Annotated in this window: 51 protein-coding genes and 1 pseudogene (1 of these 52 only partly in view); 15 read left to right on the forward strand and 37 right to left on the reverse strand. The window is 72.5% G+C overall.

The genetic code is table 11. The features are described from left to right. The coding region (locus ACZ64A_RS15820) for an acyl-CoA carboxylase biotin carboxyl carrier protein subunit (RefSeq protein ID WP_469810846.1) at positions 1-299 on the forward strand (299 nt) is incomplete at its 5' end. A 72-nt stretch (positions 300-371) separates the two neighbouring features. Here ACZ64A_RS15820 and ACZ64A_RS15825 read toward each other — a convergent pair. The 13 genes from ACZ64A_RS15825 to ACZ64A_RS15885 form a co-directional block, all read right to left on the reverse strand. Beyond that, positions 372-1,598, reverse strand: a complete 1,227-nt coding sequence (locus tag ACZ64A_RS15825) for a cytochrome P450 family protein (RefSeq protein ID WP_469810847.1) — start codon at positions 1,596-1,598, stop codon at positions 372-374. Between the two features lie 26 nt (positions 1,599-1,624). Further along, the gene (locus tag ACZ64A_RS15830; protein ID WP_469810848.1) at positions 1,625-2,842 is read right to left on the reverse strand and encodes a cytochrome P450; all 1,218 of its coding nucleotides are present in this window, start codon (positions 2,840-2,842) and stop codon (positions 1,625-1,627) included. Further along, complete coding sequence (locus ACZ64A_RS15835; protein WP_469810849.1) at positions 2,839-3,465, reverse strand: GTP-binding protein; 627 nt, start codon at positions 3,463-3,465, stop codon at positions 2,839-2,841. The genes ACZ64A_RS15830 and ACZ64A_RS15835 overlap by 4 nt, the downstream gene beginning before the upstream one ends. Further along, positions 3,443-3,769, reverse strand: coding sequence for a DUF742 domain-containing protein (locus ACZ64A_RS15840; protein ID WP_469811368.1), 327 nt, complete (start codon positions 3,767-3,769; stop codon positions 3,443-3,445). The genes ACZ64A_RS15835 and ACZ64A_RS15840 overlap by 23 nt, the downstream gene beginning before the upstream one ends. 23 nt (positions 3,770-3,792) lie before the next feature. After that, positions 3,793-4,215 carry a roadblock/LC7 domain-containing protein gene (locus tag ACZ64A_RS15845; protein WP_469810851.1) on the reverse strand — a complete coding sequence of 141 codons (423 nt, stop codon included), beginning with the start codon at positions 4,213-4,215 and terminating at the stop codon, positions 3,793-3,795. Between the two features lie 2 nt (positions 4,216-4,217). Next, entirely contained in the window at positions 4,218-5,642 is a 1,425-nt protein-coding gene (locus ACZ64A_RS15850; protein ID WP_469810852.1) for an ATP-binding protein, read from the reverse strand. 1,040 nt (positions 5,643-6,682) lie between these two features. Then, positions 6,683-7,894, reverse strand: coding sequence for a sensor histidine kinase (locus ACZ64A_RS15855; protein ID WP_469810853.1), 1,212 nt, complete (start codon positions 7,892-7,894; stop codon positions 6,683-6,685). After that, a complete protein-coding gene (locus ACZ64A_RS15860) occupies positions 7,891-9,609 on the reverse strand; it encodes a sodium/solute symporter (protein ID WP_469810855.1) in 1,719 nt (572 codons plus the stop codon). The genes ACZ64A_RS15855 and ACZ64A_RS15860 overlap by 4 nt, the downstream gene beginning before the upstream one ends. A 204-nt stretch (positions 9,610-9,813) precedes the next feature. Then, the gene (locus tag ACZ64A_RS15865) at positions 9,814-10,713 is read right to left on the reverse strand and encodes a LytR/AlgR family response regulator transcription factor (RefSeq protein WP_469810856.1); all 900 of its coding nucleotides are present in this window, start codon (positions 10,711-10,713) and stop codon (positions 9,814-9,816) included. Positions 10,714-10,857: 144 nt separating this feature from the next. Beyond that, positions 10,858-11,247, reverse strand: a complete 390-nt coding sequence (locus ACZ64A_RS15870) for a hypothetical protein (protein WP_469810858.1) — start codon at positions 11,245-11,247, stop codon at positions 10,858-10,860. A 104-nt stretch (positions 11,248-11,351) separates the two neighbouring features. Beyond that, entirely contained in the window at positions 11,352-11,624 is a 273-nt protein-coding gene (locus ACZ64A_RS15875) for a hypothetical protein (protein WP_469810859.1), read from the reverse strand. Between the two features lie 188 nt (positions 11,625-11,812). Further along, positions 11,813-13,270, reverse strand: coding sequence for a Re/Si-specific NAD(P)(+) transhydrogenase subunit beta (gene pntB, locus ACZ64A_RS15880; RefSeq protein WP_469810860.1), 1,458 nt, complete (start codon positions 13,268-13,270; stop codon positions 11,813-11,815). Positions 13,271-13,276: 6 nt separating this feature from the next. Beyond that, positions 13,277-14,839 carry a Re/Si-specific NAD(P)(+) transhydrogenase subunit alpha gene (locus ACZ64A_RS15885; protein ID WP_469810861.1) on the reverse strand — a complete coding sequence of 521 codons (1,563 nt, stop codon included), beginning with the start codon at positions 14,837-14,839 and terminating at the stop codon, positions 13,277-13,279. A 560-nt stretch (positions 14,840-15,399) separates the two neighbouring features. On the opposite strand from ACZ64A_RS15885, the gene ACZ64A_RS15890 reads away from it, so the two are divergent. Continuing rightward, the gene (locus ACZ64A_RS15890; RefSeq protein WP_469810862.1) at positions 15,400-16,353 is read left to right on the forward strand and encodes an immunity 49 family protein; all 954 of its coding nucleotides are present in this window, start codon (positions 15,400-15,402) and stop codon (positions 16,351-16,353) included. Between the two features lie 394 nt (positions 16,354-16,747). On the opposite strand, the gene ACZ64A_RS15895 is transcribed toward ACZ64A_RS15890, so the two are convergent. The 8 genes and pseudogenes from ACZ64A_RS15895 to ACZ64A_RS15930 all read right to left on the reverse strand — a co-directional run bounded on the left by ACZ64A_RS15895 (position 16,748) and on the right by ACZ64A_RS15930 (position 28,967). Next, on the reverse strand, positions 16,748-18,355 hold the full coding sequence (locus tag ACZ64A_RS15895; protein WP_469810863.1) for a glycoside hydrolase family 13 protein: 1,608 nt from the start codon (positions 18,353-18,355) through the stop codon (positions 16,748-16,750). A 142-nt stretch (positions 18,356-18,497) separates the two neighbouring features. Beyond that, positions 18,498-19,373: a carbohydrate ABC transporter permease gene (locus ACZ64A_RS15900; RefSeq protein WP_469810864.1), complete on the reverse strand. Its 876-nt coding sequence runs from the start codon at positions 19,371-19,373 to the stop codon at positions 18,498-18,500. Positions 19,374-19,389: 16 nt separating this feature from the next. After that, the gene (locus ACZ64A_RS15905) at positions 19,390-20,352 is read right to left on the reverse strand and encodes a carbohydrate ABC transporter permease (RefSeq protein WP_469810865.1); all 963 of its coding nucleotides are present in this window, start codon (positions 20,350-20,352) and stop codon (positions 19,390-19,392) included. 131 nt (positions 20,353-20,483) lie between these two features. Next, positions 20,484-21,896 (reverse strand): extracellular solute-binding protein, encoded by a 1,413-nt coding sequence (locus tag ACZ64A_RS15910; protein ID WP_469810866.1) that lies wholly within the window; start codon positions 21,894-21,896, stop codon positions 20,484-20,486. Between the two features lie 271 nt (positions 21,897-22,167). Beyond that, the gene (locus ACZ64A_RS15915; protein ID WP_469810867.1) at positions 22,168-26,454 is read right to left on the reverse strand and encodes a discoidin domain-containing protein; all 4,287 of its coding nucleotides are present in this window, start codon (positions 26,452-26,454) and stop codon (positions 22,168-22,170) included. Positions 26,455-26,724: 270 nt separating this feature from the next. Then, on the reverse strand, positions 26,725-27,735 hold the full coding sequence (locus tag ACZ64A_RS15920; RefSeq protein WP_469810868.1) for a LacI family DNA-binding transcriptional regulator: 1,011 nt from the start codon (positions 27,733-27,735) through the stop codon (positions 26,725-26,727). 127 nt (positions 27,736-27,862) lie between these two features. Continuing rightward, a pseudogene (locus ACZ64A_RS15925) lies at positions 27,863-28,189 on the reverse strand (HD domain-containing protein); the annotation flags it as partial. A 157-nt stretch (positions 28,190-28,346) separates the two neighbouring features. Next, positions 28,347-28,967, reverse strand: coding sequence for a DedA family protein (locus ACZ64A_RS15930; RefSeq protein WP_469810869.1), 621 nt, complete (start codon positions 28,965-28,967; stop codon positions 28,347-28,349). A 223-nt stretch (positions 28,968-29,190) separates the two neighbouring features. Between ACZ64A_RS15930 and ACZ64A_RS15935 the strand changes: the two genes are divergently transcribed. After that, entirely contained in the window at positions 29,191-29,499 is a 309-nt protein-coding gene (locus ACZ64A_RS15935) for a hypothetical protein (RefSeq protein WP_469810871.1), read from the forward strand. Between the two features lie 557 nt (positions 29,500-30,056). On the opposite strand, the gene ACZ64A_RS15940 is transcribed toward ACZ64A_RS15935, so the two are convergent. Further along, positions 30,057-32,180, reverse strand: coding sequence for a SpoIIE family protein phosphatase (locus ACZ64A_RS15940; protein ID WP_469810872.1), 2,124 nt, complete (start codon positions 32,178-32,180; stop codon positions 30,057-30,059). A 744-nt stretch (positions 32,181-32,924) separates the two neighbouring features. On the opposite strand from ACZ64A_RS15940, the gene ACZ64A_RS15945 reads away from it, so the two are divergent. After that, positions 32,925-33,275: a hypothetical protein gene (locus ACZ64A_RS15945; RefSeq protein ID WP_469810873.1), complete on the forward strand. Its 351-nt coding sequence runs from the start codon at positions 32,925-32,927 to the stop codon at positions 33,273-33,275. Between the two features lie 91 nt (positions 33,276-33,366). Here the strand turns inward: ACZ64A_RS15945 and ACZ64A_RS15950 are convergent, their stop codons facing one another. From ACZ64A_RS15950 to ACZ64A_RS15960, 3 genes are all read right to left on the reverse strand, one after another. Then, positions 33,367-33,747: an STAS domain-containing protein gene (locus ACZ64A_RS15950; protein WP_469810874.1), complete on the reverse strand. Its 381-nt coding sequence runs from the start codon at positions 33,745-33,747 to the stop codon at positions 33,367-33,369. Positions 33,748-33,811: 64 nt separating this feature from the next. Then, entirely contained in the window at positions 33,812-34,996 is a 1,185-nt protein-coding gene (locus ACZ64A_RS15955; RefSeq protein WP_469810876.1) for a PP2C family protein-serine/threonine phosphatase, read from the reverse strand. Positions 34,997-35,333: 337 nt separating this feature from the next. After that, positions 35,334-37,307, reverse strand: a complete 1,974-nt coding sequence (locus tag ACZ64A_RS15960; RefSeq protein WP_469810877.1) for a heavy metal translocating P-type ATPase — start codon at positions 37,305-37,307, stop codon at positions 35,334-35,336. A gap of 133 nt (positions 37,308-37,440) precedes the next feature. Here ACZ64A_RS15960 and ACZ64A_RS15965 point away from each other — a divergent pair, with 133 nt between their 5' ends. Then, the gene (locus ACZ64A_RS15965) at positions 37,441-37,830 is read left to right on the forward strand and encodes an ArsR/SmtB family transcription factor (RefSeq protein ID WP_469810878.1); all 390 of its coding nucleotides are present in this window, start codon (positions 37,441-37,443) and stop codon (positions 37,828-37,830) included. 32 nt (positions 37,831-37,862) lie between these two features. Here ACZ64A_RS15965 and ACZ64A_RS15970 read toward each other — a convergent pair whose 3' ends face one another. After that, positions 37,863-38,291, reverse strand: coding sequence for a VOC family protein (locus tag ACZ64A_RS15970; RefSeq protein WP_469810880.1), 429 nt, complete (start codon positions 38,289-38,291; stop codon positions 37,863-37,865). A gap of 145 nt (positions 38,292-38,436) precedes the next feature. On the opposite strand from ACZ64A_RS15970, the gene ACZ64A_RS15975 reads away from it, so the two are divergent. Then, on the forward strand, positions 38,437-39,945 hold the full coding sequence (locus tag ACZ64A_RS15975; protein ID WP_469810881.1) for a DUF4246 domain-containing protein: 1,509 nt from the start codon (positions 38,437-38,439) through the stop codon (positions 39,943-39,945). Between the two features lie 51 nt (positions 39,946-39,996). Here ACZ64A_RS15975 and ACZ64A_RS15980 read toward each other — a convergent pair whose 3' ends face one another. Then, entirely contained in the window at positions 39,997-40,785 is a 789-nt protein-coding gene (locus tag ACZ64A_RS15980) for a maleylpyruvate isomerase family mycothiol-dependent enzyme (protein WP_469810882.1), read from the reverse strand. 105 nt (positions 40,786-40,890) lie between these two features. On the opposite strand from ACZ64A_RS15980, the gene ACZ64A_RS15985 reads away from it, so the two are divergent. Next, positions 40,891-41,334, forward strand: coding sequence for a MarR family winged helix-turn-helix transcriptional regulator (locus ACZ64A_RS15985; RefSeq protein WP_469810883.1), 444 nt, complete (start codon positions 40,891-40,893; stop codon positions 41,332-41,334). 151 nt (positions 41,335-41,485) lie between these two features. Here the strand turns inward: ACZ64A_RS15985 and ACZ64A_RS15990 are convergent, their stop codons facing one another. The 3 genes from ACZ64A_RS15990 to ACZ64A_RS16000 all read right to left on the reverse strand — a co-directional run bounded on the left by ACZ64A_RS15990 (position 41,486) and on the right by ACZ64A_RS16000 (position 44,460). Continuing rightward, a complete protein-coding gene (locus ACZ64A_RS15990) occupies positions 41,486-42,259 on the reverse strand; it encodes an SDR family oxidoreductase (RefSeq protein WP_469810884.1) in 774 nt (257 codons plus the stop codon). Continuing rightward, a complete protein-coding gene (locus ACZ64A_RS15995) occupies positions 42,256-43,263 on the reverse strand; it encodes an NADP-dependent oxidoreductase (protein WP_469810885.1) in 1,008 nt (335 codons plus the stop codon). The genes ACZ64A_RS15990 and ACZ64A_RS15995 overlap by 4 nt, the downstream gene beginning before the upstream one ends. Positions 43,264-43,494: 231 nt before the next feature. Continuing rightward, entirely contained in the window at positions 43,495-44,460 is a 966-nt protein-coding gene (locus ACZ64A_RS16000) for a pirin family protein (RefSeq protein ID WP_469810887.1), read from the reverse strand. Between the two features lie 122 nt (positions 44,461-44,582). Here ACZ64A_RS16000 and ACZ64A_RS16005 point away from each other — a divergent pair, with 122 nt between their 5' ends. The 4 genes from ACZ64A_RS16005 to ACZ64A_RS16020 all read left to right on the forward strand — a co-directional run bounded on the left by ACZ64A_RS16005 (position 44,583) and on the right by ACZ64A_RS16020 (position 46,707). After that, positions 44,583-45,077, forward strand: a complete 495-nt coding sequence (locus ACZ64A_RS16005; RefSeq protein WP_469810888.1) for a MarR family winged helix-turn-helix transcriptional regulator — start codon at positions 44,583-44,585, stop codon at positions 45,075-45,077. Next, entirely contained in the window at positions 45,074-45,523 is a 450-nt protein-coding gene (locus tag ACZ64A_RS16010; protein WP_469810889.1) for a MarR family transcriptional regulator, read from the forward strand. The genes ACZ64A_RS16005 and ACZ64A_RS16010 overlap by 4 nt, the downstream gene beginning before the upstream one ends. Before the next feature lie 95 nt (positions 45,524-45,618). Beyond that, positions 45,619-45,999: a tetratricopeptide repeat protein gene (locus ACZ64A_RS16015; protein WP_469811369.1), complete on the forward strand. Its 381-nt coding sequence runs from the start codon at positions 45,619-45,621 to the stop codon at positions 45,997-45,999. Between the two features lie 60 nt (positions 46,000-46,059). Beyond that, entirely contained in the window at positions 46,060-46,707 is a 648-nt protein-coding gene (locus ACZ64A_RS16020) for a peptide deformylase (RefSeq protein WP_469810890.1), read from the forward strand. Between the two features lie 55 nt (positions 46,708-46,762). Here ACZ64A_RS16020 and ACZ64A_RS16025 read toward each other — a convergent pair whose 3' ends face one another. Beyond that, on the reverse strand, positions 46,763-48,193 hold the full coding sequence (locus ACZ64A_RS16025) for a dihydrolipoyl dehydrogenase family protein (protein ID WP_469810891.1): 1,431 nt from the start codon (positions 48,191-48,193) through the stop codon (positions 46,763-46,765). Positions 48,194-48,376: 183 nt separating this feature from the next. Here ACZ64A_RS16025 and trxA point away from each other — a divergent pair, with 183 nt between their 5' ends. Further along, positions 48,377-48,760, forward strand: coding sequence for a thioredoxin (gene trxA / locus ACZ64A_RS16030; RefSeq protein ID WP_361636592.1), 384 nt, complete (start codon positions 48,377-48,379; stop codon positions 48,758-48,760). 91 nt (positions 48,761-48,851) lie between these two features. Here the strand turns inward: trxA and ACZ64A_RS16035 are convergent, their stop codons facing one another. Together ACZ64A_RS16035 and ACZ64A_RS16040 are read right to left on the reverse strand one after the other, a co-directional pair. Next, positions 48,852-49,886: a LacI family DNA-binding transcriptional regulator gene (locus ACZ64A_RS16035; protein WP_469810892.1), complete on the reverse strand. Its 1,035-nt coding sequence runs from the start codon at positions 49,884-49,886 to the stop codon at positions 48,852-48,854. A gap of 185 nt (positions 49,887-50,071) precedes the next feature. Continuing rightward, the gene (locus ACZ64A_RS16040) at positions 50,072-50,734 is read right to left on the reverse strand and encodes a TetR/AcrR family transcriptional regulator (RefSeq protein WP_469810893.1); all 663 of its coding nucleotides are present in this window, start codon (positions 50,732-50,734) and stop codon (positions 50,072-50,074) included. Positions 50,735-50,853: 119 nt separating this feature from the next. Here ACZ64A_RS16040 and ACZ64A_RS16045 point away from each other — a divergent pair, with 119 nt between their 5' ends. Next, positions 50,854-51,417: an NAD(P)H-dependent oxidoreductase gene (locus tag ACZ64A_RS16045; protein ID WP_469810894.1), complete on the forward strand. Its 564-nt coding sequence runs from the start codon at positions 50,854-50,856 to the stop codon at positions 51,415-51,417. 58 nt (positions 51,418-51,475) lie between these two features. Here the strand turns inward: ACZ64A_RS16045 and ACZ64A_RS16050 are convergent, their stop codons facing one another. Together ACZ64A_RS16050 and ACZ64A_RS16055 are read right to left on the reverse strand one after the other, a co-directional pair. Beyond that, complete coding sequence (locus tag ACZ64A_RS16050; RefSeq protein ID WP_469810895.1) at positions 51,476-51,742, reverse strand: hypothetical protein; 267 nt, start codon at positions 51,740-51,742, stop codon at positions 51,476-51,478. Between the two features lie 218 nt (positions 51,743-51,960). Then, on the reverse strand, positions 51,961-52,329 hold the full coding sequence (locus tag ACZ64A_RS16055) for a hypothetical protein (RefSeq protein WP_469810896.1): 369 nt from the start codon (positions 52,327-52,329) through the stop codon (positions 51,961-51,963). Positions 52,330-52,433: 104 nt separating this feature from the next. On the opposite strand from ACZ64A_RS16055, the gene sigJ reads away from it, so the two are divergent. Next, positions 52,434-53,357 carry an RNA polymerase sigma factor SigJ gene (gene sigJ, locus ACZ64A_RS16060; protein ID WP_469810898.1) on the forward strand — a complete coding sequence of 308 codons (924 nt, stop codon included), beginning with the start codon at positions 52,434-52,436 and terminating at the stop codon, positions 53,355-53,357. Between the two features lie 159 nt (positions 53,358-53,516). Next, positions 53,517-54,416 (forward strand): SCO2400 family protein, encoded by a 900-nt coding sequence (locus ACZ64A_RS16065; protein ID WP_469810899.1) that lies wholly within the window; start codon positions 53,517-53,519, stop codon positions 54,414-54,416. A gap of 70 nt (positions 54,417-54,486) precedes the next feature. On the opposite strand, the gene ACZ64A_RS16070 is transcribed toward ACZ64A_RS16065, so the two are convergent. Then, the gene (locus ACZ64A_RS16070; protein WP_469810900.1) at positions 54,487-55,176 is read right to left on the reverse strand and encodes a restriction endonuclease; all 690 of its coding nucleotides are present in this window, start codon (positions 55,174-55,176) and stop codon (positions 54,487-54,489) included. Between the two features lie 82 nt (positions 55,177-55,258). Further along, on the reverse strand, positions 55,259-56,541 hold the 3' portion of the coding sequence (locus tag ACZ64A_RS16075; RefSeq protein WP_469810902.1) for an amidohydrolase. 292 nt of this gene lie beyond the right edge of the window; only the last 1,283 of its 1,575 coding nucleotides appear in the window; its start codon lies beyond the right edge, outside the window; its stop codon occupies positions 55,259-55,261.

Below are 56,541 nucleotides of genomic sequence, written 5' to 3' on the forward strand. Positions count from 1 at the left end.
GCATGAGCCTGGCCCGCACCGGCCTCGCCGCCGGCGCCAAGCCCAAACGCCGCGCCGCCAAGAAGTCCGGCCCCGTCGCCTCCGGCGACACCCTCGCCTCCCCCATGCAGGGCACCATCGTCAAGATCGCCGTCGAGGAAGGCCAGGAAGTCAAGGAAGGCGACCTCGTCGTCGTCCTCGAGGCCATGAAGATGGAACAGCCCCTCAACGCCCACAAATCCGGCACCATCAAGGGCCTCACCGCCGAAGTCGGCGCCTCCCTCACCAGCGGCGCCGCCATCTGCGACATCACCGACTGATACGACGGGTAGAGACCGGGAAACGCAAGCGCCCGGCGGACCGCGCCACCGCGGCCGCCGGGCGCTCGTGGGTCAGGCCGGCGTCAGGCGGACCGGCACCGCCTGGTGGCCGTTGCTGATCAGGGACGGCACCGGGGGCAGTTCACCGGCCGGCACCGCGAGCGCCATGTCCGGGAAGCGGGCGAAGAGCTGGCGCAGCACCTCCACGACCTCCAGGCGGGCCAGCGGGGCGCCGAGGCAGAAGTGCACCCCGTGGCCGAAGGCGAGATGCTCCTTGAGGGTGCGGGTGACGTCGAAGGCGTCGGCGTCGTCGCCGTGCCAGTCGGGGTGGCGGTTGGCGGCGCCGTAGGAGGCGACGATGGCCTCGCCGCGCGCGATGGTGACGCCGCCGGGCAGTTCGATGTCGGTGACGGCGTAGCGCAGCGGCAGGTGCTTGACGGCGGGTGAGTGCCGCAGCGTCTCCTCGACGACGTCGTCCCAGCCCACCTTGCCGCTGCGGACCAGGTCGAGCTGGCCGGGGTGGGTCAGCAGGGCCACGACGGCCTGGTCGATGACGTTGACGGTGGTCTCGTACCCGGCGCTGATCATCAGCAGGAGCGTGTCGCGCAGTTCCTCGGCGGTCAGGCCGCTGCCGTCGGTCTCCTCGTCGCGGGCCGCGATGAGCAGGGACGTCATGTCGTCGCCGGGGGTGGCGGTCTTGGTGGCGATCAGCTCGTCGAGGACGCCGTACAGGGTGACGGTGTTGGCGTAGGACTCCTCCTGGCTGAGGGTGGTGTCGAAGACGCCGTCCACCAGCTGCCGGAAGCCGGCCCGCTGGTCCTCGGGTACGCCCATCAGGTGGCCGATCACGGAGATGGGCAGCGGGTAGGCCAGCTGTTCGCGCAGGTCCACGACCTGCCCGGCGGGCCGGGCGGCGAGCGCGTCGATCAGCTCGGTGACCAGGGCCTCGACGGCCGGGCGCATCTCCGCGATGCGCCGGGCACTGAAGGCCGGGGCCACCATGCGCCGCAGCCTGCGGTGGTCGGCGCCGTAGGCGGTGAACATGTTCTGGACCGCGACCCACAGGGCGAGCGGCCAGGTGGCGACCCGCTGTTCGAACTCGGGCCAGTGCGCGCGGGCGTCCTTGGACACCGCCGGGCTGGTCAGCAGCTGCTTGAGGAGCGCGGGGTCGGTGACCGACCAGGCCTGGACGCCGAGGATGTCCACGCGCGCGGCCGGGCCCCGCTCACGCAGGGTCCGGTGCTCCTCGTGGGCGGTGGCGCCGGTCGGGTCGAGGACGAGCGGAGGGTGCTGGGACATGCTGGTCTCCTGGGAAGAGGGCTGGCTCAGACGACGGCGGGGAACCGGACGGGCAGGGCTTCCAGGGCGCGGTGGAAGGGGCCGGGGCGCCAGGCGAGTTCGGACCGGGGGCAGGCGAGATCCAGCTCCGGCAGCGCGTCCAGCAGGCAGCTGATGGCCGTCTCGGCGATGAGGTAGGCGTGGGTCCTGGCCGGGCAGGTGTGCGGGCCGATGCTCCACGACAGGTGGGCGCGGTTGCCCGCGAGCTGCACCGCGGTGAGGCCGGCGGTGACGGCCGGGTCGTTGTTGCAGGCGGCCATGGAGATGACGACGGGCTGGTGTGCGGGGAGCAGCACGCCCTCGACGTCGATCGGGTACGGCGGGTAGCTGATGCAGTAGTTGGCCATCGGCGGGTCGGTGTACAGGACGGTGTCGAGGGCGTCGCGGACGGGCTGGCCGGCGTGCAGGCCCGCGGAGAACTGCTCGTCGGTGAGGATTCTGAGCACGGTGTTGCTGATCAGGTTGGTCAGCGGTTCGATGCCCGCGCCGTACAGGGTCACGAGCTGATGGGCCATCTCGACGTCGTCCAGGCCGGCGGAGTGCGCGATGAGCCGGGAGGTGATGTCGTCGCCGGGCTGCCGGCGCCGCAGGGCGACGAGGTCACCCACGGCCCGGCCGAGGATCTCGTTGCCCCGGGCCGCCGTCTCGGCCTCCGCCTCGAAGATCTTGGCCATGCCGTCGGCGATGCGCCGGCCGATCTCGTCGGGGCAGCCGAGCAGCGCGCTGAGCACGCGGAAGGCGATGGGCCAGGAGTACTGGGTGAGCAGATCGGCATGGCCGAGGGCGCGGAACTCGCCGATGGCCGCGGCGGCGACCTGCTCCACCAGGGCGCGCAGGGTGTGCTGGTCGACGGCCTGGATGCTCGCGGTGTTGGCGGCGCGGTAGCGGGTGTGCTCGGCGCCGGACGAGCGCAGCGCGTTGGGGCGCCACTCCATCATCGGTTTCACCGGGCAGGTCTCGGGGACCGACTGCTGCCAGATCCGCGGGTCGGCGGGAAAGTGCAGTGGGTCGTTGAGGATGCGCCGGGCCTGGTGGAAGCCGATGACCAGGGTCGCGGGGACGCCGGGGGCGAGGTCGACGGGGACCAGCGGCCCGATGTCGCGGCGCATGCGCTCGTAGACCGCGTGCGGGTCGTCGGCGAACTCGGCGTCGTAGAGCGCGATCCGCGTCGCGGGGCTCGCGCTGCCGGGGGCGTGGGTCGTCATGAACGGGGCTCCACCAGGGGGGCTAAGGCCTGACGGCTGGTCAGGTACTCGAGGAGGGTGATGAGCGCGTACACGCAGGAGCGGCGGTCACGCGCGTCGCACTCGGTGAGCGGGGTGTCGTCGTCCAGGGCGAGCGCCTGCCGGATCTCGTGCAGGGGGTAGCGGGGCGCGTCGGGGAAGACGTTGATGACGACGGCGTACGGCGTGTTCTGGTCCTCCAGCAGGCTCAGCACCTCGTGACAGCCGTCGAGGTCACGCGTGTCGGCGAGGACCACCGCGCCCAGCGCGCCCTCGGTCAGCCCTTGCCACAGGGGGCGGAAGCGGGTCTGGCCGGGGGTGCCGAAGAGGTAGAGCACCAGGCGGTCGCCGAGCAGATGGATGCGGCCGAAGTCCATGGCGACCGTGGTGGCCGTCTTGTGCGGCTTGCCGCGCAGATCGTCCACGCCGACGCTCGCCTCGGTGATCGGCTCCTCCATGCGCAGCGGGGTCACCTCGGAGACGCTGCCGACGAAGGTGGTCTTGCCGACGCCGAACGCGCCGGCGACGACGATCTTCGCCGACCGGGTGACGCCGGGGGCGAGGTAGGAGAGGGCGGGCCGGTCAGACGAGTTCGCGGAGTCCACGCAGCACCTCCTGTAGCAGGTCGGATCCGGGCCGGTCCTCCTCGGCGGGGGCCGGCGCGGTGAGATGGCCGCTGTCCATGAGCGCGGAGACGATGATCCGGACCGTGGACGGCGGCAGTTCCAGCGCGGCGGCGACGTCCGCGACGGCCAGTCCGCCGCGTCCGCCGGCGAACAGGCGCATCACGCGGCGGGCGTCCGGCCCCAGCCTGTCGGTGGGGCCGGACGCGGCGACGAGCACCGTCTCCAGGCGGACATCCCGGCTGGGGCGGTCGCGTCCGCCGGTGCGGACGTAGGGCCTGATCATGTCCGGGTCGTGCCGCGGACCGCTCACGTCGTGGTGCCGCCTTCCGCGGCCGGGCGGCGGCCGGCCACGTCCATCTCGTGGCCGAGCCGGGTCGCGAGGCGCACCATGTGGTGGGTGATCAGGCCGACGTCCGCCTCGGGGCCGGTGGTGACGACGGAGAGCATGGTGTTCCTCGCGGCCGCGGTCGTCAGCCCGATGCGGCCCTGCGACTCGATCAGCAGCTGGCACATGCCCTTGCCGCCGACGTGCTCGTCCCATGCCTTGCCGGCGGCCCGCAGCGACGCGGTCACGGCGGCGAGCTTCTCCGCGTCCTCCTGGCCGATGGTCTGCGTCCGGGCCTGCAGGAGTCCGTCGCCGCTCATCAGCACGGCGTACTCGACGCCCTCGACGGTGCCGAGTTCCTGGTCGAGCAGCCATCCCAGGCTGTTGCTGTGCGTGTCGCGCATGGTCAGTGTCCTTCGGTGGGTCCGTTGTCTTCCGGCAGCCGGCGGCCGCGGCGGCTGCCGGCCGCCCAGGCGGCCGCGACGCCGGGCCGGCCCGGTACGACGGTGTCCTCGGCCGGTGGCGGGGGTGTACTGCGCGGCCGGGCCGGGCGCCGGCGGACGGTGAGGCCGCTGGCGGTGGTCCGGGCGGGCTCCGGGTCGGCGCCTTCCGCTGGGGCCGGTTGGGTGGCGGCCTGCCAGTCGGGTGCGGCGGCCGGTTCTGGTACGGCGGGTTGCGCCGCGGCGGCGAGGGGAGCGGGGGCCTGTGCGGCGGGCCGGGAGGTGGCGGGCTCTGCGGCGGGCCGCGGGGCGGGGGCCGGCGTGGACAGGAGGCTCTTCGGCAGTACGAGGACGGCCCGGGTGCCCTGGTAGATGTTCGGCGCGGTGAGCTCGACGCGGAAGCCGTAGTTCTCGGCGAGCAGCGAGGCGACCCGCAGGCCGGTCTGCGGGTGGGCACCGAGCCGTGTGATGTCGTCGCGGTGCTTGCCGGACATGATGTCGCTGGCCCACAGCAGGCGTTCGTCGTCCATGCGCAGCCCGGCGTCGTCCACGATCAGGAAACAGGCGTGGTGGCCCTCCTCGACGGAGACGTGCACGCGGGCGGTCGGCGGGGAGTACCGCAGGGCGTTGTCCAGCAGCAGCGCCAGGGTGTGCACGACGGCCTCGACGGCCCGGCTCTCCACCGCGACGGTGTCCAGCTCGTGGTGTTCGATGCGCTGGTAGCCCTCGATGCGGCCCATCGCGGCGCGGATCACATCGGTCAGGGTGGTGCGGGGCCAGCGCCGGGAGAGCTTGTCGCCGGCGAGGACGGCGTAGCCCTGGGCGGTGAGCAGCATCTGCTGTGCGATGTGGTCGATGTGCACGAGGGTCGCGTACGCCTCGTCGTCCTGGTGGGAGCGCACGCCCTGGCTGATCTCCCGGCTCAGCCGGGACGCCTTGGCGACGACGTCGGACGCGAAGCTGCGCACGGCGGCGCGGGTGGCCTCGCGGGCGTCGCGCTGCGCCTTCTCGACCTCCCGGTCGGCCGCGGCGCGGATCTGCGCGGTGTGCTCGTCGGCCGTGGCGTGCGCCGTCTCGCGCACCTGGGTCACGGTGGCGGTCAGCCGGCCGGCGAGCTCGCCCAGCCGGCCGGCGAGCGGTGTGCGTGCCAGCGAGGGGGGCGGGGCGAGGTCGGCGGCGGATGCCTCGCCCGCGGCCAACGCCGGTATCGCCGCGCCGAGTCGGCCGAGTGCGTACTCCGCGGCCTGCAACTGCTCGGTGAGGTGCTGCGCGTGGCCGCGCAGTTGCTCGGCTCTGCCGCGCTCCCGCCGGTACACGCGGTGGAAGTGCCAGGTGGTCCCGGTGGCGGCCAGGGCGACCGCGGTGCCGGCGGCCAGTAACAGGTCGGTCATCGAGTCCTCTCCAAGGGGTCCGGCGCGTGGACCGGCCGGCCCGGGGCATGGCGGACGGGCGGGGTGGTCCCACCGGCTGGATGCGGGCATGACAGCCCAGACACCGGGAGCCTCGTGAGCCCGCGCGCCCGCGGGCGGTCCTGCGCCGGTGAGGACGCGGCGCGGATCCTGCCGGTGTCGAGTGTGGCGCGGCCGAGGTGAACGGGCCTGCCGACAGGGCCTGTCCGGCGGATCATGTCGGCGTCGCGGGGTCTGGTACGCCCATGTGCGGCGTTGTCGTCACTCGCCGACTCCCCCAAGCTCTGCGAGCAGGGGGGACCCCCGCCGCGTCGACTCCCTGCTCCGCCTTGCAGCTGGACGCACCGGACCCCGCTCACCTGCACTGCGCAAGTGCAGCCGTTGCGTGCGGCCGACCTGATCCGCCGGACAGGCCCTACGTCGGGGAAGGCGGCGGGCACAGTGTCCTTTCGGGTCCGCGGTCTCGTCGTCCTGCGTCGCATCGGCGACGCCCGGTGGCCGTTGCCGGTCCGCCCGGAGTTTATCGGCAAACCCGCAGTGTGTTCGACGCTTCGGCCCGGAACCTGTGAAAGATCCATGACGACCCGGCAGCGGCCCTGACCTGCGGGTCCGTTCCTTCGCCTATGTCCCGAACGACCCTGGTACGCAGGGAGGTCGACCCGTTTGCGTGCCCCGCCCGGCGCTACCGCCCTGCGGTGCGGGCCGGTCGGTACCGCAGCCCGGCGCCGGCCCGGTCTCGTGTAATCGTCGCCGGAAGATCCCCCGGGGGTGGGGGCGTCACTGGGGGGCGGCTTTGGAAGAGTTGGCGGCGGCCGACCCACGGCAGGCGGGGCGCTACCGGATCCTCGCACGGCTGGGGGCGGGCGGGATGGGCCGCGTGTTCCTGGGGCTGTCGGCGACGATCGGCAGGTAGTACGCGCCGTCCCTGAACCACCGCGGCCCGCGGCTGACCGACGTCTACGCCAACGACGCCTACGGCATGGTCGACTTCCAGGCGCTCGGCACCGCGGCCGGCAGATGGGTCAGCGGCGCCCCGGCGGCGCGGAGCGGACGCCGGCGCGGAACTTCGGGATGCGCACGGTGACCTTCATCCCCGCGCCCACGGCGGTCTCGATGACCAGCCCGTAGGCGTCGCCGTACACCTGGCGCAGCCGCAGGTCCACGTTGCCCAGCCCGATGCCGGTGGACGGCCCGCCGGTTCCCTTCAGGATCCGGCGCAGCCGCTCCGGGTCCATGCCGACCCCGTTGTCCTCGATGATCACCCGGGCCTCGGGACCGTCGTCCTCCGCGAGGATGGTGACACAGCTGCGCTCCACGCTGTCCTCCAGACCGTGCTTGAGGGCGTTCTCCACCAGCGGCTGCAGACACAGGAACGGCAGCGTCACCGACAGCACCTCCGGTGCGATCCGCAGGTTCACCTCCAGCCGGTCGCCGAAGCGGGCCCGGGCCAGCTCCAGGTACTGCTCGATGGAGCGCAGTTCGTCCGCGAGCGTGGTGAAGTCACCGTGCTTGCGGAAGCTGTAGCGGGTGAAGTCGGCGAACTCCAGGAGCAGTTCGCGGGCCCGGTCGGGGTCGGTGCGGACGAAGGAGGCGATGGAGGCGAGGGAGTTGTAGATGAAGTGGGGGGATATCTGTGCCCGCAGCGCCCGGATCTCCGCCTCGATGACGTCGGAGCGGCTGCGCTCCAGGTCGACCAGTTCGAGTTGCACGGAGACCCAGCGGGCCACCTCGTCGGCGGCCCGGGCCAGGACCGCGGACTCCTCGGCCCCGAAGGCCCCGAGCGCCCCGGTCCGGCGGCCGTCGACGGCCAGCGGGGTGACGACGCCCCAGCGCACCGGACAGCCCGGCTGCCGGCAGACGACCCGGACGGCCTGGGTCGCGCCCTTGCCCACCACCTCGGGCATCAGCCGCTCCACCAGATCGCGGTGGTGGGCGCCGGGCCCCTCCCAGACGAGCACCGTCTCCTCGTCCGTGAGCGTCATGGACGCCTCGCCCAGCAGGGGCCGCAGCCGCCGGGCCGCTTTGCGCGCGGTGTCGGGGGTGAGCCCGGCACGCAGCGGACGCGCGGCGAGGGAGGCGGTGTGCAGCGTGTGGAAGGTGGCGCGCTCCACGTCGGTGCCGAACCCGGGCGGCTCCCGGCGGCCCGCTCGTGCGGTCAGGTGTCCGGCGGCGGCGCCGAGCGCGAACAGCGCGGTGCCGCCGGCGGTGAGGAGGGTGACGACCGCGTTGCTCATGAGCGGACTCCCGTCTCGGGCAGGTGCAGCCGGGCCATGATCGCGGTGGTGCCGCGCGGGACGCGGTGCCGGGTGGCGAGGGACACCACGATCATGGTCGCGAAGCCCAGCGGCACCGACCACACCGCCGGCCAGGCGCACAGCACGTGCAGCCACCCGGAGCCGGGTGTGCCGCCCATCGCCGCGGCGACCGCGAGCAGCGCGCAGCCCCCGCCCACCACCAGGCCGGCCGCTGCGCCGGGCGGGGTGAGGCCCCGCCACCAGATTCCCAGGACCAGCAGCGGGCAGAACGACGAGGCGGAGACGGCGAAGGCCAGTCCGACGGCGCCGGCGGCGGGCAGGTCCGGCAGGGCGAGGGAGGCGGCGACCGGTACCGCGATGCCGAGCAGCGTGGCGAGCCGGAAGTGCCGTACGCCGAGGGTGGGCAGGACGTCCTGGGCGAGCACTCCGGCGACCGACAGGGTGAGCCCGGAGGTGGTGGACAGGAACGCCGCGAACGCTCCGCCGGCGACCAGCGCCCCGGCCAGGTCACCGGCCATGCCGCCGATGAGCCGCTGGGGCAGGACGAGCACCGCCGCGTCCGCGTCGCCGGACAGCGTCAGATCGGGGGCGTACAGACGGGCGAGCGCGCCGTAGACGGGCATGAGGAGGTAGAAGACGCCGAGCAGTGCGAGGACGATGACGGTGGTGCGGCGGGCGGCGCGTCCGTCCGGGTTGGTGTAGAAGCGCACCACGACGTGCGGCAGCCCCATGGTGCCGAGGAACGTGGCCAGGATCAGGCCGTACGTGGCGTACAGGCCGTGCTCCTCGCGGCCCTGCGACACCGGCCGCGCCCAGCCGGCGAGCAGCGCGCGGGCCCGCTCGGGGACCGCCGGCCGGGGCACGCGCGCCCCGGCGGGGAAGCGCAGCGCGCTGCCGGCCGCGACGCGGTGCGTGCCCTCGGCGAGCAGGATCTCCTCGCGGTCGTGGTACGTGCCGTCGACCGTGCCCCGCGCGGTGACGCGGACGGGGCGGTCGATCGCGAGGTCCTGCGGGGTGTCCAGGCTGACGAGCGTGGGCCGGTGGAAGGTGGCCGGGCGGTCCCAGGACGGCTGCGGGGCGTGGTCGGCGCGCCAGGCGGCGAGCAGGAAGAGCACGGGGAGGAGCAGCGCGGTCAGTTTCACCCAGTACTGGAAGGCCTGGACGAAGGTGATGCTGCGCATGCCGCCGGCCGCCACCGCTGTCGTCACCACCGCGGCGACCAGCAGACCGCCGAACCACTGGGGGGCGCCGGTGAGCAGGCGCAGGGTGAGTCCGGCGCCGCGCAGCTGTGGCACCAGGTAGAGCCAGCCGATGCCGACGACGAACACGGAGGCGATGCGCCGTACCGCCTGGGATTCCGTCCGCGCCTCGGCGAAGTCGGGCAGCGTGTAGGCGCCGGAGCGGCGCAGGGGGGCCGCGACGAAGATCAGCAGGACGAGGAACCCGGCCGTGTAGCCGATCGGGTACCACAGCATGTCGACGCCCTGGGCGAGCACAAGCCCGGCGACACCCAGGAACGACGCGGCCGACAGGTACTCGCCGCTGATGGCGTAGGCGTTCAGCCGTGGCGGGACGCTGCGGGAGGCGACGTAGAAGTCGGACGTGGTGCGGGAGATGCGCAGGCCGAGCGCGCCGACGAGCAGGGTGAGCGTCACGACCGCGCAGACCGCGGCTATCGCGTAGGTCTGGTTCAACCCGTCGCCCCCTGCGCGTCGTGCGGGCCGGCCCGCGCCGTCTCACGAGGGGTCCGGCACCGGGGCTCGCCTGGTCGTGGCCGCCGCCTCGGCGGTGATCACGTGTGGCGGTGAGTGTACGCAGCGGTGTCGCGGCGGAACAGGTGCCGTACGCGCTTCCGGACCCTGATGCCGGGGGCCGGGGCCGGGCGGTGCCCGGCCGGGTCAACGGCCGTGCGGCGGGCCCCCGTTCGCTCGCTGCACGAGGAGATCGCGCAGTTCGCGGGCGTTGCGCCGGCTCACGGCGAGGATCCGGTCGCCGATGCGCACGCTCAGGCTGCCGCCGTCGAGACGGAGTTCCTCGATGCTCGCCAGACGGACCAGATACCGCCGGTGGATGCGGACGAAGCCGCGGGGCCGCCAGCTCTCCTCCAGGGCGGCGAGGGAATGGCGGATCAGGTGGCCGGCGCCCTGGCGGGTGTGCACGCGGGCGTAGTCGCCCTGTGCCTCGACGTGGGTGATGTCGTCGATGTCGACGAACCGCGTCACTCCGCCGAGTTCCACCGGCAGACGGGAAGCCCCCACGGCGGAGGAGCGGGCCGGGTGGACGCCGCCCGGCCCGGGGGCGCGGGCCGCGGCACCAGGGCGGGCCTGGGCGGCAGAGGCGCCGGGAGCGACGCCGAGGATCTCGGTCACCCGTCGCACCGCCTCCGCGAACCGCTCCCTGCGCAGGGGTTTGAGCAGGTAGTCGACGGCCTTGAGGTCGAAGGCCCGCACCGCGTGGTCCTCGTGGGCGGTGACGAACACGATCAGCGGCGGTGTCGCGAACCCGGCCAGCAGGTGCGCCATGTCGAGACCGCTGAGGCCGGGCATGTTGATGTCCAGGAAGACGACGTCGATGCCGTCGTCCGCGTCCGCTCCCGCGCCGACGGCCCGGCCGAGCCGGCGCAGTGCCTCGGTGGCCCCCTGGGCTCCTTCGGCGTGGCCGACGCGGGCGTCGTCGCGCAACAGGTACAGCAGTTCCTCCAGGGCGGGTGCCTCGTCGTCGACCGCGAGCGCCCGCAGGCCCGCTCGCCGCGGCACCCGGTCGTGTCCGTCCGTGCCGCCCGCACTCCCGTCGCCCATCCGACCCCTCCCCCAGGCTCCCTCGGGCGGCCCACCTCGTGCGATGGGCTTCCCCAAGGACGATAGCCACGACCCGACCGGGTCCGTCCAGACCCTCGTACCGGGGCGCGTCTCGCGCCTCGCGGCGACGCCGCTGGGCCGAGGTCACGGCTCCTCGGACCGCGCGGACACGGCGTACTCGTTCTCGTGACGTTCCGCGCGGCGCACGTACCAACGTCCGATGCACAGCAGGACCGGATAGGGCACCAGCCCGAGGGCGAGCCATACGACGAGGGGAGCGTGCCCCTGCGCGTCGAGAGGCGGCACCAGACGCAGTATCAGAGGCAGCGGCCCGAGCAGGGCGACGAGCAGCGCGGCCGCGCTCAGGGCGAGCCTGGCCTGCCTGCGCAGCAGCGCCCGGACCAGGGGGGCGTCCTCGGGGTCACCGGCGTCGCTCGCGCCGGCCGGCCCCGGATGCGGGCGCGGGGCACCGGACCGGGTCGCGACCGGCTCTCCGGTGACCACCTCGCGCCGGGGGACGGCGTCCGCGCCCACTCCCGCACCCCCCGCGATCGCCCGGGCCGCATTGCTGCGGTGAGTGTACGCAGCGCCGTGATCGCTCACCAGACGGCCGGGAAGGCGCGCCGAGCGGTGACGGGTCAGCCCCGTTCTGCGGTAAGTCTGAGGTCCTGGTGGGCGATCTCCAGCTCGACGAAGCACTCCTCGGCCTTGCGGAAGGCGATCTCCAGGGCGGCCGCCGCACGCGGCCCCGCGTGCGCCGCCGACCACCGCCGTACGTCGTCCAGGACGTCGGACCAGCGGCCGGCGGCGCTCTTGACCCTTCCCACCGTCTCGGCGAGTTCGTGCGCGGTCCGCGGGGAGCCGGACGGCAGCCGTCGCAGCTCGTCCAGCAGTTCCTGGATCTCGGCCATGCGGCTCCTCCCTCGGACCACCCGGGAAAGATGGCCTGAACCGCACGATAGGCGGGGGCCCGCTCGCCTTCCCCGCCCGAAGCCAGGCGGATCGGCGAGCGGTCCGTGTCGTCGCCGGACGGTCGGCGCCGGCGGGCGAACGGGGGACGAGCCCGTCGGCGCCGGCCGTCCGTGCACCGGGTGCCGGGTCAGCGGCCGGCCGTCGTCGCCTCGCGCGGGCCCGGGTTGCGGTCGTCGGTGCCCAGCGCGCGCAGGATCTCCTCGACGCTGTCCTTGGCGTCGCCGAAGAGCATGCTGCTGTTCTCGCGGAAGAACAGCGGGTTCTGCACCCCCGCGTAGCCGGAGGCCATGGAGCGCTTGAAGACGATGACCTGCTCGGCCTCCCAGACCCGCAGCACCGGCATGCCGGCGATCGGGCTGGACGGGTCCTCGGTCGCGGCGGGGTTGACCGTGTCGTTCGCCCCGATGACCAGGACGACCGAGGTGGCGGCGAAGTCGTCGTTGATCTCGTCCATCTCCAGGACGATGTCGTACGGCACCTTCGCCTCGGCCAGCAGCACGTTCATGTGCCCCGGCAGGCGCCCAGCCACGGGGTGGACGCCGAAGCGGACCTCGACGCCCCGCTCCCGCAGCCGGCGCGTCAGTTCCGCGACGGGATGCTGGGCCTGCGCGACGGCCATGCCGTAGCCGGGGGTGATGATCACCGAGCCGGCGTGGGCGAGCATCTCGGCCGCCTCCGCGGCGCGCACCTCGCGGTGCTCGCCCTGCTCCTCGGCGCCGCCGGAGGGCGCCTCGATGCCGAAGCCGCCCGCGATGACGGAGAGGAAGGACCGGTTCATCGCCTTGCACATGATGTACGACAGGTAGGCGCCGGAGGAGCCGACGAGCGCGCCGGTGACGATCAGCAGGTTGTTGTCGAGCAGGAAGCCGGCCGCTGCCGCCGCCCAGCCCGAGTAACTGTTCAGCATGGAGACGACGACGGGCATGTCGCCGCCGCCGATCGAGGCGACCAGGTGCCAGCCGAGCGCCAGCGCCAGCACGGTCACCGCGATCATCAGCGGCAGGTTCGGGCGGACCGTGAACCACACGGTCAGTGCGACGAACGCGACCAGCGCGCCGACGTTCAGCGCGTTCTTGCCGGGCAGCATCAGCGGGCGGGACTTGATGCGCGCCGACAGCTTGAGGAACGCGACGATCGAGCCGGTGAAGGTGACGGCGCCGATGAAGATGCCGATGAACACCTCGGCGTGGTGGATGCCCAGCAGGTCGGCGCCGATCCGGGTCTGCTCCGAGCCGTGCGCTTCCACCTCGAGGTAGCTGTTCCAGCCGACCAGGACCGCGGCGAGACCGACGAAGCTGTGCAGCACCGCGATCAGTTCCGGCATCTGGGTCATCTCGACGCGGCGGGCACGCCACAGGCCGATCGCGGCACCGAGCGCCATCGCCAGCACGATGAGGGCCACCGCTCCGGCGGTGATGCTCTGCGCCGCCACCACGACCGTGGCGGCCAGCGCGAGAGCCATGCCGGCGATGCCGTAGACGACGCCGGCGCGGGAGGTGCGGTGCTGGGACAGGCCGGCCAGGCTCAGGATGAACAGCAGCGCGGCGACCAGGTCGGCAGCGTGGGAGGCTGTCAGGGAGGTCATCTCGGCTCAGCCTTTCGAGAACATGGACAGCATGCGGCGGGTGACGGCGAAGCCGCCGAAGATGTTGACGCTCGTGAGCAGGATCGCCACGACCGACAGCACGGTGACGAGCGTGCTCTCGTGCCCGAGCTGGAGGAGGGCACCGATCACGACGATGCCGGAGATCGCGTTGGTCACCGACATCAGCGGCGTGTGCAGCGCGTGGTGCACCTTGCCGATGACGTAGTAGCCGATCACCACCGCCAGCGCGAACACCGTGAAGTTCCCGGCGAGTTGGGCGGGCGCGAAGGCGACCAGCAGGAACATCGCGAGCATGCCGAGCCCGATCAGGGTGAAACGGCCCGCCGGGGTGAGGCGGGCCCGCTTCGGCTCGGGTGCGGCGGCGGCCGCGGCCGCTTTGGGCGGTGCGGCCGGTGCGGCGGAGACCGACACGGGCGGCGGCGGCCAGGTGACGTCGCCGTCCCGCACCACGGTGACGGCCCGCTGCACGACGTCGTCGAAGTCGATCGTCAGCTGCCCGTCCTTGCCGGGCGTGAGCAGCTTGACCAGGTTCACCAGGTTGGTGCCGAACAGCTGCGAGGCCTGGGCGGGAAGCCGGGAGGCGAGGTCGGTGTAGCCGATGATGGTGACGCCGTTGTCGGTGACCACCGCCCGGCCGGCGACCGTGCCCTCGACGTTGCCGCCCTGGGCCGCGGCCATGTCGACGATCACGCTGCCCGGCTTCATCGCGGCCACGTCCCGTGCGGTGAGCAGGCGCGGCGCGGGGCGGCCCGGGATCAGCGCGGTGGTGATCACGATGTCCACGTCCTTCGCCTGCTCGTGGTAGAGCTCGGCGGCGGCGCGGTCGTAGTCGGCGGTGGTCGCCTTGGCGTACCCGTCGGTGCTCGCCTCCTGGGCGACGTCCACCGCCAGGTACTCGCCGCCCAGCGACTTCACCTGGTCCGCGACCTCGGGCCGCGGGTCGGTGGCGCGCACGATGGCGCCGAGGCTGGAGGCGGCGCCGATCGCGGCCAGACCGGCGACACCCGCGCCCGCGACGAGCACCTTCGCCGGCGGCACCTTGCCCGCCGCGGTGACCTGGCCGGTGAAGAACCGGCCGAAGACGTGCGCGGCCTCGATGACCGACCGGTAGCCGGCGATGTTCGCCATCGACGACAGGACGTCCATGGACTGGGCGCGCGAGATGCGCGGCACCGCGTCCAGTGCCAGCGCGGTGATGCCGGCCTCGGCGAGCGTCCGGAGCAGCTCGGGCCGCTGTGCCGGGGCCAGTACGGCGATCAGGCTCGCGCCCGTCCGCAGCCGGGCGATCTCCGCGTCGGAGGGGGCGTTCACCTTCAGCACGACGTCCGCGGTCCAGGCCTCGCCGATCTCGGCGCCTGCCTCGCGGTAGGCCTGGTCGCTGAAGCCGGACGCGGCGCCGGCCTCGGGCTCCACCACGACCTCGTAGCCGAGGCCGAGCAGCTGACGCACCGTGGCGGGGGTCGCCGCGACACGCGTCTCCCCGGAGGCGGACTCGGCGACGACGCCGATGCGCTGCGGTGGGTGGTGCGCGGGTTCATGGGCAGACATTCTCGTGGTCTCTCCTCGGAGGAGGTGGACGGGTATCCGCGATCAGTGGGAGTCCACAAGCCGTGTTCCCCTGATGGACGAGGTCGTAGGAACCTACCCGTCACGGTCGCCCGAGCTAAGGGGGCGGGGCCGTGGTTTGTTTCACTCGATGAAACACCGGTCATCGTGTATGGCCACCGGGTGCGCCCCTCCTGCCCCCGTGCCCTCGCGGAGTGCCCCGCCCGTCCACCGGACGCCGTCACATGGTGCGCGGCGGCGCTTCATGATCGTCCGGAACGGTTCCGGCCGTGGATCGGGCCGCCCTCCCTCGGGCGTGGCTCGGCGCGGCGTGCCCGGGGCCGTGCGGGGTCTCGCCGTCCGCGCCGGCCAGGGTGCGGCAGGCGTCGATCAGGAGACCGTGGAAGTGGTGCACCCGTAGAAGTCCCAGGTCTCCAGGGTGCGTTCGGGCCCCGCGGGCACGATCTGCAGCACCATGAAGTTCCCGCGTCCCGGGTGGCGATGTCGGTGACCACTGATAGCGTGCCACCCCCTGTCGACAAGATCACGAAAGGACGGCACCTGTGCGGGAAGTGACGCGCCACGCTGTCAGCGGCCGGCGTCTGACCGAGGCGCTCGGGGACATCCACACACGGGCCCGGGGGCGCGTGCACGGGCTGCGGCACGACGACGCGTCCCCGCAGCGGCTGCGCGAGATGGGTGCCGAACTCGTCGCCCACGTGGCCGCCCGGACGGTGTCGGAGCCCGCGCTCGACGAGACCTCGCGGCTCGCTCTGCGGACCGCGGCGGAGTGCGCGCTGGGAGCGCTGAGCATCGGGTGTTTCCCCGACGGGGACCAGGAGGTCGCCTTCCCGCTCATCGAGGCGCGGCTCACCAGCGAGGACGTCGCCTTCGGTGACACGGTCGACCACGCTCCCACGGCCAGGACTTGGCTGGACGCGTTCGAGTTGTGCCTGGTCAGCGGGCTGGTGTGGGACTGGCAGCGGGTGACCGGCCTGCTGCTGCGCGGTGACTGCGCCGCGGCGGTGCGGGACGGGGCGCCGCACTCGCGGTTCACGCCCGTGTCCGAGCCGTCGGATCTCGCGGCCATGGACGCCCTGTGCCGTTACCTGACCGAGGCGGAGGGTCATCTGCCGCGGGACTGGCCGACCGTACCGCTGTGCAAGCCGGACGACGACGCGCGCGCCGAAGCCGCCCGGCACCTGGACGCGGCGGGCTCGGCCGACCCGGACCAGCGCCTGCTGCGGATACTTCTCGACGACGACCAGGACCGCTTCGAGGAGGCACTCGCGGACCGGCTCGCCGGACACCGCCGGGGCGTGGGAGCCGATCCGGCGCCCGCGACCCTCCTTCCGCTCGGCGTGCTCGCCCTGGCCGTCCTCGCGGTCCAGGTGCACGGCTGGGAGCTCGGCGTCCGCTCCGGCTATCTCCCGCCCGACCTGCTGGGCTCGCCGCTGGCGCTGCAGCAGGCGGACGCCCTGGGCGTCAACGACCTGGGGTACTGGGCCGCCAAGTAGCGCCCGGCCGCAGGCGGAAAGTCGGCCATGGTGGCGACCTCCGGCGGGTTGAGTCTCGCCCGTGGCGCATGGCTTTGCTCCTCCGACGGGTCCGGCCTCGCCACCAAGTGGGGCGGATTCAGGAACCTCGCCCGGGCGAGGGCGGCTTCCTGGTGCGGGCCGAGGAAACCGGACGGGTGGCCGCCGCCTGTTACGGCGCCCTGGACCGCGGCGCTGATCGCTGCGAGGCGTCACGAACAACGACCGACACCACCAGGGCACGCTTCCGCGCCCTGGTCGGCACAGCCGGGGCCGCGACGGCGGCACTCCCCGGCGGCAGGCGCCCCGTGGCCCTTCCCCCGGTGCCGGCGAACGCACGCCCGGCCGCACCCGCCGACGCACGCCCGGCCCCATCTCACTGCGAGCCGAGCCACACCGCCGTGTCGCGGGGCAGCCTGCCGTCCCGGGTGAGGGGGCCGCTGGCCAGGAGCAGCCGTGCGTGCGACGGCAGCTCCACGGGCGCGCCGGAGAGGTTGACCACACACTGCAGGCCGCCCGGGCGGGCGAAGGCGAGAACGCCGTGCGGGGCGGGGAGCCAGGTCATCGGGCCGTCGCCGAAGCCTTCTTCGGAGCGGCGCAGCGCCAGGGCCTGCCGGTAGAGGGTGAGCATCGACTCCGGGTCGCGGCTCTGCCGGTCGACGGCGTACGCGGCCCAGCCGGCGGGCTGCGGCAGCCAGGGTTCACCGTGCGAGCCGAAGCCGGCGTAGGGCGCGTCGGCCTCCCAGGGCAGCGGGATGCGGCAGCCGTCGCGCCCCGGGTCGGTGCCCCCGGACCGGAAGTGCATGGGGTCCTGGATGCGGTCGAGGGGGACGGCGGCCTCGGGCAGGCCCAGTTCCTCGCCCTGGTAGAGGTAGACGGAGCCGGGCAGGGCCAGGGTCAGCAGGGCCGCGGCGCGGGCGCGCCGGGTGCCGAGTTCCAGGTCGGTGGGTGTGCCGAAGGCCTTGGTCGCGAAGTCGAAGGCGGTGTCCCGGCGGCCGTAGCGGGTGACGGTGCGGGTCACGTCGTGATTGCACAGCACCCAGGTGGCCGGGGCGCCGACCGGGGCGTGCTCGGCGAGGGTGTCGTCGATCGCGCGCCGCAGCCGGTCCGGCTCCCAGGGGCAGGTGAGGAAGGTGAAGTTGAACGCGGTGTGCAGTTCGTCGGGGCGCAGATAGCGGGCGAAGCGTTCGGCGTCGGGGAGCCAGACCTCGCCGACGAACACGGCGCCGTACGCGTCGGCGATCGTGCGCCAGGAGCGGTAGATGTCGTGCAGTTCGTCCTGGTCGACGTAGGGGTGCGGGTCGACGCCCTCGGTGAAGTCCGCGAGCGCCGGGTCCTTGACGAGGAGGGCCGCGGAGTCGATGCGTACGCCCGCCACTCCGCGTTCGAACCAGAAGCGCAGGATGTCCTCGTGCTCCCGGCGCACCGCCGGGTGTGCCCAGTTGAGGTCGGGCTGCTCGGGGGTGAACAGGTGCAGGTACCACTCGCCGTCGTCCACCCGGGTCCAGGTGGGGCCGGCGAACTGGGAGGGCCAGTCGTTGGGCGGGAGTTCACCCGCGGCGCCGCGGCCGGGCCGGAAGTGGAAGAGTTCGCGCTCCGGGCTGCCGGGTCCGGCCTCCAGGGCGGCGCGGAACCACGGATGCCGGTCGGAGACGTGGTTGGGCACGATGTCGACGATCACCCGGATGCCGTTCTCCGCGGCCTCGGCGATCAGTTTCTCGGCGTCCGCCAGGGTGCCGAAGGCCGGGTCGATGGCACGGTAGTCGGCGACGTCGTATCCGCCGTCGACCATCGGGGAGGCGTACCACGGGGTGAACCAGACGGCGTCCACGCCGAGTTCGGCGAGGTGGGGCAGTCTCGCGCGGACGCCGGCCAGGTCTCCGACGCCGTCACCGTCGCCGTCGGCGAAGCTGCGGGGGTACACCTGGTAGATGACGGCGTCTCGCCACCAGGCGTCGGTGCGGGGCGGGTGAGGGGCTGCCACGTGAGAGGTCCTTTCGGGCAGGGGTGGGTACTTCGCCGCCGGCCCGGAGGCTGCGGGGCGTCGGACGGGCCGGCGGCGAAGGTCGGGGAGGCGGTGCGCGAAGCGGTCCGCGGGGTTGCGGTGCCGGGTGTGCGGCGGGGGGTCAGCCCTTGAGACCGCCGGCCGTCAGTCCGCTCATGATGTTGCGCTGGAAGAGCAGGAAGAGCAGCAGCGTGGGCAGTGAGGCGATGGTGAGCGCCGCGATCAGGACGTTCACCGGGACGCCGTTGGACAGCGAGTAGATGCCGACGTTGAGGGTCTGCTTGGAGGGGTCGGGCAGGGTGAGCATCGGCCAGAGGAAGTCCTTCCAGATGCCGACGACCGCGAAGATCGACACCACGCCGAGGACGGGACGGGAGATCGGCAGCACGATCGACCACAGGACGCGCATCGGGGAGGCGCCGTCCATGGCCGCGGCGTCGAGGAGCTCCTTGGGGATGGAGTCGAAGAACCGCTTCAGCAGAAAGATGTTGAAGGCGTTGGTGACGGACGGCAGCCAGATCGCCCAGGGGGTGTCCAGCAGGTTGCGTTGCACGACCGGCACGTCGAGAACGGTCAGGTACTGAGGTACGACGAGCACGGTCGCCGGGATCATCAGCGTGGCGAGCATCATGCCGAGGATCGCCTTGCCGAGGACGGGCCGCAGCTTGGACAGCGAGTAGGCGGCCGCGACGTCGAGGACGAGCTGGAAGGCGAGGGCGCCGAAGGCGTAGTAGAGCGTGTTGAGCAGCAGGGTGGAGAGGTCCATGACCTCCCAGGCGCGCGCGTAGTTGTGCGGGGCGAACGACTTCGGCACCCAGGTCGGGGGTGTCTGGACCACCTCCTGGCTGTCCTTGAAGCCGCTGGAGATCATCCAGTACAGGGGGCCCAGGAAGACCAGGGTGAACCCGGTGACGACCACCGCGAAGACGGTCCAGTAGACGGCCTTGCCACGCGGGCGGGCGAGCTGGGCCGGTGAGATGAGTGTGCGTGTGGACATGCCGGTCTCCCCCGGTCTACTCGTCTTCGGCGCGGCTGAGCTTGGCGTACCCCGCCGAGAACCCGGCGAGCAGGACGAGCAGGAGCAGTCCGAGCGCCGCCGCGGCGCCGTAGTTGTTGAAGTTGAAGGCGTACTGGTAGATGAGGTAGACGACCGTGGTGGTCGAGCCCTCGGGGCCGGCGCCGCCGGTGAGCAGGAACGGCTCGACGAAGACCTGCATGGTGGCGATGATCTGCATCAGCAGCATCAGCGACAGGACGAGCCGGGTCTGCGGGATGGTGACGTGCCAGATCTTGCGCAGCAGGCCGGCGCCGTCGAGTTCGGCCGCCTCGTAGAGTTCGCCGGGGATGCCCTGGAGCGCCGCGAGGTAGATGAGGGCGGCGCCGCCCATGTTCATCCAGGTCGCGGCGACGACGACGGACGGCATGGACAGGTCCGGGTCCTGGAGCCACTGCTGCTCGGGCAGGTGCAGGAACCGCAGCACCTCGTTCAGCAGGCCGTACCCCGGGTCGTAGAGGTACTTGAAGAGCAGCACCGAGGCGACCGGGGGCAGCATCACCGGCAGGTAGACCAGCAGTCTGAGGTAGCCCTGGCCGTGGTGGAACTCGTTGATGACGAGCGCGACGACGAACGGGACGGCGAAGCCGAGCAGCAGCGCGAGGACGGTGAACAGCGCCGTGTTGCGCCAGGCCTGCCAGAAGGCCGGGTCGTTGAAGACGGTGGTGAGGTTGTCCAGGCCGGCCCAGCTGGTGTGGCCGGACTCGGTCTTCTGGAAGGCGAGGACGAACTCCCGGATCATCGGGTACCAGGAGAACACCGCGAAGCACAGGACGGCGCCGATGAGGAAGCCGTGCGCGGTCAGGTTGCGGCGCAGGTTCCTGACGAACCGGTCGCTGCGGGACGGGGGGCCCGCCTGTGGGGGCAGGCCGTGCGGGCGGGTGGAGCCCGTCTTGCTCAGGGTCAGGCTGGGGGCCGGCATCGTCGCTCCTCGGTGCGTGCTGGTCGGGCGTCACGGTCGCGGGCGGCGCTTCGCGGGGCCGCGGGGGGCGTCGCGCGGTGGGCGCCGTGCGGGGCGGGGGGCGGGTCCGGGCCCCTCCCCCGCCGTGGCCGTCACTGGCCGGCCAGGACCTGGTTCACCTGTGCCTCGGCCGTGGACAGCAGCTTGTCCAGGTCGGCGTCCTTGTCGGTGAGGACGCCGGACATCACGTTGTCGAGGACCTTGTAGAGCTCCTGCGCCTTGGGCGGTTCGGCCTTGCCGGGCACGGGGTTGTCCATGAACGTCCTGAAGTTGGCGACCGGCATGGTGGCGTTGGCGACGCGGGCGGCGTCGTCCTTCTTCTTGGACTCACCCAGCCAGAAGTTGGGCTGCGGGACGCCGACGGGGAGCTGGTCGGCCTTGGCACGGGCCCAGTCGAACTGGCCCTTGCCGACGGTGAGGTTCTTGTAGTTCAGCCAGGCGACGGCAGCCTTGATCTTGTCGGCGGAGATCCCCTTCTTGATCATGTAGTTGTTGCCGCCGGCCAGCGTGTTCTTCTCCCCGGGGATCGGTCCCATGCCGAAGTTCTCGTACTTCGCGCCCAGTTGCTGGACCATGTAGGCGATGTCGTCGGGGGCGGCGAGGAACATGCCGAGCTTGTCGGTGGCGATCTGCTTCTGCAGGTCGCCCCACTTCAGCAGCTGGGTCTTGCCCATGCTGTCGTCCTCCCAGCGCATGGCGTGGAGGTTGCCGACGACCTGCTTGCCGATCTCGTTGTTGAACGCGGCCTTCTTGCCGCTGGTGTCCACGACGTCTCCGCCGAGGCTGTACATCTGCGCCGTGAAGTGCCAGCCGCCGGTGTTGGCCGCGCTGTACTCGCCGTAGCCCGCGATGCCGTTGCCGAGTCCGGCGATCTTCTTGGCGGCGGCGCGGACCTCTTCCCAGGTGCGGGGCGGGTTGTCCGGGTCGAGGCCGGCCCGCTGGAACAGGGTGCGGTTGATCAGCAGGCCCATCGTGTAGTTGCTGGTGGGCAGGCCGTAGAGCTTGCCGTCGTGCTTGAGCGAGCCGAGGACGTTCGGGTCGATGTCCTTCAGCGCGGGGACCGTCCTGTCGTTGACGTAGGCGGTGATGTCCTCGGCGCCGTCGTTGTCGAGCACCTGCGGCAGGTCGGTGAAGTACGTGTAGAACACGTCGGGCTGGGACTTGGCCTTGAGCATCGCGGTGAAGCGCGGCGGTTCCAGGCACTGGCCGGGGGTGGAGCGGCCCTCGATCGTGACGTTCGGGTAGACCTTGTTGAAGGCGGCGACGTCCTCCTTCCACTCCTTCAGCTCGGCCGCCTTGGCCGCCGGGGGCATGCAGTCGATGGTGATCGTCACCTTGGTCTTCGGGTCGAGCGGCGCGGCCGGGTCGGACGACCCGCCGGCGGAGTTGCCGCTGCCGTTGTCGCTGCTGCTGGTGCCGCAGGCGGCGAGAGCGGTGAGCGCGAGGGCGGAGACGACGACCACCGCACCGGTACGGCGGGTACGGCGGAGCCGGGCTGTTCTCATGGGTGGTCCCTTCGGGCAGGAACGGTGAAGTGGCCCCGTCGCCGACGCGTGGTGGGGCCGTGTGGGGCTTCGGCGGAGCGTGGCGGGGCGTCGCACACTCAACCACCGTCGACAAGTGGACGCAATATCTCGCGCAGTTTTCGTAAATCATCGACAGACAGCGGAAGTCAGCCCTTCCGTGAAGGCGGGCACACCGGCAGGCCGATGCAAGCTCGAACCGAGCTCGCACCGGCCTGCCGTTCACGCGGTGGCACCACGAGGGCGCCGGCCGTCACGGATTGATGTTGATCTTGAAGGTGGAGGTGGTGTTGCGTATGTCGACGGCGTTTCCGTTCAACTCCAGCCCGTTGAACGTCACTTCGCCGACCGCCGGACCCTGGTTCGGTTCGGGCATCTCGTTGGCCCACAGGCCGAAGCCCGACTTGGCGTCGAAGGCGTCACCGCTCTTGCGGGCCCCGGTGACCGAGATGTCGGTGAAGACGGTGTCCTTGATCGGGTTCACCGGCTGCCCGTTGAGGTACTGCGTCTGGAACATGATCCCGCTGTACGTGGGATCGACGATGTCCACATGGTTCACCCTGATCCCCTGGAAGACCTTCGACGCCGAGAACAGCCAGATGCCGGGGAAGGTCTGCTGCCCCCAGAAGTGGCCGCCCGCCCGGACCACGGAGATGTTCTCGAAGGTCGTCGGATCGGTCCCGAAGCCGTTCATCGGGTAGCCGAAGTCCAGCGAGGAGATGGTGATGCCCGAGTACACCAGCGTGTCGGCGATGTACATGTTGCGGAAGGTGTTGTTGTAGCCGCCGTAGACGGCGACACCGGCCGCCCGCCAGGTCAGGGTGGTGGTGAGGTTCTCGTAGACGTTGTTCTTCTCGTCCGCGCCGCCCGCGTCGATCGCCGAGAACAGCGCGAAGCTGTCGTCGCCGGTGGCGCGCGCGTCGTTGTTGGTGACGAGGTTGTCGGTGGAGCCGTTGGTCATGTTGACGCCGTCGGCGAACAGGTCCCGGATGCGGGAGTTCTTGATGGTCATCCGGTCGGTGTTGGCGCCCCAGTACAGGCACACCATGTGCTCGTTCCAGATGTCGTCGATGACGATGTCGGAGACATTGGAGAAGTCGAACACCTTGCCCGGTCCGTCGATGCGCGAGGTGTAGTTGCCGAAGTAGGCGAAGCCCTTGAACAGCGACCCCTTGGCCGACGCCTCCGCGCGGAAGCCGATGTCCGTGTTCTCCTGGGACGCCGGCGCGTGGAAGGTCGTGAACCACGGCCCGGCACCGACCACCTGCACGGCCTTGCCGTACACCTGGAACTTGCTCGACGTCTCGTAGTCCCCCGGGGGCAGATAGACACCGACGAGCCTGCCCGTGGTGTCCATGCGGACCTTGTCCAGGGCGTCCTGCACCGCCTGGTGCGTGAAACCGGTGGGCACCACGTACGTGGCCGGGTCGGGGTTGGCGACCGGGGTGGCCTGCTCCAGGTCGATGAAGTCGATCGCGTACGTCGAGGTGTTCGCGGCGTCCTTCTGCAACCGGATCCTGCTGCCCTTGGGCACGGTCTCGCCGAGGAGGAGGTGCGCCTCGTCGTAGATGTGCCGCGGGGCCCCGGCGCTCGGGGAGTTGCCGGGTGACGCCTCCGCCCCGTACAGCCAGGCGTACTTGGACGTCAGCGGCAGGGCCTTCTTGAAGACACCGTCGACATAGACGTCGATCGTGGAGTCGATGCCGCCGCCGCCCGGCGCGTCCGGGATCGAGAAGCGGGTCACCAGCGTGTTGGTCGCGGCGCGGGTGGTGAACTCCACGTACTCCCCGTTCGCGTCCAGGCTGACGGCCTTGCGGCCGGAAGCCTCACCGGCGATGTCCCCGATGGTCCGGTTGGGCCCGACGACGGTGGCCCCACCGCCGGCCGTGCCGTCCTCCGCCTCGTACCTGTCGTACGGCATGTGGGCGCCGCGTCCGACGAACAGCGGCCGGCTGGAGGTGTTGTTCTGGCGTTTCACCGGCACCTCGTCGGCGTCGTCGGCGATCACCGTCTTCACGGTGTACGAGCCGTTGACCGCGGTCCACGCACCGAGGTCCACGTCGGCCGAGGCACCGGCGGCGAGGGTGCCGCTGAAGGCGCCGCTCAGGGTCTTGACGGTGTTCCCCTGACCGTCGGCCAGGGTGAGCGTGACGCCATGGCTGCCTGAGGCGGTGGCCTTGTTGCCCTGGTTCTTCAGCGTCACCTTGAAGGCGACCGTGTCCCCGGCCGCCGGGCTGGACGGCGAGGTGGTCACCGAGGCCGCGACCAGGTCGGCGCTCTCGACCGGCTTGACGACCAGGGCGGTGGGGCTGGTGTAGGTGTTGTTGGACTCGTTCTGCTCGATCACCGCGTTGCCGTCGTCGGCGACGGCGCTGAGCTGGTAGGTGCCGGCCTCGCGCCGCCCCAGGGAGGCGGTGACGGTGGTCTGCGCACCGGCCGCGAGGGCGCCGACCTGCGCGGTGGCGACCTTGGTGCCGCCCAGCCGCACGGCCACGGTGCTCGCCGGGGCGCCGGCCGGTCCGCTGTTGCGCACGGTGGCCGAGACGCTGACCGTGTCGGACTCCACCGGGGCGGCGGGCGACACCGTCAGCCCGGTGACCTCCAGGTCGGGATTGGGCGCCGGGACGCCGATCACCTGGAACTCTGCCAACTGCCCTGCAGACGAACCGGAGTTGGCGGTGAACTTCAGCTGTACGTCGGCCACGCGGGCGGTGACGGGCACCGTGACGGTGTTGCCGTCGGCCGGATCGAAGGCGTAGCTCTTGGCCGCGACCAGCGAGGTGAAGCCCGTGGCGCTCTGCTCCCGTCCGAGGACCTCGATGGTCTGGGTGCGCCGGGACCAGGCGGAGTCCGGGTTGAGCTTGAGGACCAGGTGGTCGACGTCGGCGTTGGCCCCGAGCTTGACGGTGAGCGTGTTCGGATAACTGCCGCCCGCGCCCTCCCAGTAGGTGCTCAGGTCGTTGTCGTCGGCGTTCTCCGCGACGTAGGTGTACACCACGGACGAGGCGCTGATCGGCTTGCCGACGGCGAGGTTCGAGCCGCTTCCGCCGCTGCCGTTGCGGGTGACGCTGTTGCTGGGTGGCGACTGGTTGCCGGCCGCGTCCCTGGCCCGCACATAGTAGGTCACCGTGCTGGTCGCCGGCTGGGTGTCGGTGTAGGTGGTGACGTCCCCGGCGACCGTGGCCCGCAGGGCGTTGTCGGCGTAGATCTCGTAACCGCCGACCCCGACGTTGTCCGAGGACGCGGACCAGGTCAGCTTGATCTTCCCGTCGCCGGGCTCGGTGCAGACGAGGTTCCCCGGTGCGGTCGGGGCCTGGGTGTCGCCGGTGTCGCCCTTGCGGGTGACGGTGTTGCTGTTGGCCGACTGGTTGCCGGCCGCGTCCCTCGCCCGCACGTAGTAGGAGACGGTCTCGCTCGTCGGCCGGGTGTCGGTGAAGGTGGTCACGTCACCGCCGACACTGCTCAGCAGCGACCCGCCCGCATAGATGTCGTACGCGGTCACTCCCGTGTCGTCGGTGGCGGCGTTCCAGGTCAGCCGGATCTGCCCGGTGGCCGGCTCGGTGAGCGCCAGGTTCGCCGGGGCGCTGGGCGCCTGGGTGTCGCCGGTGCCGGGGCCGTAGATCTCCAGCTCGGAGACCTGGGCCGCGGGCTGGACGGTGTTCGCCGTGACCAGCACGCGCACAGAGCGGGTGGTGGTGGCGTCGAAGCCGATGGTGACCGCGTTGCCGCTCGCCGGGTCGAAGGTGTAGGCGCGCGCAGCGGTGAGGTCGGTGAAGTCGCTGCCGTTGGTACTGCCCTGGATCTTCAGCGTCTGGCTGCGGGTCTCCCAGCCGGCGGGCAGGCGCAGCACGACGCGGTCGACCCGCACGGAGGAGCCGAGGTCGGCCTGCAGCCACTGCGGGAAGGCGTTGCCGGCGCTCTCCCAGTACGTGGCCCGGTTGCCGTCGTTGGCGTTGCCCGCGGCGTAGACCTGCGTGGTGGAACTGGCGGTCAGGGTGCGCCCGGCGGCGAGGTTGCCCGACGACCCGGTGGCGGCGTGCACCTCCAGCTCGGACAGCTGCGCCGCCTGCCAGCCGGTGTTGGCGGTGACGGCGATCCGTACGAACCGGGTCTGGGCCGCCGGGAAGGCGACCTTCACGGTGTTCGCGGAGGCCGGGCTGAAGGTGTACGTCGCGCTGGTCTTCAGGGTATTGAAGCTGGTGCCGTCGGCGCTGCCCTGGACGGAGAGGGTCTGGTCACGGCTCTCCCAGCCCGCGGGCAGCTTCAGCACGACCTCGTCGACGCGCTCGGTGGAGCCGAGGTCGGCCTGCACCCACTGGGGGAAGTTCGGGCCGGCGCTCTCCCAGTACGTGCCCTGGTCGCCGTCGGTGATGTTCGGCGCCGCGTACCCGCTGTGGGTACTGCTGGCCGACGCGGTGTCCCCCAGCGCGATGTTCGGTCCCCCGGCGGCCCGGGCGGCCGCCAACGGCCCTCCCAGCGCCAGGAGGCTGGTCACGATCACGGTGCTCAGGGCCCGTGATCTCCATCTGCGGATTGTCATCGGTCCTCGATCTCTCCCCGTTGCCGTTGTTCGCTTCTCACTCCTGTTTGCTTTTTGCGTTCACGGCTCAGAGAGTTGCAGAGAATCATGGGACCGTCTACGGCCCGGGAACCACATCTTGCTCCGTCTCCCCGATCGGGACGGGCCAGGGGAGACGAGAGAGGGGAGACGAGAGAGGACACGCACGGGCGGACCGTGAGAACGACACCGGCGCCGGCCCCCGGGAGAAGTCCCGGGGTGCCGGCGCCGGTGTGAACGGTCCGGGGGTGGTCAGCTCGCGGGTGCCTGGGCGGTGGAGCCGCGGACCACCAGTTCGGGTTCGAACAGCAGCTCACCGGGGTGGGCCTGGGTGCCCTGGATCTGGGCGCACAGCAACTCGACCACGGCCCGGCCCATCGCCTCGATGGGCTGACGGACGGTCGACAGCGGCGGCTCCGTACAGCTCATGAAGGCGGAGTCGTCGAAACCGACGACCGAGACGTCCCCCGGCACGGACAGTCCGCGCCGGCGCACCGCCCTGATGGCGCCCAGGGCCAGCGGGTCGCTCGCGCACACGATGCCCGTGACGCCCCGCTCCAGCAGACGGGAGGCGGCCGCCTGCCCGCCTTCCAGGGAGAAGATCGACCGGACGACGCACTCGTCCGGCAGCGCGCTCCCGGCCGCCTGCGCCATGGCCCGGGCGGCCTCCAGCTTGCGCCCGGAGGGGACGTGGTCGCCGGGTCCGAGGACGAGGCCGATCCGCTCGTGTCCCAGCGAGGCCAGATGGCGCCAGGCCTGCTCCACGGCGACCGCGTCGTCGCACGAGACGCAGGGGAAGTCCAGCCCCTCGATGGACGCGTTGATCAGCACGACGGGGATGTTGCGCTCGGCGAGCTGCCGGTAGTGCTCGTGCGGCGCGTCCGCCTGCGCGAACAGGCCGCCGGCGAACACCACTCCGGAGACCTGCTGTTGCAGCAGGAGCTCGACGTAGTCGGCCTCGGACACGCCGCCCTGCGTCTGGGTGCACAGCACCGGCGTCAGCCCCTGCTGCGCCAGGGCGCCCCCGATCACCTCCGCGAACGCCGGGAAGATCGGGTTCTGCAGCTCCGGCAGCACCAGGCCGACGAGCCGCGCGCGCTCGCCCCGCAGCTGTGTCGGCCGCTCGTAGCCCAGCACGTCGAGCGCCGTCAGCACGGCCTGCCGTGTCGCCTCGGAGACCCCGGGCTTGCCGTTGAGGACACGGCTCACCGTGGCCTCGCTGACCCCCACCTTCTTGGCCACCTGAGCAAGTCGTCGCGTCATACACGCAAGGCTAGCGCAAAAAGCGCAAGCCGATTACGCGGCTGATGCGGCAGGACAGCCGTCCGGGCGCAAGCGTGTTGCAACGGGCCGGTGGCGCTGCCGGGCCGCTCCGGTCCGTCTACGGCGCCCGCGTCGTCCGGTCCTGCGGGCAATGGCCGACCCCGTGCGCCTGCAGGAAGCGGCGCGCCTCGTCGGCGCCGTCGATCTCGAAACGGCGTCCGCTGGTACGGAACTGCTCGTTGAGTCCCAGGTCGTGGAACATCGCGGCGATGTACAGCAGCTCGGGGTCGAAGCCGAGGTCGCGGCGGCGTCCCTGGAGCGCGCCGAAGAAGTACACCCGCCGTGAGTGGTGGAAGATCAGGTCGTCCGTGCTCGACCGGACCAGGTCCGTCGCCTCGCGCGCGAGTTTCGTGTCCGGCACCCGCACTCCGGCCCGGATGTCCGCCGTCGTCATCTGGATCACCCACCTGTCTTCTCTCTGGTTCCGCTGGTTTCCGCTCGGTGTCGAGCGCCTCCGAGCTTTCCAACCCGGCCGGCCGGCCGCCATGTCCGTGGAGCCACACATCCCACAGATACGGACTCCGCCCGGGGCGCAGCCGCAGCGGTCCCGTTCAGTCCCGGTGCCGGCGCCGCAGCAGGTGGCGGGCGACGAACGCGGCGACGAGGACACCGAGGGCGATCAGGGCGTAGAGCTGGTAGCGGGTGATCTCGTCGTAGAGCGTGGTGATGTGGCTGCCGGCCAGGTAGGCCAGAGAAGCCCACAGGCCGACCCAGAGGGCGGCGCCGAGGGCGTTGAAGACGAGGAAGCGGCGCCAGGGCATGCCGCTGGTGCCCGCGATGATGCCGTTGGCTTGGCGCAGACCCTCGATGAAGCGGGCCACGGTGACGATCTTGGCGCCGTTGCGGGCGAAGAACTCCTCGGCCCGGTGGAAACGTTCGGGGGTGAGGAACACGTAGCGGCCCCAGCGGTGGACGAAGGCGCGTCCGCCGGTCCGCCCGATCAGGTAGCCGACGTTGTCTCCCGCGACGGCCGCGGCGAAGGCGATCAAGGCGACGGCGACGATGTTCAGCCGCCCGGCGCCGGCGTAGATCCCCGCCGCGATCAGGATCGTCTCGCCCGGCGCGGGGATGCCGAAGTCCTCCACGAAGACGACGGCCCCGACGGCCCAGTAGCCGTAGTGGCTGAGCAGCGGGGCCAGGTGGGCCAGCGGGCCAGGGAGAGGCGGCGCCATGTGCCCACCGTACGGCACCGGTGCACGGGCCGGGACCGGCGCGCCGCCCGGCCCCCTCGCCGCGGCGCGCGTCCCGCGGTGCAGGAGCCCGGGCCGGCCGGCGTGCGCCGCGCCGCTGCGGCCGCCGTGCCGGCCGTGGACGCCGCCCCGGCGTCGGACCGGCCGGCAGGTACCCCCGTAGGGTGGGCGCGTTCACGTCCCGTCTCCCGCGTCGGAGGACTCAGTGACCGCCGCTCGTCTCGACGCCTTGGTCGCCGCGCCGCTGGAGCCGGGCTGCGCGGACGCGCCGGAGGTCCTGCACCGGGCCGGGCGCCGGCTGCTCGTGCAGCGTGCCGACGCCGTACTGGCCGCGCTCGACCCGGACTCGGGCCACGCGGTGCGCTTCCCCGCCCCGTGGCCCCGCGGCTTCGGTACGGCGACGGTGTCCCCCGACGGTGGCGCGGCGGTGTGCGCCGGAGTGCACGCGGTGCGGTGCGTGGGACGCGTCCGACGCCACCCGCTGGGAGGTGCGGCACGCCTGCTGGGGCGGTGAATGCCCGCGGCTGCACCACGAGTTCGCCGAGTACGCCGACGACGAGGAGGGGCACGGGTACGGGGACGGCGGATCCGCCGCGTACTCCGCCGACGGCACGCTGGTCCGGGCCCCTGGGCGCGGTCCGCTCGCCACCGACGGCGACGATGCGCAGGAGGACGAGCTGTGGCTCGTCCTCGACGCCGCCGACGGCCGGGTGCTGGGCCGTGCGAGCACCGGGACGGTGGCCTCGGGTTCGTTCCACACGCCGCACCCCGATCCGGCGCGGATGGGGCTGAGCGTCGGGGCGGGCGAGGAAGGCTCCCCGACACTGTGGGGGCGGTGGGACAGGCGGCAGCTGTCCGTGCGGACGGCGGCTGGTACACGGTCTCCGGGGATCAGGCGTACGTCCACAACTGGGGCCTGGCGGACGGGCGTTGATCCGGCACGGTCCGCCGACCGCCACGGCACCACGTCGGAACCCCGGTGCCTGGCCGACCAGTTGATCGAGTCGCGTCGGCACCGGTCCCGACAGGGTGGCGCCGAAAGCGGTGAACTGAAGGAGTCCTTCGCGGCGTTCAGTGCTCCCGCGCCTCCCGGCGCAGCAGGAGCAGGGCGATGTCGTCGGTGCGCTGGTCGCCCGGGCCGGCCGTTGCCAGCAGATCGTCGACGAGCGCGTCCGGGTCGGGGCCGTCGAGGCGGCCCAGTTGCGCGCCGAGGCGGGCGATCGCCTCGTCGGGGTCCAGGCCCGGCTTCTCGATCAGTCCGTCGGTGTAGAACGCCAGCATCGCCCCCGGAGGGAACGGGACACCGGTGACCGGGAAGACGGCGTCGGGGTCGACACCCAGGAGCGGCCCGGGCGGGACGTCGACGGGGCGGGTGATGCCGTCGGGGCCGCGCAGCACGGGCGGCGGGTGTCCCGCGCTGGCGAGGGTGACCTGTCCACGCCCGATGTCGACATGGGCGTAGAGGCAGCTGGTGAACAGGTCCGGGGCGAGATCGGTCAGGAGCCGGTTGGTGCGGGAGAGCACCTGGTCCGGGGCGGCGTCGAGGGCCACGTGGGCACGCACCGCGGTGCGCACCTGGCCCATGAGGGCGGCCGCCGAAACGTTGTGCCCCTGCACGTCACCGATCACGGCCGCGGCACCGGCGGCACCGGCGGCACCGAGCGGGATCAGGTCGTAGAAGTCCCCGCCGATGTCCATGCCACGGGTCGCCGGCAGGTAGCGGGCCGCCACCCGCAGACCGGTGAGCGCGGGCAGCGTACGCGGGAGGAGTGCCTGCTGGAGGCCGTGGGCGAGGTCGTGCTTGGTGTCGTAGAGGCGCGCGCGGTCGAGGGCCTGCGCGATCAGCCCGGCGAGCGACGTCAGCACGGCACGCTCCGCCGCCGGGAACTCGCGCGGGCTGTCGTAGGACAGCACACAGATCCCCACGGGCCGGCCGGAGACGATCAGCGGCAGGAAGGCCCACGCCTGTTTGCCGCTGATCAACGGGGCCTCGGGGTAGAGGCGCCGCATCTCCTGCGGGTTCGCGAAGAACGCGGGGATGCCGCTGCCGAGGGCGCGCCCGGCCGGGGTGAACGCCGTGTCGAGGGGCAGGTGGTCGAGACCCTCGACGGCGTCGGCGGGGTAGCCGCGATGGCCGGTGATGCGCAGCCGGCCCCCCTCGGCCATGGACAGCACCAGGCCCTGCGCGCCGAAGGCGGGCATGATCTGGTCGGCGACCAGATCGATGACGTCCTTGACCCCGACCACCTCGGTCAGCGCGGCCGCCAGGTGGACGAGCTGGTAGAGCTGACCGGCGCGGGCCGGTGCCGCGGTGCGCGCCGACCGGTGCTGCGCGGGTGCGGACGGGGAGTCGATCCCACTGCGCACGACGCGCACGCTGATGCCGCTGGCGTCGGGGTAGAGATGGAAGTCCAGCCACTGGTCCGGAGGGCGGCACGCCGTGAAGAGGACCGGCTCCCGGCTGATCACGGCGGTGCGGTAGCCGTCCTCGTAGGTGGGTTCGTCGAGCCAGCGCAGGGACTGCCAGGGCAGTGTGCCGAGCAGGTGACCTGAGTCGCGGCCCAGCAGCTCGCAGGCGCCCGAGCTGACGTAGGTGAAGCGTCCTTCGAGATCCAGGGCGCAGCTTCCGCCGGGCAGGCGTTCCGCGAAGTCCGCCGCGGCCACCTCCGTGCTCACGGACGGCCGTCCCGTGCCGGTGGCCACGACGCGAGGCCCGTCGCCGGGTCCGCCGCCGTGTTCCGCGGACTCCTCCATGAGCCGGGCCAGGCGCCGGCAACTGGACTCGATGTTGCCGCGTTCCCGTGCGGTCATGTACGGAGGACGGTCGCCGGTCCAGATCAGCAGCAGTGCTCCGCGCGGGCGCACTCCGGTGACCGGCGCGGCGACCATGGCCAGCGAGTAGGGAAGCGCCATGGCGGTACGCGGATACGACAGGGCCATCTGCTCCTGGCTGCTCACCCACACCAGGCGTTCCTCACGGACGGCGTCGGCCACCGGCGCCGGAGCGGCCAGCGGCACCCGCGACCACGGTGCGGCGATCTCGGCCGGCGCCCCGGACAGCAGCACCAGCCGCAGCAGGCGGTCCTCCTGGAGCACGAACAGCGCGCCGATGGACGCGCCGGTCCTGCGGATCGTCTCCGCGAAGGCGACGTCCACGGGGTCGTTCGTGGCGGCGGGATCGGCCGCGCCTGTCACGGGACACCTCCGAAGCGGCGGGAACGCCTGACCGGCCGGGCGGAAGCCTGCTGCCCTGCGCGGGCCGCAGCCGTGCGGTTGCCGACCCGGCGCTGCCCCGCGAAGACATCGGCACCACCCATACCAGGACGTTACGCCGACACCCCGCGCCCGGCGCGTGGTCGTCCCCGGGACTCGCCGGGCGCCCGCCGCCGCCCGGTGTGCCGCACGGCCGCGTGCGGACGCCCCGTCCCGCCGCGGTCCGCACGCCCCGCTCGCCGTTTCGGGCGCGCGCCGGGGGCACCCGTGCCAGGCTCAGGCCAGGACGTCGCTGCCCGCGGCGAAGGCGGACCGGATCGCCGTGCGCGACGAGCCGCGGCCACGCGCGCACGGCGGTATGGCGGCCTCCGCGCACAGCCGGTGGTATCCGGGCAGGCGGGCGGAACCACCGCCGGCCGTCGGGCAACGGCACCGCGTCGAAGGCGGCCGGGCGGCGCCGGGCGCGCGAGAGGGCGGTGGCCCATGAGCGAGGAGGTCCGGCATGACGGACGAGACGGCCGGGCGCGCCGGCGGCCCGCCGGCGCGCCCGGCTGCGGTGTCACCCTCTGTGTCACCAATCCCTCCCATCGGGACGGGTTCTTCGCTGCACGACGACGCTCATCGTGTCGTAATGCCCCGGCGGCCTGCCGGACACGCCGGAGACTGACGGGTGTCACCTCGGGTACCCGGGCAGCGCACAAGCCGCCACCAGAGGAGTCGGAAGCCGTGTTGCTGTCTCATTCCCTCGATCACGGAGTACTCGTCATCACGGTGCACCACGATCCCGGCATCGGCGGTCGTGCCGAACTCCTGTCCCGCTTCGAGGGCCTCGTCCGCGCCCACATGCCCGCGCCCGTCGTGATCATCCTCGAAGAGCCCGCCGCGGACGCCGCAGTCAGCGTCGTCCTCCGCGTCCACCGCATGTGCCGGGACCTGGGCGTACTGATGTCCGTTGCCAGTGCCAGCGCGCCGACCCGGCGTGTGCTCGAGGCCCATGCCGACACCGCCGGAATGCATTTGGTGATCCACGCCCGCACGGACACGGCGGTCACGGCGGCGTTCGGCGCTGCCGCCTGACGCACGCTCCGGCCGCTGTGCGCTCGGCCCTCACGGGCCGGCTGCCGGCCCGTGAGGCCGTTCCTTTAAGATCCTTCCGATCATTTCCAGGTCAGTGGGGGACGGCGTCCAGGGACGGGTAGGCGTCGACCACCCGGTCGACACCGGTGATCTGCAGCATCTCCCTCACCGCTCGGCTCGGTGCGACCAGTGCCAGTCGGGCACCCGTGCTCCGGCTGGTCCGGTAGGCGCTGATCAGCACGGTGAGTCCGCTGGAGTCGAGGAAGGTGACGGCCGACAGGTCCACGAGCACCCGGTGCCCGTCGCCGTCGAGCAGCGGTCGCAGGGCGTCGCCGAGCCAGTGGGCGGTGTGCAGGTCCAGCTGACCCGTGACGGAGACCAGGGTGCGGTCGCTCGCCAGACGGTGGACCTCTACGTCGACGGGGGCGTCGTCCTGTCGGTCGTCGTCGGGTGCGGGCGGGTCGGCTCTCACGTCGTCCTCCTTCCTGTGCAGGCGGGGACACCGGCGGGGACACGGACGGGGGCGGGGGCAGGGCTCATGGGGTCAGCTCCTCCTGGCGGCCACCGCGCCACTCGGCGAGCAGGACCGTCGCGTCGTCGTCGAGTTGCCCGTCGTGATGGGCCACGATCGCCGCCATCAGCCGTCGCAGGGTCTCGTGCAGGGTGTGGCGGCCGGCGTGGTGGCGGCGGACGAAGTCGACGAACCGGTCCCGGCCGAACTCCCTCCCCCGGTGGTCGCGTGCCTCGACCACGCCGTCGGTGTACAGCAGCAGCCGGTCTCCGGGCTGCAAGTGCTCGGTGCACTCGGTCACCGGCAGCCGCAGGTCGGTGCCCATGGGACCGGCCGGAGGACATTCCAGCTCGGTCGTCCAGCGGTTCTCGCGGATCAGCACCGGCAGGTGATGGCCACGGTTGATCCAGGACAGTCGTCCGCTCGCGGTGTCCAGGTCGGCAAGGACGGCGGTGACGTAGCGGCTGGTGCTGAACTGCTCCAGCAGCACCCGCTCCACCTGTTCGCTGGTCTGCGCCAGCGAGGCGCCCTGGCGGCGGGCGTTGCGGCACGCGGCCACGGCGACGTTCGCGGTGATCCCGGCGGTCGTGTCGTGGCCCATCGCGTCGAAGACGCCCAGGTGCAAGGTGGTGCCGTTGACCGCGTAGTCGAAGGCGTCGCCGCCGACCTGGTAGGCCGGTTCCATGGTCGCGCCCACCGTGACCGCGTGCCCGGCGTACGCGGGCGGCGGGGTGAGGTTCCACTGCATCTCGGCGGCGACGTTCATCGGCTCGGTGCGCACCAGCTGGGCGTAGGAGTCGCTGAAGGACCGCTTGCTGAGCAGCAGCAGAGCCGTCATGGACGCCAGGTCGCGCAAGGTGTCCCGGGTCGGCTCGTCATCGGTGTCGGTGTCGGCCCGCAGCACGCCCAGCCGCTCCACGCCGTCGGTGACCGCCACCCACCACCGCCGTCGTCCGCCCGCGGCCCCCTCCGGCGCCGACTCCGCGAGCACGTCGACCCGCTGGTAGGCCTGACCGGGCAGGCTGCCACTGACGGTGAACTCCTGCCCACCGCCCGAGGGCTCGCGCCCCGTGCCCGTGAGCCGCCGCAGCACCGTCTCCCGGAGGTCCACGACGAAGAGGGCCGTGTCGTACAGGCCGGCCTCGGCGGCGTGCGCGGCGATCAGTCCCGGAAGCCTCTCGAGCGTGACGGTGTGGCTGACCTGCATCATCCTCACCAGCTCCAGAGCTGCCGCCGACCGGTCAACCACGGCGGGTCCCGGGCGCGTACCCGGCACGCACGGACCGCGGTGGCGGTGGCGGTGGTCCGGAACGCGGACGCGTCATCGGCGACACGGTTCCTCCCTGGGGCGAACGCGCATCCGGCGCGGATGCGGTGAGCGAGTACCCGGTGTCGTCCGAGACGCCCCCATATCTTTTCGATCGCCCCGTGCCGCGGCCGGGAGCTTGTGGGCCGACGCCCCCGTACGGGCGGCGAGCCGCACCGCGCCTGTGCCGGCAGGGAGTGTCATCGCTTCAGGGAGCTCGGCCCTGCCGGGTCGCGGCGGCTCAGTCGGTGGACCGCTGCCAGGCCGCCTCGCGCAGCAGCCGCAGTCCGTTCAGGCCGACGATGACCGTCGAGCCCTCGTGGCCGGCCACGCCGAGCGGGAGCGGCAGGTTACCGGCCAGGTCCCAGATCACCAGGCCCGCGATGAAGACGGCCGCGATGACCAGGTTCTGCACCACCAGCTTGCGGGCTCGCCGGGACAGGGCGATCACGGCCGGGACCGTCGTGAGCTCGTCGCGGACGATCACTGCGTCGGCGGTCTCCAAGGCGAGGTCGGAACCCGCCCGGCCCATGGCGACGCCGGTGTGCGCGGCGGCGAGCGCCGGGGCGTCGTTGACACCGTCGCCGACCACCATCACCTTGCGGTCGGCGTCCTCCCACTCCCGGACGGCGGCGACCTTGTGCTGCGGGAGCAGTGCGGCGCGCACGTCGTCGATGCCGACCTCCGCGGCGAGACGAGCGGCGGCACGCGGGTTGTCACCCGTCAGCAGCAGCGGCGCCGATCCGGTGAGGGAGGTCAGGGAGGCCACGGTGGCGGCGGCGTCGGGGCGCAGCCGGTCCGCGATGCCGAGCACCCCCACCGGCGTGCCGTCCACGCTGACCAGCACCGCGGTCCGGCCGCCGTCCTCCAGTCCGGCGGCGAGCTCCGCCGCTCGGACGGAGCCGGCGTCCGTGGCGCCGAGGAGCAGCCGGGCCGGTGTGCCGACGGCGACCACGCGCCCGTCGACGGTGGCGGTCACGCCGACGCCGGGCGTGGAGTCGAAGTGCTCCGCGACCGGCAGGGCGAGCCCGCGCCGGAGTGCCGCGTCCACGACCGCGCGGCCCAGGGGATGCTCGCTCGGGCGCTCGGCGGCCGCCGCGAGGGCCAGAAGCTCGTCCGGGTCCGTGCCGGTCAGTGCGCGCAGGTCGGTGACCCGCGGGGTGCCCTCGGTGAGCGTGCCCGTCTTGTCCAGGGCCACCGCGTCGACCTGACCGAGCCGCTCCATCACCACGGCCGACTTGACCAGCACTCCGTGCCGTCCGGCGTTCGCGATGGCCGACAGCAGCGGCGGCATGGTCGCGAGGACGACCGCGCACGGCGAGGCCACGATCATGAAGGTCATGGCGCGCAGCAGTGAGCCGGTGAGCTGCGCTCCGAGGGCCTGCGGGATCAGGAACACGGCCAGGGTGGCCGCGACCATGCCCAGCGAGTAGCGTTGTTCGACCTTTTCGATGAACAGCTGGGTCGGCGCCTTGGTCTCGGACGCCTCCTCGACCATGCGCACGATCCGGGCGACCACCGTGTCGGAGGTGTCCCGTTCGACGAGGACGCGCAGGGCGCCGGTGCCGTTGAGGGTGCCCGCGAAGACCTCGTCGCCCTTCGCCTTGGCGACGGGCAGCGGCTCGCCGGTGATGGTCGCCTGGTCGACCTCGCTCGCTCCGTCCAGGACCCGGCCATCGGCGCCGACCCGCTCCCCGGGGCGCACGAGGACGGTGTCGCCGACCGACAGGTCCGCGGCCGCGACGGTCTCCTCGGCCCCGTCGGCGCCCACCCGGGTCGCCGTGGCGGGCGCGAGGTCCAGCAGCCCCCGCACGGAGTCGGCGGTGCGTGCCGTGGCCAGTGCCTCCAGCGCGCCGGACGTGGCGAAGATGACGATCAGCAGCGCACCGTCCATCACCTGCCCGATCACCGCCGCCCCGAGCGCGGCGACGACCATCAGCAGGTCGACGTCGAGGGTCTTGTCCCGCAGCGCCTTCAGCCCTTCCCAGCCGGGCTCCCAGCCGCCGGTCGCGTACGCCAGCGCGTACAGCGGGCCCCACGCCCACACGGGGGCACCGGTCAGCTGCAACGGCAGGGCGAGCAGGAAGAGGACGGTGGCCGCCAGTGCCCAGCGCGCCTCGGGCAGGGCGAGCACACGTGTGCGGCGCCGGGGCGCCCCGCTCCCGGGCGGCAGCACGGCCCGGTCGGTGGACGGCTGGGTGAGGGTGGAGGTCATCGGAGCGGAGTCCTTCACGGAGGCGGGGCGAGGCAGCGCTCAGCCGGGTGTCCGGCGCCGCTCCCTCCACCGTACAGGATCACATGAAGACTCATTCATGCGTTCATGGGTCGTCCTCCGTAGGATGAGGGCCATGGGCCACGGAGCTGATGCCGAAACGACCGCCACCGCGCGCGAGCGCCTCGAGACCGTGGGTGCCGCCGATGTCGCCGCCACGCTGCAGGCCCTGGCCACCCCGTCCCGGCTGCGGATCCTGGCCCGCCTCCAGGAGGGCCCCTGCGCGGCGACCGAACTCGCCGACGCCGTCGGCATGGAGCAGTCCGCCTGCTCCCACCAGCTGCGCCTGCTGCGCAACCTGGGCCTGGTCACGGGCGAGCGCCGGGGCCGCTCGGTCATCTACGCCCTCTACGACAACCACGTCGCCGAACTCCTGGAACAGGCCCTCTTCCACGTCGAACACCTGCGTCTCGGAATCCGCGACACCCCGGCGCGGACCCCGGCCACCACGGCAGGAGCCCACTGACCCTCACCCGGCCCGGCGTCCGGCTCGCAACGTCAGTCGATGCAGAACTCGTTGCCTTCGATGTCCAGCATCGGGATGCAGGAGTCGTTGCCGTCGTACAGCGTGCGCACGTGTACCGCGCCGAGCGGGACCAGCCGTGCGCACTCGGCCTCCAGTGCGGCGAGGCGCTCTTCACCCACGAGTCCGGTGCCGGCCCGCACGTCGAGATGCAGCCGGTTCTTGGCGGCCTTCCCTTCGGGGACGCGCTGGAAGTACAGGCGCGGACCCACACCTGAGGGATCCACGCAGGCGAACCACAAGTCCCGCTGCTCGACTGGCTGCGAGCGCCGGAATTCGTCCCAGGTCGCGAACCCGTCGGGTGGCGGCGGTACGACGTAGCCCAACACCTCGCACCAGAAGCGGGCGAGGCGCTCCGGTTCCGCGCAGTCGAAGGTGACTTGGAACTTCTTGATCGAATTCACCGGACCACCGTAGGGGTGCGCACTCGTCGGCGAAACCCTCCGGGCCGCCGACGGGTCCACCCCTTGAACCGGCCGACGGGAGCCGATGTCAGTGCGCCGTCATATCCTTCCCGCCACCGCACACCGACTCGGAGGACCAAGCAAGTTGACCGACCTGTCCGCTTTCCCGCTGCCTTTTCAGGCGTCCCGTTCCCTCTCCTTCGCCAGGCCCCGGACACTGCGGGAACTGCAGATGATGGAGTTCAGCTCGCACATCCGCGCGAAGCCGGGATGGTTCGACAAAATGAACGACGCCGGCATCGTCGCCAAGTGGACCCGGGAGGCGATCGAGCAGGACCTCACCGAAGCGCAGGTCGGTTATGTGCTGGCCGAACTCGAGCACTACGCCGCGCTGCGGGACGGGCAGAGCGGCATCGAGGTGTCCGCCGTCGACGCGGTGTGGCAGTCGGACGCGCTGATCGACGACAAGCTCGCATCGCGGTTGCGGGACGCGGTCCGGGTTCTGGAAGAGGTCCCCGAAGCGGAGAAGGACTGGCATCCCGGATCCGACGGCCAGGTACTGGACCTGGTCCATCCTTCACTGTTCTGTCTGGTGAGGGAGGTCGGCGGCGCACCCGAGCGGGCTTGGCGCAACCCGACGGACCGCTACTCGAAGCACGAGTTCTCGGAGAGGTTCCAGTGGCTGCCCACGGACGTGGACGTCGATGACGACGGCGACGTCACCTTCCGCTCGTACGTCAACAACGTCCACCCCGAGACCCATCACGAACTGGCCGCGGTCCTGCCGGAGGTGTTCGCACGCTTCCTCCCCCTGTGGGAGAACGTGCTCACCGACCTGCGCCATCCGCGGCCCCTGCGGATCGAGGCCGATCCTTACGGCTGGTACGACTCGGAGCCGCAGTACCCGGCCAGGTCTTCCTACGGTGACGACGAAACCCACGCGGAAGCCGTCCGCATATGGGAAGAGGCCCAGGACGACTGGTGGGAGAACCGCCGCCCGGTCGTCCCGGACGCCCCCGTCTTCACCCCGCCCGAGGTGCCCGGCGAAGCCGCCCGAGTCCGTCTGCGCGGCCGCCGTCTCCAGGTCATCGTCAAGCTCGCCACCATTCATCTCACTCCCGACAAGCCCGAGTACCCCGGCGGTTCCTGGCATGTCGAGGGCATGTTGAACGAGCGGATCGTCTCGACCGGCATCTACTACTGGGACAGCGAGAACATCACCGAGAGCCGGCTGAGTTTCCGCACGGCACTCGACGACCCGGACTACGAACAGAACGACGACACCGGTGTGCGTGAGGTCTACGGCCTGGAGAACGAGGAGGCGCTGAACCAGGTGCTGGGATCGGCGGCGACCCCGGCGGGCCGCTGCCTGGCGTTCCCGAACATCCTGCAGCATCGCGTCGGGTCGTTCGGCCTCGCCGATCCCACTCGCCCGGGACATCGCAAGATTCTCGCGTTCTTCCTGGTCCACCCGACGGAAACGATCGTCTCGACGTCCGATGTGCCGCCCCAGCAGCCGTGGTCCGCCACCTCGACGATGACGCTCGAGCAGGCCAGGGCCTACCGCGAACACCTCATGCAGGAACGCAAGTTCTTCGTCGACGAACACAACGAGCAGCTCTACGAACGTGAATTCTCCCTCTGCGAGCACTGAACCCTTCCGCGCTGAAGGCCGCGCGGGAGGCCAGGCCGCTCCGTCTGCGGTTCAGAAGGCGGAGTTGGCGAACCAGTGGGTCAGCAGGTCCTCGTCGCCCTCGTGAGCGAGGGCCTGCGCCCGGTACGGCAGACGGCCGTAGACCAGCAGGAGCAGGTCGGCCGCGGTTCCCCGGACGGTCGCGTCAGCGGTGTCCGCGGCTGCGCCGGCCGCGTCCAGGGCGAAGCCGTCGGGGCGCAGGCGGACGAGCCAGGCGTCGTCGCCGTCGGTCGCGCGGAAACGAATGGTCCTGTCGGGGCCGCGCAGGTCGGCCACCTTGGGCGCGAAGAAGGTGGCGAAGGGCAGGTTGACGAGGAACTCGTCGATGCCGTCGACGGCGAGGGAACGGTCGATCGCCGGCCGGAGCCCGAGGGCGAGTTCGGCGTCGGCTCGGTGCAGCAGCGTCTCGAAGAGCATGCGGCGGGCCCAGAACCGGGCGTGCTGGTCCACGCCCCACGCCCACATCGGCAGGTCCGGATCCGTGGCTGCGAAGGCCTGCGCGGCCACGGTCGCGCTCTCGGCGAGCCAGTCGGCGTATCCGTCCTCCCGCTCCGGGAGCCGCAGGTCCACCTCACGCGTGCGCGGGGGCTCCTGGACACGCGACCGCAGCAGGACCGAGAACCAGCGCTGGACGCTGCCCGTGTGCCTGACCAGGTCGGCCAGGCTCCAGCCGGGGCAGCCGGGCACAGCGGTGGTCAGGTCGGCTTCCCTGATCGCGGCGACGAACCGTGCGGTCTCCGCCGCGACCGCAGCGCGGTGGTCGACCGACGGGACGTGGGAGGTCTCGGTGGGGTCGGACATGTTCATCGTGAGCTGCCTTTCAAAGCTTGAGAACTTCAAGCAATGGCCGAGACCGTAGCCAGCAATATTTGAGATCGTCAAGTTTTCCGTCGTAGGGTGACGCGTATGACAGCACGCCCCCGCGTCGACTCCGCCCGGCTCATGGAGCTGCTCTCGGTGTCGCTGGCCGCCTACTACGGCGACTTCACGGTGGCCGCCGCCGGTGAGAACCTCACGGCCAGCCAGGGCAAGACGCTCAATGTGCTGCGCCGGGGACCGGCCTCGATGAGCACCTTGGCCGCCACGCTGACCTGCGACGCCTCCAACATGACCGGGATCGTCGACCGGCTGGAGAAGCGTGGCCTGGTGCGCCGGGAACCGAGCGCCTCCGATCGCCGCGTCAAGAACGTCGTCCTCACGGCGGAAGGCGAGCGGGTCATCGACGTGATCCGCGGCGCCATGCACCGCACGCTCGCGGGTCTGGACAGACTGGACGCACAGGAGCGGGACACCCTGGGCGCCCTGCTGGAACGCGTCTTCACCCCGCAGCCCGCTGCCGCGCGCCCCTGAGTCGCCGAGTCGCTGTGGCTGAGCCCCTGAGTCGCTGTCGCTGGGTCGCCGAGTCGTCGACGGGCCTGCGCCGAAGCGGCCGCGGCCGGGCCGCTCACCGCGGAGGGCGAACTGCCCGGCACTTCATGGCCATGTGTTCCGGGGGCGGCGCTCAGACGCCGGCGGGCTTGCCCGGACCCGGCACGTTGCGGAAGCGGAACGGCTCCGGTTCGCGGCCGGCCTGGATGAACCAGCACTCCCCCGTGCCCTCCCCGGTGACGATCCGCAGCACCGTGTCCGCGACGCGCTCGGCCGGGATGACCGGCAGCCCCTGCTGGGAGAGCAGGCCACGCAGGTGGTCGATGATGCGCGACTCGGCGAACCCCGGGCAGACCGCGTTGAAGCGCACGTTGTACGGCTCGAGGGCCGGACCGAGGGAGCGGGTGAGGCCCACGACCGCGTGCTTGTTGGCCCCGTACAGCGGATCGAGCGGCACCGCCGCCAGTCCCGCCAGGGACGCGGTCGCCACGATCGAGCCTCCGCCGCGTGCCCGCAGTGCGGGCAGCACCGCCTGGGTGCCGAAGACCACGCCGTCCAGGTTGGCTCCCATCGCCCGCCGGTAGCGGGCCAGGTCGAAGTCGTCGCCGACGCCGCACCCGGTCGCCACGCCGGCGTTGAGGAACGCGATGTCGACACCGCCGTACTGTTCCTGGGCGAAGTCGACCAGCGCACGGTTGGCGTCGAGGTCGGAGACGTCGCACGCCCGGAAGCGGCCGCCGATCGTCTCGGCCACCTCGCGGCCGCCCTGCGCGTCGAGGTCCGCGACCACGACACGTGCCCCCGCCTTCGCGAGCGCCAGCGCCGTGGCCCGGCCGAGCCCACTGGCGCCACCGGTGACGATGGCCACCTTGCCGCGCAGCCCGTCCGCGCTGCCGGCGGGCGTCACGCCAGCTCCAGGACGAGCTTGCCGACGTTCTCGCCACGGAACAGCATCTGCAGCGTCTCGGGGAAGTCGTCGACGGTGCCCCGCACCACGTGTTCCTTGACCTTGACGCGACCGGCGCCGATCCAGCCGGAGATCTCCCGCGCGGCCTGCGCGTAGCGCTCGGCGTAGTCGAAGACGACGAACCCCTCCATGCGCGCGCGGCGCACCAGCAGCGAGAGGTAGTTGGAGGGGCCCTTGACCGGGGTGGCGTTGTTGTACTGACTGATCGCACCGCAGACCACCACGCGCGCGTGCATGGCCAGCCGGGTCAGCGCGGCGTCGAGAATGTCGCCGCCGACGTTGTCGAAGTAGACGTCGATGCCGTCGGGAGCGTGCTGCCGCAGCGCCTTTCTGACGTCCTCGGTGCGGTAGTCGATCGCCGCGTCGAAGCCCAGTTCGCCGGTGAGCAGGGCGCACTTCTCGGGCCCTCCGGCGATGCCGACGACCCGGCAGCCCTTGGCCTTCGCGATCTGTCCCGCGATGGTGCCGACCGCGCCGGCCGCGCCCGACACGACGACGGTCTCGCCGTCCTGCAGCGCCCCGACGTCCAGCAGACCGAAGTAGGCGGTCATCCCGGGCATGCCCAGCGCGCCCAGATAGGTGGAGGGCGAGGCGAGGGAGGTGTCGATCTTCATCGCGCCCCGGCCGTCGGAGACCACGTACTCCTGGACGCCGAAGGTGCCGACCACATGGTCGCCCGGCTCGAAGTCGGGGTGGTGCGAGGCGGTGACCTCGACGACCGTTCGGGCGCGCATCACCTCGCCGATGTCCACCGGGGGCAGGTAGGACGGGCGGTCGTCCAGCCAGCCGCGCATGGCCGGGTCCAGGGAGATGGCGCGGGTCCGGCCCGCGAACCGGCCGGGGCCCGGTTCGTCGACGGGCCCTTCAGCGTGCTCCCAGTCCCCGGGGTCGACCTCGCCCACGGGACGGGCTGCCAGACGGATCTGGCGGTTGGTCGCAGACATAACGCCTCCTGTCGTCGCGCTCCCTGCGACCATACCGACCAGTAGGTACGTCGGTGACAGTGATGTCCGCCACAGATCGACCCAGTCGCCGGGCGCCTACGGCTCGGAAGACCCGTGCATCCGTCGGCCACCGCCGGTGCCCCGACGGGTGGCACCGGGGCCTCGCGGCAGGGGCCGACGGTGTGAAGCGGGGGACGGGCGAGCCTGCCGAGACCGGCGACCGGCTCGCCGTCAGCGCATTCTCCCCCGCGGCTTCAGCGGCGTCGCCGGCAGCTCGGGAGCGGGCAGCGGGGCGCCGTCGTAGCCCTTCACCTCACCGAACCGGGTCCCCTCCGTCCAGTCCCGGCGGGCCTCTTCGATCTCCTCCTGAGTGCGCCCGATCCAGTTCCAGAACATGATCAGTTCCTCCTCGAAGGGCTCGCCGCCGAGGAGCATCAGGCCCGCGTCCGTCTCGGCGCGCAGCGGGAGTTCCGTGCGGCCGCAGCCGAGGTAGAGCATCGAGCCGGGCAGGAGCGGTACGCCGTCCACGTGGGTCTCGCCCGACATGGCCAGCACCGCGTACTCGAAGTCCGCCTCCAGCGGCAGGCGGACGTCCGCGCCGCGGGCGAGGGCGAGGTCGGCGCCGACGAGCGGGGTGTACGTCGTCCCCGGGGACGACACGCCGTCCAGGTCACCGAGGAGCAGGGTGGCCGTGAGGCCCGGTGCCGTGACCGCCGGCAGGTCGGCGTGGTACTCGAAGCGCGGGTCCGTGTGGCGGTGGGCGTCGGGCAGAGCCACCCACAGCTGGGCGCCGTGCAGGAAGCGGGCGTGCGAGCGCGGGCTCTCCTCCGAGTGGCTGATCGCCCGGCCGGAGGTCATCAGTCCCAGTTCCCGGGGGCGGATCAGCTGGAGGCTGCCCGTGGAGTCGCGGTGCAGCACCTCTCCCTCGTGCAGCCAGCTCACCGTCTGCAGGCCCATGTGCGGGTGCGGGGGCACCTGCATGCCGGGCTCGTCCGCGATGTCGTCGGGGCCGTAGTGGTCGACGAAGCACCAGGCGCCCACCATGCGGCGGCCGAGGTTGGGCAGCAGGCGGCGGACCTCGGTCGACTCGCCGAGCGGGACGCGGCGGGGGCTGAGGAGTTCGCGGACCGGTTCCGCCACGACGAAGCCACGGCCACCGCACACGGCGGGCACCGCCCGGCGATCGAGATTGCTCATACGGAACAACGTAGTCCCGCCGCGCTCGTCGCGTCAGTCCGTCGACCGGCAGCCACCTTCACGTGGGGAGGCCATGCGGGAAATAGTAGCCATGGACATCATAGCCATGTACTGTATGGGTCATGAGCAGCGATGAGGCCGGCGGTCCGACCCCCGGTTACCTGGTGTGGCGCCTGTCGACGAAGTGGCGGGTCGCCGTCGATCGCGCGGTCGCCCCGCTGGGACTGACCCACGCGCAGTACTCGGTCGTGGCCTCCCTGTACGGCATGCAGCACACCGGCGAGCGGCCCAGCCAGCGGCGCCTCGCCGACCACACGGGGCTGGAGCCGCTGTACGTGTCGAAGCTGGCCCGCTCCCTCGAGGCCGCGGGGCTGGTGGAGCGCGCCCGCGACCCGCGCGACCCGCGCGCGGTACAGCTCGCCCTCACCGCGCAGGGACGCGCGACCACCGAGCGGGCCATCGATGTCGTCCAACGGCTGCTCGACCAGTTGCTGCACCCCCTCGGCGGCCTCGGCAGCCCGCGCACCCGGCAGTTCACCAGCGAGCTGACGGCCCTGCTCGACACACCGCTGGACCCGTCGAACCTCTACGGCGACACCGACAAGGAGCAGTCATGACCACCACCGCACCGCTCGCCGACAGTCGCGCCATCGGGCTGGCCCACTACGCCGCACGCGCGGTTCTGGAGCAGGTGATGGGCCGCCATGGCCTGAGTTTCCTGGAGACCACCGTGCTGCGGCCGGTCGCCGCGGCCGAGGAGCCGCTCCTCCGCGACCGTCTGGTCGCAGGCGTCGCCGATGCGGTGAAGGTCAGTGCCGCGGAGGCGGACCGGACCGTCGGCGAGCTGATCGGGCGCGGCCTTCTCACCCTCGACGACAGCGACACGGTCCAAATGACGCCGGACGGGCGGGCCCTGTACGAGACCGGGGCCGCCGAGACCGCGCGGGCCTCGGCGCGCATCTGGGCGGACATCTCCGAGGCGGACCGGGCCGCGGCCGGCCGGGTGCTGGCCCTGGTGACCGAGCGGGCGAACGCCGAGCTGCACACCCTCGGACGCGACTGATCGCAGCGCGGCAACACGGGGACCACAACCGAGTAGTGGAATATTGAACCAACTCTGTCGGTTGTCCGCCGCGAAGGAGGTCGGCCGTGCAGAGCATGTTCAACGCGGCGCAGCAGCCGCAGCAGTCGCAGGAGCCCGCGTACTACACCCACGGGACGCCCGCGGAGCGCTGGGAGCGCGCCCGGATGTTCTTCGACGCCAAGGACTACGCCGCCGCGGCGCGGGTGCTGGGTCCGCTGGTCGAGGAGGTGCCGGAGCAGACCGGACCGCGCCTGCTGCTGGCCCGTGCCTACTACCACTCCGCTCAACTGCGGCGCGCCGAGAGCGAGTTGCGGCTCATCGTGGAGCGCGACCCGGTGGAGCACTACGCCCGGCTGATGCTCGGCCGCACCCTCGAGCGGCAGGGACGGGGTGAGGAGGCCGACACCCATCTGCGGATCGCCTCCGCCCTCGCCGGGAATTTCGAGGAGGAGTGAGTCCGCCGCCATGGCCCGGAGGGCGCCCGTCGCCCCTTCGGGCCATGGCATGCTGGCGCGATGGCCTCTTCCCGTGATCACGCACCCCTGGCCGAGCGGATCGAGGAACTGCTCGCCGCCGGTGGTCCGTTGCCCATCGTCGCGGCCGGCGACCCCGTGCTGCGCCACGGCACCGAGCGCTACGACGGACAGCTCACGCCCGCGCTGCTCGCCCGCTTCGTCGAGGCGCTGCGCGTCACCATGCACGCGGCGCCGGGCGTCGGGCTGGCCGCGCCGCAGGTGGGGGTGGCGCTGCGGATCGCGGTGATCGAGGATCCCGCCCCGGTCCCGGAGGAGATCCGGGTGGCGCGCGGGCGCGTGCCGCAGCCGTTCCGGGTGCTGGTGAACCCCTCGTACGAGCCCGTCGGGCCCGAGCGCGCCGCCTTCTTCGAGGGCTGCCTCAGCGTGCCCGGCTGGCAGGCGGTCGTGGCGCGGCACGCGTGCGTGCGGCTGACCGGCGAGGACGAGCACGGCCGGGCCGTGGACGAGGTCTTCACGGACTGGCCTGCGCGGATCGTGCAGCACGAGACGGATCATCTCGACGGCACCCTGTACCTGGACCGCGCCGAGCCGCGGTCCCTGTCGTCGAACGACGCGATGGCCGGGCGGTGGAACCAGCCGACGCCGGACACGGCCGCCCACGAGCTCGGTTTCCGGCTGCCCGGCTGACCACCGGCACCGCACCGCACGCCGGTCACCCGGGAGACCGGCGTCCCCCGCCGGTTCAGCCCCGGTACGCCTCCAGCAGGCGCAGCCACACCTCGCTGATCGTCGGATAGGACGGCACCGCGTGCCACAGCCGGCCGATGGGGACCTGACCGGCGACGGCGACCGTCGCCGAGTGGATCAGCTCGCCGACGCCGGGGCCGACGAAGGTGACACCGCGCAGGATCTCGTTCTCGAGGTCGACGACCATGCGGGCGCGGCCCTTGTAGCCCTCGCGGTACAGACCGGCCCCGGCGACCGACGACATCTCGACGTCGACGGCACGCACCCGGTACCCGGCCTGCTCCGCCTCGGCGAGGGACAGGCCCACGGCGGCGGCCTCCGGATCGGTGAACACGACCTGCGGTACGGCGTGGTGGTCGGCCGTCGCGGAGTGCGCGCCCCAGGGCTCGTTGCCGGACAGCTCGTCCCCGGCGGCACGGGCGGCGATCGCGGCGCCCGCGATCCGGGCCTGGTACTTGCCCTGGTGGGTGAGGAGGGCCCGGTGGTTGACGTCGCCGACCGCGTACAGCCAGTCGGTGCCGGTGACGCGCAGGCTGTCGTCGGTCTCCAGCCAGCTGCCGGGCTTCAGGCCGACGGTGTCCAGGCCGATGTCGTCGGTACGCGGGGCGCGGCCGGTGGCGAAGAGGATCTCGTCGGCCTCGATACGCTCGCCGGCACCGGTGACGGCCACGACGGTGCCGTTGCGCCGGGAGACGGACTCCACGGAGGTCGCCGTGCGCACGTCGGCGCCGGCCTCGGTGAGGGCCTCGGCGACCAGTTCGCCGGCGAACGGCTCCATCCGGTTGAGCAGGCCCTTGCCCCGCACGAGAAGCGTGACCTGCGTGCCGAGGCCCTGCCACGCCGTGGCCATCTCGGTGGCCACCACTCCCCCGCCGACCACGATCAGCCGGCCCGGCACCTCCTTGGCGCTGGTCGCCTCACGGCTGGTCCACGGCCTGACGTCGGCGAGTCCGGGTAGGTCGGGCAGCTGGGCGCGGGTGCCTGTGCTCACGGTGACCGCGTGCCGTGCGGTGAGGGTGCGGCGCGTGCCGTCCGGCGCGGTGACCTCGACGGTGCGCGGGCCGGCGAGGCGGCCGTGTCCGCGGTACAGGTCGGCGCCGATGCCCTCCAGCCAGCGCACCTGGCCCTCGTCGTTCCAGTCGGAGGTTTCGTAGGTGCGGTGGGCGAGCACCTGCGCCGCGTCCAGCGGGCGCTGCGCCGCCTCGCGCAGGCCGGGGGTGCGGCGGGCGTCGGCGCGGGCGATGACCGGGCGCAGCAGGGCCTTGCTGGGCATGCACGCCCAGTAGGAGCACTCACCGCCGACGAGCTCGCTCTCCACGACCGCGGTGGTGAGGCCGGCCGCGCGGGTGCGGTCCGCGACGTTCTCCCCCACGGGTCCGGCACCGAGCACCACGACGTCGTACGCGATCGTTTCCGTTTCCGTCATGGGGTCAGTCTGGTCGGTGGCGGGCGTCCGGGCCACAGAACCGCCGGATCGGGGTGCGGGTGTGCGCCGTCGGGACAGGGGTGTGCGCCCAGGCCACATGGGTAGGTGCGCGGAATACGCACGTCGTCGGCCGTGTTGTGCCCGACGCTCGCCCCCCGACATCAGGAATGAGGGATGCACGCCATGAGCAGCACCGTGGAGCTCACCAAGGAGAACTTCGACCAGATGGTCACGGACAACGATTTCGTCCTGATCGACTTCTGGGCGTCCTGGTGCGGGCCGTGCCGTCAGTTCGCGCCGGTGTACGAGAAGGCCGCGGAGGAGAACCCCGACCTGGTGTTCGGCAAGGTGGACACGGAGGCGCAGCCCGAGCTGGCCGCCGCCTTCCAGATCCAGTCGATTCCGACGCTGATGATCGTGCGCGACCAGGTCGCGATCTTCGCCCAGCCGGGTGCCCTGCCGGAGGCCGCGCTCGCGGACGTCATCGGTCAGGCCCGCAAGCTGGACATGGACGAGGTGCGCCAGTCGATCGCGGCGCAGGAGGGTCAGGCGGGGCAGGGCCAGTAGGGCTTCCCGGCTCGTCCACCAGCGTGGGAGGAGCCTTCGGCCGGGACGGGGGCGCCCGGGGCCGGGGGCTCCTTTTTCATGCGCTCGTCCCTCAGCTGGAGTCGCGGTGCACCACCGAGGCGCCGACCACCTTGTGGATGCCGGGTGCGGCGCCGGGCTCGCGGACGGCGCGGTCGACCAGTTCGGCGAGGTCGCGGCCGGACGGCAGCTCGATATGGACCGTGCTCAGCCGCGGCCTCAGCAAGCGGCCCAGCATCAGGTCGTCGGCGCCGACGACCGCCGTCTCCTCGGGCACGCGCACGCCCTCGTCCTGCAGGGCGCGCATCAGCAGCATCGCGTACTCGTCGTTGTAGGCGAACACGGAGTCCAGGCCGAGCCCGCGCCAGCGCGCCGCGAGCCGGGCGGCGGGCTCCTCCTCGTAGGCGAGGGGCAGCGCGGTGACGGTGGCGCCGGTTCCCTCCAGGGCGCGGCGGGCGCCCTCCAGGCGGGGACGCGAGAAGGACTCCAGGCCCGCTTCCTCGGGGACGACGACGCCGATCCGGCGCCGGCCGCGGGCGTACAGGTGAGTGGCGGCGGCATGGCCGACGCCCTCGTGGTCGAGCAGCAGGGCGTGGGCGCCCTCGACGGTCTCGGAACCGAGCGTGAGCACGGCGCGGGCGCCGGCCCGCTTGAGCACGGCGACGCCCTCGGGGCCGAGTCCGGTACCGGGGACCAGGACGGCGACGGGGCGCAGTTCCGCCCAGGCGCGGGCCGCGTCGTCGCCCTGGGCGCCGGCCGTGCCGTACTGCACGACCGTGTAGTCGAGTCGGCCGAGTGCCCACTGCAGCTCGCTGAGGAAGCGGCTGTAGAGCGGGCCGACCGGGATGGCCGGGGCGGGCATCAGGACGATGCGGCTGTGGCCGGCGCGCAGGCTGCGGGCGGCCGCGTGGGGTACGTAGCCGAGTTCCTTCGCGGCCTCGTGCACGCGGCGGCGGGTGGCGTCGCTGATCCGTACGGCGCTGGTGTTGTTCAGCACGTACGAGACGGTCGCGCGCGACACGCCGGCCAGCCGGGCGACATCGGCGCTCGTGGGGGCGGAGCGGGGTGCGGGCGACGCGGGCGGGGGCGTGTTCGGTATCTGCACCATGACGGTACGCATCTTGGCAGAAGCGGCAGGCATCCTCCCGGCCGGGGCGGCCAGCTCGCCGCACGGTGCCTTTCCGCGGCCCCCGGGCTCGGCTCACCGTCCCTCTGACGGTGCGCGGGCGGGTCGTGGCTGCGGCCCGGGTGCTGCTGAGCGACTCACCGCACCGTTTCCGGCACTGCCGGGGTTCAGCAGCGGGGCTCCGTGCGGGTGACGCGGTCGACGAGGTCCGTCCAGCTCGCCTCCAGCCGCTCGACGGGCATCCGGCACTGGCGGGTGAGGTGGTGGACCAGGGACGGGCTGAGCTGGCCCATCAGCGCGTGCGCCAGCAGCTCGGTGTCGGCGTCCGGGACCGCCTGGCGCAGCAGCAGGGCGACGTGGCTGTGCAGCACCCGGCGCGGCGGTACGACGTAGCGGCGGTCCGGGCTCGGCTCGGCGGCCAGCTCCAGTTCCAGCTCGGCGACGGTCCTGCGCAGCAGCGCGCACCCGAAGGCGCGCAGCCGCTCCACGGGCGGGGCGCCGGGGCCGAGCGGCGGAGGACCGCTGAGGAACGCGGCCTGGAACTTGCGCTCGGAGTGGTCGAGGAGCGCGGTCAGCAGTCCGGTGCGGTCGCCGAAGCGGCGGAAGACGGTGCCCTTGCCGACGTTCGCCGCGGCCGCCACCGCCTCCATGGTGACGCCGGCCACGCCGCACTCGGCGATCAGCCGTGAGGCGGCGTCGAGGAGCTTGGCCCGGTTGCGGGCGGCGTCGGCGCGCAGGCACGGCTCGTCGTCGGCGGCTCCGAGGGTGAGCAGTTCGGGTGCGCCGTCGATCTCCTGGGGGTGCGGAACAGGTGGCAGGGGCACGGACATGAACTCAGCGTAAAGCATGGGAATGAAACTGGACCGCGGTCCGGTTAGGGTGATAGAAAAATAAACGGACCCCGGTCCGGATTTATGACAGCAGTCTTTCAGCAGCCCTTGGAGTTCCCATGTCCGTTCGTATCCTCGCCCTGGTCGGCAGCCTGCGCGCCGGTTCGCACAACCGTCAGCTCGCCGAGGCCGCCGTCAAGCTCGCCCCCGAGGGCGCCGAGGTCGTGCTGTTCGAGGGACTGGCCGAGATCCCGTTCTACAACGAGGACATCGACGTCGAGGGCAGCGTCCCCGCCCCGGCCGCCGCGCTGCGCACGGCCGCCCAGTCCGCCGACGCCTTCCTGCTCTTCTCCCCCGAGTACAACGGCACCATCCCGGCCGTCCTGAAGAACGCCATCGACTGGCTGTCGCGTCCGTACGGCGCCGGCGCCTTCGGCGGCAAGCCGGTGGCCGTCATCGGCACCGCCTTCGGCCAGTACGGCGGCGTGTGGGCGCAGGACGACACCCGCAAGGCCGTCGGCATCGCCGGCGGCAAGGTGATCGAGGACATCAAGCTCTCCATCCCCGGCTCGGTCACCCGCTTCGCCGAGACCCACCCGGTGGACGACGCCGAGGTCGCCGCGCAGCTGACCGAGGTCGTCGCCCGTCTGCACGGCCACGCGGGCGAGGCGGTCGCCGCCTGACGCGGAAGTTCCTCACCAGGCACTCTCTGCTTCACGCTCACGGCGAAGGGGTGGCAGCTCACGGGCTGCCACCCCTTCGCCGTTCCTCGCTCTCCCGGCCGACCCCGTCATCAGGGCGCGGACGAGGGCGAGGCCACCATGGCGAGGCCGCGATCCGCGCCGGCGTGCGCCGGTCCGCCCCGTCGCACGCCTGCTGGTGCATCCCCTGGACGACCGCCGGGCAGTACGCCGCCAGGGCATCGGCGTCCACCTCCTGACCCAGGAGCCCGGCGTCGACGTCCGCGCGGATGCGAGCGGCGAAGGCGGCCTTGGTCTCCTCGCGCATCGCCCGCAGCCCATCCTGTTCTGGACCCACGGCTACGAGACGACCTCGATCGCGTCCCTGACCGCCTCGATGGCGTCAACCCGCCGAACCTGTAGGCCGCTTGGTCGACGAGGCGACCGGGCGCCGGCCGCAGGGAACGGTCGAAGGCGCGCCGGTTGGGCGAACGGCTTGAGCTGGTCACCGGCCGGCGGGCGTGCGGACGCGCTGGAGGCGGGGCTTCAGCGGCGGGACAGTGCCAGCAGGCTCAGGCCGAACATCAGCACACCGAGCGGAAGGTGGACCGAGGGGACGTGTGCGATGCCGAGCACGACCTGGACGGAGGCCAGGGCGAGGAATCCCGACGCGTGCCAGACGGGCCGGGTCGAGCCGCCGCCCGGCTTCCACGCCAGCACCGCGGCGAGCACGTACAGCATCGACGCCGCGTACATCACCCGGGCCCCGGCGCTGTGCAGCGTCTCTCCGTAGGACGAGGTCAGCAGCAGCCCGGCGGAGACCGCCTGCAGGAAGATGGTCAGGGTCTGCGCGGCGATCGCGATCCTCAGGAACGAGGACGTACGCCGGGAGTTCGCCGTCACCTCGGTGGCCATGTCGGTCTCCCCTTCTTCTCCGCCCTCGGGCGGTGGATCGATAAGGTCTCACCAGCCCGACGACACGGGTCCGCGAAAGGTAAGGCGAGGGGGCGGCCGCACGTATGGGGACAGTCGGGACCGGCACGGCGGAGCCGGCCGCCGAGCGACGGCAACTGATCAACGTCGCCTACCGGTTGCTCGGTTCCCTGGCCGAGGCCGAGGACGCCGTGCAGGACGCCTACGCACGCTGGTACGGGCTGTCGCGCAGCCGGCGGGCGGAGATCGTGTCCCCCGGCGCCTGGCTGACGACGGTGACCGGCCGCATCTGCCTGGACGTGCTCGGCTCGGCGCGGGCCCGCCGGGAACGGTATGTCGGCGCGTGGCTGCCCGAGCCGCTGCCCGACCGCACCGAGTGGGGCCACCCCACGGGCGGCGCGGAGACGGCCGGCCCCGCGGACCCGGCCGATCAGATCGTCCTGGACGAGTCGGTGACCATGGCCTTCCTCGTCGTCCTGGAGTCGATGACGCCCGCCGAGCGGGTGGCGTTCGTCCTGCACGACGTCTTCCGCTACCCGTTCGCGGAGATCGCCGGCGTTCTGGAGCGCAGCCCCGCGGCCTGCAAGCAGCTGGCCTCCTCCGCCCGGCGGCGGGTGAGCGCGGCGCGCCCCGCGGTCACGGCGACCGGCCAGGCCGAGGTGGTGCGGCACGTCAAGGAGGCGTGGCGGAGCAAGGACATCGCGGCTCTCGTCGGTCTCCTCGACCCGGCCGCCGTCATGACCGCCGACGGCGGCGGCATGGTCGGCACGGTGCTGCGTCCCGTCGAGGGCGGCGCGCGCATCGCCCAGTACATGGCCGCCATCGCCGACAGGGCTCCGGGCCTCGAACTCCTGGAGCGCTCGGTCAACGGCATGCCGGGACTGGTGGCGCAGCGCGCCGGCGTCGTCGCGACCGTGGCCGCCTTCGAGGTCTGCGGCCGACGCGTCACCCGGATCTGGGTGGTCCGCAATCCGGAGAAGCTGCGGCCCTGGGCACGGGCGACGGACTGACCGTCACGGGCCGCTGACACCGGCCGCCGGTGTCCCCTGTGTCCGGCGCGCGCAGGGCCGCCGGAGAATCCGCGCAGGAGTCTCACACGGACTGCACACAGCCTCTCGACAGGCTCGTTAGCGTGACTGGCCGTCCGTACCACCGTCAGGAAGACACCGATGGATTACTGCTCCTCGTGCCGCCGCCACCTCAACGGCGCCCTGGTGTGCCCGGGGTGTGGCGCCTACGCGCCGGACATAGACCCGGGCTTCGACGCCGAGCCCACCACCACGGCGTCGGCCGGACAGTCGGTGAGCATCGCTCCGGCCCGCGAGCCGGTGTACACCGCGCCGGTCTGGGAGCGGTCGGGCACGGCCCAGGAGCCGTCGGGCGGCGCGCCGGTCTGGGAGCCGTCGGCCGCGGTCGCCGAGGACGGGCCGGGGGGTGCGCAGGACGTCGCGTACGACGGTGGTTCCGCGCCGTCCGGGCGGGCCGCGCGGCGCCGGCAGCGGGCCCGCTGGCAGAAGAACCGGCGTCGGGCGGCGGTGGCGACCGCCGTCGCGCTGGTCGGCGGTGGACTGACGGTGGCCGCGATGGACCGCGGCTCCGGGAGCCGCGCGCAGGCCGCGGCCACCCCGGACGACCACACCATGAACATCGCCGACGAACCGGCGCAGACCTACGCACCCCCGGTGGCGCCCGAGCCGCAGCACTCCCCCGCCCGCTCGGCGCCGAGGCACGCGGCACCGGCCGTGCCGCCGGCCCGGCACACGGACGGCGCCGGGTCACCCGCCGCCGTACCGGCGAGCCACGCCCGGCCGCAGTCCGCGGTCCCCGCGCAGCCGCTGGTCCCCACCGTCCAGCAGCACCACACCCCGCTGCCGCAGCCGTCCAACGCCCCGGTCACCGACCCCGTCGGCACCTCCACGTCGGCGCAGCAGCCGTCGACGCCCACGGGCTCCGGGAGCGGCACCGCGCCCGCTCCGGCGCCGGCGAGCACCTCGTCGTCGAGCACCTCGCCGTCCAGCACGACGCCGTCGCAGCAGCAGCTCTGCCTGCTGGTGGTGTGTCTCGGCTGACGGGCTCACCGTCCATGACGGGCCGCCACAACCCTGGGCCCTCCCCCGAGACGGACGGGCCGAGGGTTCGTCACTTGCCGTACGCCTGCTTCCAGCGGGCCCGGTGGCGGGCGTCGCCCTGACCGTGGCCGCTCACCGCGCCGAGCGCCGGCAGGGCCGTGCCGTTGTGCCACAGGCCGAGCAGGTCGCGGTGGACGGCCAGGATGCCGTTGTACCGGGCGAAGTCCTCGGCGGGTCGGCTGAACCGGGTGGTGGTGACGAACACGGCGACCTCGGCGCCGAAATGCACCTTGGCGCCTAGCAGATCGCGCAGTTCGCGGCTGGCCACGGTGCGGCTCGGCGCGTACCGCTTGCACTGCACGACCATCGTACGGCCGTCCGGCAGCCGCCCCATGACGTCGGCACCACCGTCGTAGGCGCCGCCGACGCGCCGCACCCGGGTGCATCCGTCGCGCCGGCACAGCGCGGCGACGAGTTCCTCGAACTCGCCGCCCGTCATGGTGTCGACGCCCGCGAGGCTGCGCCGGCCGGCCTCGACGGCCTGCTCCCGCCGCCACCGCCGGTCGTGTCCGCGCAGGGCGCGGTCGGTGCGCCACAGCCACCGGCCGCCCACCACGAGCCCGCCGGCGAGCACCACGGCGAGGGCGTACGCCCAGCCGGCCGCCACACCCGCCACCAGCAGGGCGACGGCCAGCCCCGCGCCGTACGCCGTCGCCCCGCGCCCGCGAGCGGATCCGCCCCGTCCACGCCCAGCCGCCACGCCGCCTCCCCTGCCGTCCGTACCGGCAGTGTGGGCGGGGCCGCGCGACGGCAGTAGGCGAGGGTCGGCCAACTGTGCGCGCTCACCCGGCCGTTCGGTGCACGATGTGGCCGCCGGTCACGGTCAGCGGCACGGGGGCGTCGGCGACCTCGTCGGCCGGGGCCTCGACGGGGTCCACGCCGAGCGCCGTCAGGTCGGCGCGCAACCCGACGGCGATCCGGCCGGTGACGGTCTGCTCCCCGGCCGCGAGGGCCGCGTGAGTGGTGCAGCCCTCCAGGGCCTGAAGGCCCGTCAGCCCGGCGCGGTCGGAGGCGGCGCCCCTCGGCGCGCGGGCCGTGGCGAGCACGGCGCGGGCGTCGAAGTGGGCGATCGGCCAGTCGGAGCCGAGGGCGAGGACCGCACCGGCGTCGCGCAGGTCACGCAGCCGCCAGGCCCGCCCGGCGCGGGCCCGGCCCAGGCGCGTAGACCACTCGTCGGTGCGGTCCGGACGGGTGTACGCGGTGTGCGGGGGCTGCATCGAGGCGATGACGCCGAGCGCGGTGAAGCGGGGGACGGTGTCGTCGGGAACGGACTCGATGTGCTCGATGCGATGGGCGAACCGGGCGTCCTCCCCCAGCGCCTCCACGGTGTCCAGGACGTGCCGCACGGCCGCGTCGCCGATGGCGTGCGTCGCGGTGCGCACTCCGGCGCCGTGCAGGAAGCGCACGGCGTCGCTGTAGGCCTCGGGGTCGGGCCAGAACGCCTCGGTGCCCTGCCCGTGGCAGTCGGGGTGCTCCAGCCAGGCGGTGCCGCCCTCGACGGTGCCGTCCATGAAGAACTTCACGCCGCCCACCTGCCAGTGCCGTCCGCCCCGGCGCTGCGCGGCGACCAGCTCCTCCAGCGCCCCCCGGTCCGCACCGGGCATGCACCAGGGGGCGAAGCGCAGCCGCACCGGCAGGACGGTCTCCTCTGCGACGGCGCCGACCAGATCGGGGTCGCCGCCGTCCATGACGTGGGCGCCGGTGAGACCGGTCGCGGCCATCCCGGCGAGCAACTCCACCAGCCGGGCCCGTCGTTCGGCGTACGGCAGCCGGGGCGCGACCTCGTGGACGAGGTCCATCGCGGCGTGCTCGACGAGGTGCCCGGTGAGCCGGCCGTCGGCGTCCGTGACGATGGTGGCGCGCTGGGCGAAGGCGCGCGGGCCGCTGATGCCGGCGGCCTTCAGCGCGGCGCCGGTGACGAGGGCGGAGTGGCCGTCGTACAGGCGCAGGAAGGCCGGGGCGCCGTCCAGGACGTCCTCGACGAGGGCGCGGTCGACGGGCCGGCCGCCGAAGACGTTGTGGTCCAGGCCCCAGCCGAGGACCCAGCCGTCGGTGCGGGGCGCCG

The sequence above is a fragment of the Streptomyces sp. NPDC104814 genome, from assembly GCF_055583185.1.

Coding starts and splice junctions, on each gene's coding strand:
- ACZ64A_RS16050 (WP_469810895.1), bottom strand. CDS start 51,742: ATGCGCGAGGAGACCAAGGCCGCCTTCGCCGCTCGCATCCGCGCGGAC.
- ACZ64A_RS15905 (WP_469810865.1), bottom strand. CDS start 20,352: ATGCCGGCCCCCAGCCTGACCCTGAGCAAGACGGGCTCCACCCGCCCG.
- ACZ64A_RS15920 (WP_469810868.1), bottom strand. CDS start 27,735: ATGACGCGACGACTTGCTCAGGTGGCCAAGAAGGTGGGGGTCAGCGAG.
- ACZ64A_RS16015 (WP_469811369.1), top strand. CDS start 45,619: ATGTTCAACGCGGCGCAGCAGCCGCAGCAGTCGCAGGAGCCCGCGTAC.
- ACZ64A_RS15980 (WP_469810882.1), bottom strand. CDS start 40,785: ATGTCCGACCCCACCGAGACCTCCCACGTCCCGTCGGTCGACCACCGC.
- ACZ64A_RS16045 (WP_469810894.1), top strand. CDS start 50,854: ATGTCCGTTCGTATCCTCGCCCTGGTCGGCAGCCTGCGCGCCGGTTCG.
- ACZ64A_RS16025 (WP_469810891.1), bottom strand. CDS start 48,193: ATGACGGAAACGGAAACGATCGCGTACGACGTCGTGGTGCTCGGTGCC.
- ACZ64A_RS16035 (WP_469810892.1), bottom strand. CDS start 49,886: ATGGTGCAGATACCGAACACGCCCCCGCCCGCGTCGCCCGCACCCCGC.
- ACZ64A_RS15910 (WP_469810866.1), bottom strand. CDS start 21,896: ATGAGAACAGCCCGGCTCCGCCGTACCCGCCGTACCGGTGCGGTGGTC.
- ACZ64A_RS15965 (WP_469810878.1), top strand. CDS start 37,441: ATGGGCCACGGAGCTGATGCCGAAACGACCGCCACCGCGCGCGAGCGC.
- ACZ64A_RS15885 (WP_469810861.1), bottom strand. CDS start 14,839: ATGTCTGCCCATGAACCCGCGCACCACCCACCGCAGCGCATCGGCGTC.
- ACZ64A_RS16010 (WP_469810889.1), top strand. CDS start 45,074: ATGACCACCACCGCACCGCTCGCCGACAGTCGCGCCATCGGGCTGGCC.
- ACZ64A_RS16005 (WP_469810888.1), top strand. CDS start 44,583: ATGAGCAGCGATGAGGCCGGCGGTCCGACCCCCGGTTACCTGGTGTGG.
- ACZ64A_RS15845 (WP_469810851.1), bottom strand. CDS start 4,215: ATGCGCGACACGCACAGCAACAGCCTGGGATGGCTGCTCGACCAGGAA.
- ACZ64A_RS16040 (WP_469810893.1), bottom strand. CDS start 50,734: ATGTCCGTGCCCCTGCCACCTGTTCCGCACCCCCAGGAGATCGACGGC.
- sigJ (WP_469810898.1), top strand. CDS start 52,434: ATGGGGACAGTCGGGACCGGCACGGCGGAGCCGGCCGCCGAGCGACGG.
- ACZ64A_RS15915 (WP_469810867.1), bottom strand. CDS start 26,454: ATGACAATCCGCAGATGGAGATCACGGGCCCTGAGCACCGTGATCGTG.
- ACZ64A_RS16000 (WP_469810887.1), bottom strand. CDS start 44,460: ATGAGCAATCTCGATCGCCGGGCGGTGCCCGCCGTGTGCGGTGGCCGT.
- ACZ64A_RS15840 (WP_469811368.1), bottom strand. CDS start 3,769: ATGATCAGGCCCTACGTCCGCACCGGCGGACGCGACCGCCCCAGCCGG.
- ACZ64A_RS15875 (WP_469810859.1), bottom strand. CDS start 11,624: ATGGCCGAGATCCAGGAACTGCTGGACGAGCTGCGACGGCTGCCGTCC.
- ACZ64A_RS15960 (WP_469810877.1), bottom strand. CDS start 37,307: ATGACCTCCACCCTCACCCAGCCGTCCACCGACCGGGCCGTGCTGCCG.
- ACZ64A_RS16055 (WP_469810896.1), bottom strand. CDS start 52,329: ATGGCCACCGAGGTGACGGCGAACTCCCGGCGTACGTCCTCGTTCCTG.
- ACZ64A_RS16020 (WP_469810890.1), top strand. CDS start 46,060: ATGGCCTCTTCCCGTGATCACGCACCCCTGGCCGAGCGGATCGAGGAA.
- ACZ64A_RS15900 (WP_469810864.1), bottom strand. CDS start 19,373: ATGTCCACACGCACACTCATCTCACCGGCCCAGCTCGCCCGCCCGCGT.
- ACZ64A_RS15855 (WP_469810853.1), bottom strand. CDS start 7,894: ATGAGCAACGCGGTCGTCACCCTCCTCACCGCCGGCGGCACCGCGCTG.
- ACZ64A_RS15850 (WP_469810852.1), bottom strand. CDS start 5,642: ATGACCGACCTGTTACTGGCCGCCGGCACCGCGGTCGCCCTGGCCGCC.
- ACZ64A_RS15825 (WP_469810847.1), bottom strand. CDS start 1,598: ATGTCCCAGCACCCTCCGCTCGTCCTCGACCCGACCGGCGCCACCGCC.
- ACZ64A_RS15865 (WP_469810856.1), bottom strand. CDS start 10,713: ATGGGCGACGGGAGTGCGGGCGGCACGGACGGACACGACCGGGTGCCG.
- ACZ64A_RS16065 (WP_469810899.1), top strand. CDS start 53,517: ATGGATTACTGCTCCTCGTGCCGCCGCCACCTCAACGGCGCCCTGGTG.
- ACZ64A_RS15930 (WP_469810869.1), bottom strand. CDS start 28,967: ATGGCGCCGCCTCTCCCTGGCCCGCTGGCCCACCTGGCCCCGCTGCTC.
- ACZ64A_RS15995 (WP_469810885.1), bottom strand. CDS start 43,263: ATGTCTGCGACCAACCGCCAGATCCGTCTGGCAGCCCGTCCCGTGGGC.
- ACZ64A_RS15830 (WP_469810848.1), bottom strand. CDS start 2,842: ATGACGACCCACGCCCCCGGCAGCGCGAGCCCCGCGACGCGGATCGCG.
- ACZ64A_RS15985 (WP_469810883.1), top strand. CDS start 40,891: ATGACAGCACGCCCCCGCGTCGACTCCGCCCGGCTCATGGAGCTGCTC.
- ACZ64A_RS15955 (WP_469810876.1), bottom strand. CDS start 34,996: ATGATGCAGGTCAGCCACACCGTCACGCTCGAGAGGCTTCCGGGACTG.
- trxA (WP_361636592.1), top strand. CDS start 48,377: ATGAGCAGCACCGTGGAGCTCACCAAGGAGAACTTCGACCAGATGGTC.
- pntB (WP_469810860.1), bottom strand. CDS start 13,270: ATGACCTCCCTGACAGCCTCCCACGCTGCCGACCTGGTCGCCGCGCTG.